The 57,671-nt window shown below is 41.2% G+C and carries 47 protein-coding genes and 2 pseudogenes (1 of these 49 running past the window's edge); 28 read left to right on the forward strand and 21 right to left on the reverse strand.

The window, feature by feature from the left end:
* The 5 genes from V7K36_RS28030 to V7K36_RS28050 form a co-directional block, all read left to right on the forward strand.
* Positions 1–249: hypothetical protein (locus V7K36_RS28030; RefSeq protein ID WP_335120940.1), on the forward strand; the 249-nt coding region annotated here is incomplete at its 5' end.
* A 258-nt stretch (positions 250–507) separates the two neighbouring features.
* Complete coding sequence (locus tag V7K36_RS28035; protein WP_335120941.1) at positions 508–1,341, forward strand: XDD4 family exosortase-dependent surface protein; 834 nt, start codon at positions 508–510, stop codon at positions 1,339–1,341.
* Positions 1,342–1,703: 362 nt separating this feature from the next.
* Positions 1,704–1,976, forward strand: coding sequence for a glutaredoxin 3 (grxC, locus tag V7K36_RS28040; protein WP_335120942.1), 273 nt, complete (start codon positions 1,704–1,706; stop codon positions 1,974–1,976).
* A 246-nt stretch (positions 1,977–2,222) separates the two neighbouring features.
* Positions 2,223–3,182 carry a glutathione synthase gene (gene gshB, locus V7K36_RS28045; RefSeq protein ID WP_335120943.1) on the forward strand — a complete coding sequence of 320 codons (960 nt, stop codon included), beginning with the start codon at positions 2,223–2,225 and terminating at the stop codon, positions 3,180–3,182.
* 182 nt (positions 3,183–3,364) lie between these two features.
* A complete protein-coding gene (locus V7K36_RS28050; protein ID WP_335120944.1) occupies positions 3,365–3,484 on the forward strand; it encodes a PEP-CTERM sorting domain-containing protein in 120 nt (39 codons plus the stop codon).
* Between the two features lie 274 nt (positions 3,485–3,758).
* On the opposite strand, the gene ftsZ is transcribed toward V7K36_RS28050, so the two are convergent.
* The 4 genes from ftsZ to V7K36_RS28070 form a co-directional block, all read right to left on the reverse strand.
* Entirely contained in the window at positions 3,759–5,063 is a 1,305-nt protein-coding gene (ftsZ, locus tag V7K36_RS28055) for a cell division protein FtsZ (RefSeq protein WP_334945303.1), read from the reverse strand.
* Between the two features lie 60 nt (positions 5,064–5,123).
* Positions 5,124–5,357 carry a hypothetical protein gene (locus V7K36_RS28060; RefSeq protein ID WP_334945305.1) on the reverse strand — a complete coding sequence of 78 codons (234 nt, stop codon included), beginning with the start codon at positions 5,355–5,357 and terminating at the stop codon, positions 5,124–5,126.
* Positions 5,358–5,674: 317 nt separating this feature from the next.
* Positions 5,675–5,944, reverse strand: a complete 270-nt coding sequence (locus V7K36_RS28065) for a hypothetical protein (RefSeq protein WP_335120945.1) — start codon at positions 5,942–5,944, stop codon at positions 5,675–5,677.
* A gap of 191 nt (positions 5,945–6,135) precedes the next feature.
* A complete protein-coding gene (locus V7K36_RS28070; RefSeq protein ID WP_335120946.1) occupies positions 6,136–6,969 on the reverse strand; it encodes a cell division protein FtsQ/DivIB in 834 nt (277 codons plus the stop codon).
* A gap of 676 nt (positions 6,970–7,645) precedes the next feature.
* On the opposite strand from V7K36_RS28070, the gene V7K36_RS28075 reads away from it, so the two are divergent.
* Positions 7,646–8,977: a P-loop NTPase fold protein gene (locus V7K36_RS28075; RefSeq protein WP_335120947.1), complete on the forward strand. Its 1,332-nt coding sequence runs from the start codon at positions 7,646–7,648 to the stop codon at positions 8,975–8,977.
* A 102-nt stretch (positions 8,978–9,079) separates the two neighbouring features.
* A complete protein-coding gene (locus tag V7K36_RS28080; RefSeq protein WP_335120948.1) occupies positions 9,080–14,131 on the forward strand; it encodes an nSTAND1 domain-containing NTPase in 5,052 nt (1,683 codons plus the stop codon).
* Positions 14,132–14,410: 279 nt separating this feature from the next.
* Here V7K36_RS28080 and V7K36_RS28085 read toward each other — a convergent pair whose 3' ends face one another.
* Positions 14,411–14,758 (reverse strand): hypothetical protein, encoded by a 348-nt coding sequence (locus V7K36_RS28085; protein WP_335120949.1) that lies wholly within the window; start codon positions 14,756–14,758, stop codon positions 14,411–14,413.
* 119 nt (positions 14,759–14,877) lie between these two features.
* Positions 14,878–15,267: a hypothetical protein gene (locus V7K36_RS28090; protein ID WP_334830975.1), complete on the reverse strand. Its 390-nt coding sequence runs from the start codon at positions 15,265–15,267 to the stop codon at positions 14,878–14,880.
* Between the two features lie 54 nt (positions 15,268–15,321).
* Here V7K36_RS28090 and V7K36_RS28095 point away from each other — a divergent pair, with 54 nt between their 5' ends.
* The 5 genes from V7K36_RS28095 (at position 15,322) to V7K36_RS28115 (ending at position 19,867) form a co-directional block, all read left to right on the forward strand.
* On the forward strand, positions 15,322–16,158 hold the full coding sequence (locus V7K36_RS28095; RefSeq protein WP_334945319.1) for a photosystem II manganese-stabilizing polypeptide: 837 nt from the start codon (positions 15,322–15,324) through the stop codon (positions 16,156–16,158).
* Between the two features lie 616 nt (positions 16,159–16,774).
* A complete protein-coding gene (locus V7K36_RS28100) occupies positions 16,775–17,551 on the forward strand; it encodes an RNA polymerase sigma factor SigF (RefSeq protein WP_335120950.1) in 777 nt (258 codons plus the stop codon).
* A 162-nt stretch (positions 17,552–17,713) separates the two neighbouring features.
* Positions 17,714–18,601 carry a hypothetical protein gene (locus V7K36_RS28105; protein WP_335120951.1) on the forward strand — a complete coding sequence of 296 codons (888 nt, stop codon included), beginning with the start codon at positions 17,714–17,716 and terminating at the stop codon, positions 18,599–18,601.
* 2 nt (positions 18,602–18,603) lie between these two features.
* Positions 18,604–18,855, forward strand: coding sequence for a hypothetical protein (locus V7K36_RS28110; RefSeq protein ID WP_335120952.1), 252 nt, complete (start codon positions 18,604–18,606; stop codon positions 18,853–18,855).
* 82 nt (positions 18,856–18,937) lie between these two features.
* Positions 18,938–19,867, forward strand: a complete 930-nt coding sequence (locus V7K36_RS28115) for an ABC transporter ATP-binding protein (protein WP_335120953.1) — start codon at positions 18,938–18,940, stop codon at positions 19,865–19,867.
* A 2-nt stretch (positions 19,868–19,869) separates the two neighbouring features.
* Here the strand turns inward: V7K36_RS28115 and V7K36_RS28120 are convergent, their stop codons facing one another.
* On the reverse strand, positions 19,870–20,550 hold the full coding sequence (locus V7K36_RS28120; protein WP_335120954.1) for a tetratricopeptide repeat protein: 681 nt from the start codon (positions 20,548–20,550) through the stop codon (positions 19,870–19,872).
* Positions 20,551–21,026: 476 nt separating this feature from the next.
* On the opposite strand from V7K36_RS28120, the gene V7K36_RS28125 reads away from it, so the two are divergent.
* The 3 genes from V7K36_RS28125 to V7K36_RS28135 all read left to right on the forward strand — a co-directional run bounded on the left by V7K36_RS28125 (position 21,027) and on the right by V7K36_RS28135 (position 23,257).
* Positions 21,027–21,353: a YbjQ family protein gene (locus tag V7K36_RS28125; RefSeq protein WP_335120955.1), complete on the forward strand. Its 327-nt coding sequence runs from the start codon at positions 21,027–21,029 to the stop codon at positions 21,351–21,353.
* 351 nt (positions 21,354–21,704) lie between these two features.
* Positions 21,705–22,337, forward strand: a complete 633-nt coding sequence (locus V7K36_RS28130) for a hypothetical protein (protein ID WP_335120956.1) — start codon at positions 21,705–21,707, stop codon at positions 22,335–22,337.
* Positions 22,338–22,792: 455 nt separating this feature from the next.
* Positions 22,793–23,257: a hypothetical protein gene (locus V7K36_RS28135; protein ID WP_335120957.1), complete on the forward strand. Its 465-nt coding sequence runs from the start codon at positions 22,793–22,795 to the stop codon at positions 23,255–23,257.
* 167 nt (positions 23,258–23,424) lie between these two features.
* Here the strand turns inward: V7K36_RS28135 and V7K36_RS28140 are convergent, their stop codons facing one another.
* Positions 23,425–23,685: a hypothetical protein gene (locus V7K36_RS28140; RefSeq protein WP_334830992.1), complete on the reverse strand. Its 261-nt coding sequence runs from the start codon at positions 23,683–23,685 to the stop codon at positions 23,425–23,427.
* A gap of 72 nt (positions 23,686–23,757) precedes the next feature.
* Complete coding sequence (gene sufR / locus V7K36_RS28145) at positions 23,758–24,441, reverse strand: iron-sulfur cluster biosynthesis transcriptional regulator SufR (protein WP_335120958.1); 684 nt, start codon at positions 24,439–24,441, stop codon at positions 23,758–23,760.
* A gap of 240 nt (positions 24,442–24,681) precedes the next feature.
* Here sufR and sufB point away from each other — a divergent pair, with 240 nt between their 5' ends.
* The 4 genes from sufB to V7K36_RS28165 all read left to right on the forward strand — a co-directional run bounded on the left by sufB (position 24,682) and on the right by V7K36_RS28165 (position 29,702).
* On the forward strand, positions 24,682–26,121 hold the full coding sequence (gene sufB / locus V7K36_RS28150) for a Fe-S cluster assembly protein SufB (RefSeq protein ID WP_334830996.1): 1,440 nt from the start codon (positions 24,682–24,684) through the stop codon (positions 26,119–26,121).
* 120 nt (positions 26,122–26,241) lie between these two features.
* Positions 26,242–27,033 carry a Fe-S cluster assembly ATPase SufC gene (gene sufC / locus V7K36_RS28155; protein WP_335120959.1) on the forward strand — a complete coding sequence of 264 codons (792 nt, stop codon included), beginning with the start codon at positions 26,242–26,244 and terminating at the stop codon, positions 27,031–27,033.
* Positions 27,033–28,403 (forward strand): Fe-S cluster assembly protein SufD, encoded by a 1,371-nt coding sequence (sufD, locus tag V7K36_RS28160; RefSeq protein ID WP_335120960.1) that lies wholly within the window; start codon positions 27,033–27,035, stop codon positions 28,401–28,403. The genes sufC and sufD overlap by 1 nt, the downstream gene beginning before the upstream one ends.
* Before the next feature lie 36 nt (positions 28,404–28,439).
* Entirely contained in the window at positions 28,440–29,702 is a 1,263-nt protein-coding gene (locus V7K36_RS28165; protein ID WP_335120961.1) for a cysteine desulfurase, read from the forward strand.
* 245 nt (positions 29,703–29,947) lie between these two features.
* Here the strand turns inward: V7K36_RS28165 and V7K36_RS28170 are convergent, their stop codons facing one another.
* Positions 29,948–30,598 carry an NIL domain-containing protein gene (locus tag V7K36_RS28170; RefSeq protein WP_334831004.1) on the reverse strand — a complete coding sequence of 217 codons (651 nt, stop codon included), beginning with the start codon at positions 30,596–30,598 and terminating at the stop codon, positions 29,948–29,950.
* Positions 30,599–31,006: 408 nt separating this feature from the next.
* Between V7K36_RS28170 and V7K36_RS28175 the strand changes: the two genes are divergently transcribed.
* Together V7K36_RS28175 and V7K36_RS28180 are read left to right on the forward strand one after the other, a co-directional pair.
* Positions 31,007–33,022 (forward strand): hypothetical protein, encoded by a 2,016-nt coding sequence (locus tag V7K36_RS28175; RefSeq protein ID WP_335120962.1) that lies wholly within the window; start codon positions 31,007–31,009, stop codon positions 33,020–33,022.
* Positions 33,023–33,119: 97 nt separating this feature from the next.
* On the forward strand, positions 33,120–33,854 hold the full coding sequence (locus tag V7K36_RS28180) for a type I restriction enzyme HsdR N-terminal domain-containing protein (protein WP_335120963.1): 735 nt from the start codon (positions 33,120–33,122) through the stop codon (positions 33,852–33,854).
* Positions 33,855–33,944: 90 nt separating this feature from the next.
* Here V7K36_RS28180 and V7K36_RS28185 read toward each other — a convergent pair whose 3' ends face one another.
* From V7K36_RS28185 to V7K36_RS28205, 5 genes are all read right to left on the reverse strand, one after another.
* Positions 33,945–34,211: an NIL domain-containing protein gene (locus V7K36_RS28185; RefSeq protein ID WP_196523851.1), complete on the reverse strand. Its 267-nt coding sequence runs from the start codon at positions 34,209–34,211 to the stop codon at positions 33,945–33,947.
* Positions 34,212–34,360: 149 nt separating this feature from the next.
* Positions 34,361–35,239 (reverse strand): sulfate ABC transporter permease subunit CysW, encoded by an 879-nt coding sequence (gene cysW / locus V7K36_RS28190; RefSeq protein WP_335120964.1) that lies wholly within the window; start codon positions 35,237–35,239, stop codon positions 34,361–34,363.
* Complete coding sequence (gene cysT, locus V7K36_RS28195) at positions 35,226–36,086, reverse strand: sulfate ABC transporter permease subunit CysT (RefSeq protein WP_335120965.1); 861 nt, start codon at positions 36,084–36,086, stop codon at positions 35,226–35,228. Before cysT ends, cysW begins: the two co-directional genes overlap by 14 nt.
* 214 nt (positions 36,087–36,300) lie before the next feature.
* A complete protein-coding gene (locus tag V7K36_RS28200) occupies positions 36,301–37,446 on the reverse strand; it encodes a sulfate ABC transporter substrate-binding protein (protein WP_335120966.1) in 1,146 nt (381 codons plus the stop codon).
* A gap of 777 nt (positions 37,447–38,223) precedes the next feature.
* Positions 38,224–39,003 carry a class II glutamine amidotransferase gene (locus V7K36_RS28205; protein ID WP_335120967.1) on the reverse strand — a complete coding sequence of 260 codons (780 nt, stop codon included), beginning with the start codon at positions 39,001–39,003 and terminating at the stop codon, positions 38,224–38,226.
* Between the two features lie 805 nt (positions 39,004–39,808).
* On the opposite strand from V7K36_RS28205, the gene V7K36_RS28210 reads away from it, so the two are divergent.
* The 5 genes and pseudogenes from V7K36_RS28210 to V7K36_RS28230 all read left to right on the forward strand — a co-directional run bounded on the left by V7K36_RS28210 (position 39,809) and on the right by V7K36_RS28230 (position 46,029).
* The gene (locus V7K36_RS28210) at positions 39,809–41,218 is read left to right on the forward strand and encodes a DUF3131 domain-containing protein (protein WP_335120968.1); all 1,410 of its coding nucleotides are present in this window, start codon (positions 39,809–39,811) and stop codon (positions 41,216–41,218) included.
* Between the two features lie 125 nt (positions 41,219–41,343).
* Complete coding sequence (locus tag V7K36_RS28215; RefSeq protein WP_335120969.1) at positions 41,344–43,329, forward strand: glycosyltransferase family 2 protein; 1,986 nt, start codon at positions 41,344–41,346, stop codon at positions 43,327–43,329.
* An 87-nt stretch (positions 43,330–43,416) separates the two neighbouring features.
* A pseudogene (locus V7K36_RS28220) lies at positions 43,417–44,229 on the forward strand (IS5 family transposase).
* 265 nt (positions 44,230–44,494) lie between these two features.
* Positions 44,495–45,271, forward strand: a complete 777-nt coding sequence (locus V7K36_RS28225; RefSeq protein ID WP_335120970.1) for a PEP-CTERM sorting domain-containing protein — start codon at positions 44,495–44,497, stop codon at positions 45,269–45,271.
* 431 nt (positions 45,272–45,702) lie between these two features.
* Positions 45,703–46,029 carry an STAS domain-containing protein gene (locus V7K36_RS28230; protein ID WP_335120971.1) on the forward strand — a complete coding sequence of 109 codons (327 nt, stop codon included), beginning with the start codon at positions 45,703–45,705 and terminating at the stop codon, positions 46,027–46,029.
* A gap of 42 nt (positions 46,030–46,071) precedes the next feature.
* Here V7K36_RS28230 and V7K36_RS28235 read toward each other — a convergent pair whose 3' ends face one another.
* Entirely contained in the window at positions 46,072–47,262 is a 1,191-nt protein-coding gene (locus V7K36_RS28235; protein ID WP_335120972.1) for a PP2C family protein-serine/threonine phosphatase, read from the reverse strand.
* 150 nt (positions 47,263–47,412) lie between these two features.
* Between V7K36_RS28235 and V7K36_RS28240 the strand changes: the two genes are divergently transcribed.
* Positions 47,413–47,829: an ATP-binding protein gene (locus V7K36_RS28240; protein WP_335120973.1), complete on the forward strand. Its 417-nt coding sequence runs from the start codon at positions 47,413–47,415 to the stop codon at positions 47,827–47,829.
* Between the two features lie 355 nt (positions 47,830–48,184).
* Here V7K36_RS28240 and V7K36_RS28245 read toward each other — a convergent pair whose 3' ends face one another.
* Complete coding sequence (locus V7K36_RS28245; RefSeq protein WP_335120974.1) at positions 48,185–48,358, reverse strand: hypothetical protein; 174 nt, start codon at positions 48,356–48,358, stop codon at positions 48,185–48,187.
* Positions 48,359–48,770: 412 nt separating this feature from the next.
* Between V7K36_RS28245 and V7K36_RS28250 the strand changes: the two are divergent.
* A pseudogene (locus V7K36_RS28250) lies at positions 48,771–49,410 on the forward strand (IS630 family transposase); the annotation flags it as partial.
* 483 nt (positions 49,411–49,893) lie between these two features.
* Here the strand turns inward: V7K36_RS28250 and V7K36_RS28255 are convergent.
* The 4 genes from V7K36_RS28255 to purD all read right to left on the reverse strand — a co-directional run.
* Positions 49,894–50,085, reverse strand: a complete 192-nt coding sequence (locus V7K36_RS28255) for a hypothetical protein (RefSeq protein ID WP_335120975.1) — start codon at positions 50,083–50,085, stop codon at positions 49,894–49,896.
* Positions 50,086–50,467: 382 nt separating this feature from the next.
* A complete protein-coding gene (locus tag V7K36_RS28260) occupies positions 50,468–55,216 on the reverse strand; it encodes a response regulator (protein WP_335120976.1) in 4,749 nt (1,582 codons plus the stop codon).
* A 13-nt stretch (positions 55,217–55,229) separates the two neighbouring features.
* Entirely contained in the window at positions 55,230–56,471 is a 1,242-nt protein-coding gene (locus V7K36_RS28265; RefSeq protein ID WP_335120977.1) for a hypothetical protein, read from the reverse strand.
* A 430-nt stretch (positions 56,472–56,901) separates the two neighbouring features.
* Positions 56,902–57,671, reverse strand: partial view of a phosphoribosylamine--glycine ligase gene (purD, locus tag V7K36_RS28270; protein ID WP_335121010.1) — the 3' portion only. The gene runs 505 nt beyond the window's last position; 770 of the gene's 1,275 nt are visible here — the last part of the coding sequence; the start codon falls outside the window, past its right edge; it ends in the stop codon at positions 56,902–56,904.

A 57,671-nucleotide genomic window follows, 5' to 3' on the forward strand; every position in this document is an offset into this window, starting at 1 on the left:
ACGGAGGGAACCTCCGCAACGCACTGGCTCCCACGCCAGTTGCTACAACGGAGGGAACCTCCGCAACGCACTGGCTCCCACGCCAGTTGCTACAACGGAGGGAACCTCCGCAACGCACTGGCTCCCACGCCAGTTGCTACAATGGAGGGAACCTCCGCAACGCACTGGCTCCCCTACATATGCTTAGATTTTTTCACGCAATCAAATCGGATTGCTATATTGCATTTTGAAGTGCGGAATGTGGGTTAAAAATAGAAGCTTAATTAATCAAGTTGATTCTGCATCATTTCAACTCAAAAAATTTCCTAAGTGGAAATGCTGAAAATACTTAATGAATTGGTGAAAACTATGTTGTTTATCGCCAATTTAAAGTTTTGGTTAATCTTAATGCCTACCGTAGACAAGTAATAGTTTTTTATGGCAATTTATACATAAGCAATATTCATAAAAAAGTTATTTTGAGACATTTAAAATGTCTTAAATAGAAAGCAAAGGAGTTTCAAGCGATTGTCTCAACTATATTCCAAGAAGATAGTAGGTTATGCAGCCTGCTGTATATCAGCATTAACTGTACTGACAGTTTCGCAGATGCCGAAAGCAGATGCAGCCTCCATGACTTTCTCAGCCACAGGTACTAACCCAATATCAGGTGGAAACAGTACAGCCCTTGCGGCGAAAGCTCTCTTTGATGACTCAATTGCAGGTAAGTTGACACTGACCCTTACTAATACAGGCCCAGGTGCATCAGACCCTACTGATGTTCTCACAGGAATCTTTTGGGATTATGCTGGATCTGCCTTAACAAACTTAACGTTGTCTTCAGCCAAAGCTCCAACCGTAATCACGAATAATCTAACTACCGGAAGTAATGTCGATCTTACCAATGTGGGACTAGGTAAGGTTGAATGGGGTTTTGCAAAAACTACCGCTAGCAGTGGACTTGGCGGTACTAGTGGCGTAGCTAACCCAGTAACTCAGCACTACGGTCTTGGTACAGCTGGTTTTGGCATATCGCCTGGTTTTGGTCTTTCGGGCGGACAGCAATTCAATTACGGTATTATTACTGGTTACGATAGTCCAAATCTAGCAGTAAGCCTGGGAACTTTTGTGAAGAATTCTGCCACATTCGTTTTCTCTGGGCTACCCTCTGGCTTTGATGCAACAAAGATTCAGAATGTTCGTTTTCAGTATGGTACTGGTTTAGATGAGCCTAGTACTTATTATATTGCTCCGCCACCTCCACCTAAAAAAGTACCTGATCCTAGTGCAACAGTTGCCCTTGGTTTATTTGCTGTAGGTGCGCTGAGGGTTGCCAAGAAAAAGCCTCTAGTCTTAGCTTAAATGAGAACTTGAGTACTAATTGATAACAGAGTTAAGCCTTATAAGCAATTCTCACAATGACAGGACTTACGCAAAAAGGCAGTGAAAGCCTTGATTTAACGTCGGGGCAATTTATGAATTGCCCCGACATTTCGTAGTTGATGTGTAAGTCCTAAATCAGATATAAACCCACCCTGTTTTTTAAGAAAATTGGTACAGATATAATATCTTAGTCAAGAGTCCAGACTTTATCTCTTGGCTAATTTTTTTTTGATATAAACCTAGTTAGCGGCTTCTGAGGATGGAGATAAACCAGGATAAGGCAGCTACAGCCAGTGGCAAAGTTCTAAAATTAAGAAGTATTAAATAAAGTTGAGGACATTATGGCTGCAAAAGTAGAAATTTACACCTGGAGGACTTGCCCGTTTTGCATTCGTGCCAAAAGTTTGCTGAAAGACAAGGGAGTTGAATTTATCGAATACAGCATTGATGGAGATGAGGCAGCCAGAAATAAAATGGCTCAAAGGGCAAATGGACGGCGCTCTTTACCGCAAATTTTCATCAATGACGATCACATTGGTGGTTGTGATGACATCCACGCTTTAGACAGTCAAGGCAGGCTGGATGAGCTACTAACTTCTAGCAATAGCGTCTAAGTTTAGAAGATTTTGCGATCGCTAGCGACAAGCCGCTGCAAATTACACGGCGGTCGCTACAACTCTAGAAGGGAGAGCAACGCGTTGCCTTATTTAGGAACTTTTTTATCACAAAAGCGATATCTGTCCACAAGACTTTCCCCTCCAGGTTCTACTCCGCAATACATATATTACGTCAAGTGTTGAGCTCATCAAGAGATAATAATTGAATAACTATTTAATTTCTTGGTGATTGAGGTATAAAGGGTGAAACTGGCTTTTATCATTGATTCCATCCATCTGCTTGACCCGTGTCATGATACCAGCATTGCCCTGATCGAAGCAGCGCAAATCCTGGGACACGAAGTTTGGATAACTCAGGCAAATCTGCTGAGTGTGGTGGAGGGCAAAGCTTGGGCTGTCCTACAGCGAGTCGAAGTTGTACCAGTGCAGTTGGTGGAGGGACGCTGGATAGCGGTGAATCCTTGGTATAAGTTGATCGATTCCTCCTTAACTTCCTTAGAGACAATGGATGCCGTATTTATGCGGACAGATCCACCAGTCAACGATTCCTACCTCTATGCCACCTACATTCTCGATTGCATTGACCAAAATAAAACCCTGGTGATTAACAGTCCTAGTGGCATTCGAGGGGCAAATGAAAAAATGTATGCCCTCCAGTTTACCAAAGCGATTCCAGAAACGATTGTCAGTGCTGATAAGCAGTTTATTCGGCAATTTGTCGAAGCAAAGGGGGCAGCAGTTCTCAAACCACTGGGTAACAAAGCTGGGGAAGGAATTTTGTTTTTGCAATCAGGCGATCGCAATTTTAACTCCATTGTCGAACTCAGTACCCTCCAAGGTCGAGTGCCAGTAATGGTACAAACCTATTTACCAGAGGCAAAAGAGGGAGATAAGCGAATTATCCTGCTCAATGGCGAACCGATTGGTGCGCTCAATCGCCTCTCTAGCGGAACTGATTTTCGCAATAATATGGCCACTGGTGGCACAGTCGCTCAAACTGAAATTACCCCAAGAGAGTATGAAATCTGTACCCAATTAGCCGAACGCTTACGCCAAGACGGGTTAATTTTTGTGGGTATTGACGTTATTGGTGGCTACCTGACTGAAGTTAACGTCACCAGTCCTACCGGAATTCGTGAGATTGATCGCCTAGATGGTACTCGCCTCGGTTATCAAGTTATTCAATGGATTGAACAAACCTAGTACTTACGCATTGACAAAAAATATCATCCATGAGATATACAAGTTACTTTTTGTAAGAATCAATATGTTCTACTTTAATTGGGGGTGAGGGGATATTCAGGGGTGCTACTGGCACATTAGCCTTTTCCCAGATCCAGCCACTCAGGTTACAGGTAGGTGTTGCCTTAAAAGGTCAGTTTACGGTGAATGGCTCATTTCAGACAGTTCCAGAACCAAAAACCATTACAGCACTAATTGGTGTAGGTGTGATGGGAGTTTATCTGCTGATGCGCCGACACTGCCAAAGAGCCACTTCTGTTTGATCTTTGAGCCTACCAGTATTTCATCTGTAGTTGGGCAGGTCTTCCGGTTTTTTTGTGACATAAGCACAGTTGGACATCTGAGCCAGGAGACTCCTGCCCAAGTTCATTCTATAAAGTAGCGTAGACGAGTTTTTTTACCAATTGACAAAATCGGGGATGGCAACGTATTGCTTACCCCTGCCTTTGGTAAAACCCTGGAACTAGCAAATTTTATACAGCACTCAGCCTGACCTGAGACTGCTAATTTCATCTAAAATTTCAAATTCAAAATTTCTTAACTCCTTGGTGTACGTCGGTTTTTCAGAAAATCAGGTATATCCAATCCAGGTTTTTCTTTTGGTTCTGGAGTTGGAGTTGGAGTTGGGGTTGAGGTTGGGGGATTAATTGCGGGTTGCTGTGTCGTTGGTCGCTTCGAGGTATTAGGTGCTACCCGAATGTTAGCCACGCTTTGTTGTACCACCGCTTGCACTTCACCTGTAAACCCGGTAGCAATTACAGTAATTCTTACCTCACCTTGGAGTCTGTCATCAATTACAGCCCCAAAAATAATATTGGCGTTGGGATCAACTACTTCATAGATTGCTTCTGCGGCAGCATTCACTTCATGCAGGGTGAGGTCAGTACCACCAGTAATATTAAAGACAACTCCTCTCGCACCTTCAATAGAACACTCTAGCAACGGTGAAGAAATAGCTGCGATCGCAGCTTCTCTGGCTCTAGATTTTCCAGAACTCACTCCAATTCCCATCAGTGCCGATCCCGCATCTGCCATCACAGCTCGGACATCAGCAAAGTCAACGTTTACCAAACCGGGGATCGTAATAATATCAGAAATACCTTGCACCCCTTGACGCAGCACATCATCTGCATAGCGAAAAGCTTCTTGCACAGGCGTTTGTTCGGGGATCACTTCCAGCAGTTTGTTGTTAGGGATAATGATCAGCGTATCTACTCTACTTTTTAGTCCATCAATACCTTGTTCCGCTTGGCTGGTGCGGCGGCGTCCCTCAAACACAAATGGACGTGTGACTACACCAACAGTAAGAGCGCCCATTTCTTTGGCTATTTCTGCCACAATCGGGGCTGCACCTGTCCCAGTACCACCCCCCATACCAGCAGTGATAAATACTAAGTCTGCACCCTCTAAAGCTGTAGCAATTTCGTCCCGTGATTCCTCAGCTGCTTTTTGACCAATGGCAGGATTACCACCTGCTCCTAAACCCCGCGTTAGCTTCTGTCCAATTTGCAATCGACTGGGAGCGCCAGCTAAGGTAAGAGCTTGAGCATCAGTGTTAATTGACCAAAACTCTACCCCAGAGACATCAGACTCGATCATCCGGTTAACAGCATTGCCACCCCCACCACCGACACCAATTACTTTGATGTTGGCGACTCGACCAGGAACAATCTCGCCAATTCGGCTATTTTCGGGAGAAATCTTCTTATTATCGTGATTTTGTCCGAAATTTAGCCCAGAGTTATTAAAGGGATTAGTCGAGTTAACTGCCAGAGAGAACCCCGGCTGTCCCGCAGATTGGGAATTTTTATAGGTAAGTCCTTGGTTATTATCAAGTGTCATTGGATTTGTGAAAGGGTAGATAAACGACTTTTTCAGGTGTTATTCACCTCAGAGTCAACTTTAGTTTGACAGTGCCACAATACTATGGCACTGTTCTTTATTGTTTTCACTACTGCCAAGCCTAACAGAATTGGCAGGGCGAAAATTTGCTATGGGATAAGCTTTTAACGCAGCCGATCGCACAGCCAATTCTAGAGAAGTATACCGACATTTATCTAAAATTGACTTGTATAACTTCAACCAGACATTAATCTCTTCATTCTTCTGAGCGGAGGGCATAACTTGTAAAGACATACTATAGCGCCTCTTCTCTGCCTCAACAATAATATTGTTAATAGGTTTCACCATTGGGGATGATTGCAACTTTAGACACAAAACTTACGTTATACTTACTTATCCTTAAGATTCAAGTCAGCAAGAATTTACTTGTCAGACTATACCTGATTAACTTGTTCTTTGGGGGGTCTTAATGGACACTTTGTTGCAGCAATAGTCTATCCTACGAGAACCCGCACTAGTACGGTCAAAAAATCAAGATTTCCTAAGCGGTTTCGTCACTCAATTGGAATTAGGGCACAGAGTAGTCCAAACTTATTGCCCAGAAGCAATGCTTATGCAACTTTGGGCGGTAGCGTTACAGATTCAAACTTCGATAAACTGTCTTTGGAAATTTCCTCAACAGACCAAAGCCAGACCGTTTTTGGCTCTGCACTTGGATGGTGGCGTAAATCGTTCTTATCAGTGCCTCTGTTCGCAAGCCTGATCTTAATGAAAAACTCAAGCATTTTTCTCTTTTCCGCACTGGGTTTAGTTAAAGAATGTATGGGCAGAAGGCGTTTGGCACGCCATAGACCATCATGAGATTGTCCGACATCTTGCACCCTACTATTAGATGTTAGGGTAACAATTGAGAATGTTTTACTTGCAATGGAGATTTTATGATTGATCTTCTCATTTTAATTAGAAGTTAATGCCGATTTTAGTGCGGTTTGCCAGAAAACTGAAAATAATAAATATATTTATCAGCATAAAGCTTCTTATTTTACTGCGAGCAATCAATACATTAAACACGCTAGATGTTTTTAGGGATTTTGGGAGTTAATTTTGGGGCTTTTTGGTTCATTTGTACTAAGGGAAAATCGGGATTTTTCAGATCAATATACTCTATTTGACTGGAATTGAGTTTTGCTCCTAAATGGCGCATTTGGGCGAGTACCTTAATTTGTTCAGACAACTGGGGACCTGGAGCGCCGAGATGCACATTTCCTAGTTCTGTTTTCAAAATTAAATTCGTGGGATTTCGACAATCAATTTCCATTACGTTCACCGGACTTTGGCTGATAGCTTGATGAAGTTGAGTCCAGTAGAGGCAGTATTGTTTTGGCGAGCCAATTACTTTGAGATTGGGTAATTTGCTAGTGGGATTCAGTGATGTATATTTTTCTAAAGGCATCCAGACTCCACTTGCATCTAGTAAGCCGATTGTTAGTTTTTTGTTGCCAGATGTTTGAGTCACTGCTACAGGTACTCGTTCTTGGATTTCAATGATTAACCCAGGAGGAAACAGGCGGCGTTTGACGATCGCTTCGGCAATAGTTGGTTGTTTCTTCAAAGAGTTAGCGATCGCTGACGGTTCAATCCGCCACAAAGACTGGGGGTAAGATAGCACCAACAATGACTGAGCTGTTTCATCCGACAGTAATTTATCGCCTGATTTCATCAGTATTTGTTTAGGAGCTTTTAGCATCCACACTGGTTGGACCACCAACCAGAACAATCCACCCGTCAAACCAGTAATGGCAAAGGTTCGCCAAATAGCCTGAATAATTTTCATCCGCCTCTGCCGACGTAATTTCTGACGACGCTGGGCTAGATTCGTACGGGAAACTGATATTATGCCAGCCATTCAAACCCCTTTTTGGTTGCAATCTAAAATCCTTGAGGCGCTCGGATCATTCTTAATTTCAGTAAACAGTGTTGGCATCTGTTAGCCGATCTCCTCAATACTTTTTTATTTTTAGTAACACTTTACAGTAACTACAGAGATTATGGCGCTAGCGATCGTTCCGATTAAAGTTTCCGGTGTCCATTTTTAACTGACTGTAGTGTTTTTGACAAGTTATTTTTGAAGATTTTCCCTAAAAATTACAAAATATTAATTTAGATGTTTAGGATTTTCTTTCCTTGACAAATTTAACGTGAAATGATATACAGGTATTCCTGAATCTCTGTGTACTTTGCTATAATTCATACTAGTTCTACTCATCAGGCATACAAACTGAGAATCATGTTTACTTGTAGCTTTTTTTACTTATCCCCTAAGCCCTAAAGGTTTGTGGCAGGTCAAACAAAAGCTACAGATTGTCAAAACCTCAATACCAGGTGTAAAAATTAAGGACAGATATGCTTAAGGTTATTAGGGTCAATTAAATCTCTACCATACTACTGACAGTGACTCTGCCTTAATTACTGTCTTTTTTAAGACACTACCAACTTCGAGTTAATCCTATGCCTATATCTCCGATAGAGATTACTTGTATAAAAACGAGAATTAAACTGTATCTACATACACATCTACATACATGAAAACGACATTAAATTTATCACGTTTTTATAAAGCATGTAACCCCAGCTACACGCTAAATATAAGTAACGTCCTAGATCGGCAGTATTACATAGATTTTGCTGATGTACGTGGTTGCAAGATTGTCGAAGAATTGCAACGGACTATTGTTCGGATTTCTCCTGATGAGCCTACCTGTCAGTTATTTACCGGTCATATTGGCTGCGGTAAGTCAACGGAATTGCAGCGCCTCAAGACAGAACTGGAATTGGCGGGATTTCATGTGGTTTATTTTGAGTCCAGCCAAGACTTAGACATGGCGGATATTGATGTCAGTGATATTCTGCTGAGTGTAGCCCGTCAAGTCAGTGCCAGTTTAGAAGGCATTGGCATGAAACTCAAAGCTGGTTACTTTACTAATTTGCTTAAAGAAGTAGGCGATTTTTTGCAAAGCCCCATAGAACTTTCTGGACAAGCAGAGTTGTCCTTGGGTATTGCCAAAATTACTGCCAAAACCAAAGATAGCACCCAGATGCGGAATCAACTGAGGCAATATCTGGAACCACGTACCAATAGTATTTTGCAGGCGATTAACGAAGAAATTTTAGAAAAGGCTGTTGAACAGCTAAAGCTGCGAGGTCAAAAAGGACTGGTAGTGATTGTAGATAATTTGGATCGAGTGGATATGCGTCCCTTAGCATCCGGGCGATCGCAACCAGAGTATCTCTTCATCGACCGAGGCGAACAGTTACGCCGACTCAAATGCCACCTAGTTTACACAATTCCCCTAACGTTAATTTTCTCCAATGAGTATGAGACACTGAAAAATCGTCTGGGGGGAGGGATTGCGCCAAAAGTACTACCGATGGTATTAGTGCGGCAAAGAGATGGCAGTGATTACGAACCAGGGATGTCACTAGTGCGCCAGTTAGTTCTAGCAAGAGCTTTTCCAGAAGTTCCTTTGAATGGCAGGCTTTTATTAATTACAGAATTATTCGATCACTCTCAAACTTTGGATCGTATATGTCGCGTTAGTGGTGGTCACATTCGTAACTTATTGGGTTTACTTTATAGCTGCCTGCAACGACAAGATCCGCCTTTTTCCAAGGACTGCTTAGAAGCCGTGATTAAGGACTACCGCGACGATCTTCTATTAGCTATTGATGAATCCCAGTGGGAATTATTGTTTGAAGTAGTGCAGCAGCAGAGAGTTAAAGGTGAGTCTGACTACCAGAGCTTACTAAGAAGCATGTATCTGTTTGAATATCGTGATCCTGTGGGGCGCTGGTTTGGCATCAGTCCAGCCTTGGCAGAAACAGAAAAAGTTTTGGCTTGGCAACAAAAAAAGTAACAGTGCTAGGTAAGTCATTTGTCATTAGTCCTTTGTCCTTTGCGATTGGATTAATAACTAATGCCTCATGGCCCATGCTCCATACCCAATGACTAATGACTAATGACTAATGATAACCAGCTACACATCTACAGCAAAGAAAATCAGCAAACTTTGCAAAGACTGATTAGAGCGATCGCGCTTTCCGAAGGTCAATTTGCCCTGATTTTAGTTCGATGTAACTATGGGCAATTACGTGAGCAAATGTTAGAGAATATTCGCTCGATCACCAAAGACATCTATATTAGAGAAATCGTTTTAAATCCATCAACTACTTCCTTACACAGCACAATAGTCTCAGAACTATCTTTAGATAATCCTGCTGTCCTTACAGACTCTTTGCCATCTGCTGTGATGGTTTTCGGTATTGAGTCAACTACCGACCTGGAAAATTTACTTACAGGCATCAACCAAGCACGAGATATCTATGCCGCGACTTTTCCATTCCCAGTGGTGTTATGGCTACAAGATGAAGTAGCATCATTGCTTTCAAGATTAGCGCCTGATTTCAAAAGCTGGGCTGTAACCACTATTAAATTTGAAATGGCCAAAGCAGATTTAATTGCTTTGATCCATCAAGAGGCAGAATCTCTATTTGACAAAGTTTTAGAAGCAGGTGCCGAAACATTTTTATCTAATGCCCTTCTCGATTTAGATCCCAAGTCCCAACACCGCCACGAAATAGAATCAGCCCGTAATGATTTACGGCGACTGTATGGTGTTCAATTAACGCCAGGATTAGAAGCTAGTTTAGAATTTGTGTTAGGGCGAGATAAATATGCCAACGATCAAATTAATGGTGCTTTAGGCAATTATCAAAGAAGCCTAGCATTATGGCAGCAGGAAGCAAGCAGAGTGGGAGAGTGGGAGAGTAATTCTTCTTTCCTGTTCTCATGTCCTCACCCTATCCCTATTTCGTCTTTACTCAAGCAAGCAATAGTACTATTCCACCTGGGGCTGTGTTATCACCGAATGGCAGACTTATACCACAATACTAATAGTAGCTATTGCGAACATGCTCTATTGTGGTTTAAACAATGTTTGGAGCTATTGGAGCAGGTAGAAAGAGAAGACTTAGTTGCTAAATTTATTTTGCCTGCTTGTGAAATGCTGCAACGCTTACAAGCCTGGAATGACTTAAAAGAATTAACTCAAAAGTCATTACGTCTGCATCAAATTTATGGAACTCCCGCACAAGTTGCTCAAAATTATGGCTTTTTAGCAAATGTGGCGGCTTCTGAGTCGAATTGGTTACTGGCTTATGAATTAGCGAATACAGCACTTTCTATCTCCGAAGAAGTAACACAAGTTTCTCTGCGAGACGCTTTGCGAAGACGACGACAAGAAAGTTGGTATCTTCTCTTGCTAGCACGTACACAACGGCATCTGGGTGAGTCGGAGGAGGCAATCAATAACCTGGAATGGGCGAGGGTAGTTTGTGAACTGCAACATCAGCCATCACTTTACTTAGAGATTTTAGAGGAACTGCGATCGCTTTACTTTTTTGAGCGTCATGACTATACTGAAGCCTTTAAGCTGAAGCAAGAAAAAATTAAAATAGAACATCAGTATGGCTTTCGTGCTTTCATCGGGGCAAGTCAATTGCAGCCGCAACGCCCCAGAATTAACCCAGTATTGGAACCTCACAAAATCCCGTTTATTCCTGAAGAAATTGCCCAAGAAATATCTGCTTCTGGACGGCAGCAAGATGTCAATCGCTTAATTGAAAGAATTACCCGCGCTGACTACAAACTCACAGTAATTTATGGGCCATCAGGTGTAGGTAAAAGTTCAATTCTCAAAGCTGGTTTAGTCCCAGCACTAAAGGGAAAAGCTATGGGTGAACGTATTCCTATACCTATTGTTTTATCTGTTTACACTGATTGGATTACAATCTTGATAACCAGTATCAACCAAGCGCTGGCATATACAGGAATATCGGTTAGTCTTGACTCTACACCGACTATACTGCTTGAAAAAATTCGGTTAGCATCTGAGCGCAATTATACAATAATTCTCATACTAGACCAGTTTGAAGAATTTTTCTTTGTTAGTAATCCTCCTACACACAGAATAGAATTTTATAATTTTTTTACTGAATGCTTAAATATTTCATTTGTAAAAATTATTCTTTCCTTAAGAGAAGATTCTTTACATCATTTATTAGAATTTGAACGTTTGAGCCAGAAAAATAGTACTGGATTATATGATTTAGGAGTAATTAATAAAAATATTCTCGATAAGGACATTCGCTACTATTTAGGAAAATTCTCTAGCCAGGATGCTAAAGCCATAATTCATAGTCTTACTCAACGTTCACATTATGAACTGAGTGATGAATTAATTAACCGATTAGTCCAGGATTTGACAGGAGAACTAGACGAAGTACATCCAATTGAATTACAAATAGTTGGCGCTCAACTACAAATAGAAAACATTACCACACTTGCACAATATAAACTTTCCGGTGGCTCGACAAAATTGGTGGAACGGTGGCTTGGGGAAGTTATCAAAGACTGCGGTCAGGAAAACGAAGAGTTAAGTTGGAAATTATTATTTGAGTTAACTGATGAAAAGGGGACGCGACCGTTAAAAACTAAAGCTGATTTAGCGGCAGCATTAGTTAATAATCATGATATAGATACAATCTCAAGCTTTGACACAGTTGGAGAACTGATTTTAGAAATATTGGTGGGTTCAGGGTTGGTGTTGCGAATCAGAGAAGAGTTAGGCGATCGCTACCAGCTAGTTCACGATTATTTAGTTGAACCAATTCGCCAGAAAAACAATTATGGCATACTTGCCGAATTAGAAAAAATCAAACTTGAAAAAACTAAAGCTGAAGTAGCCCAAAAATTTAGCCAAAAGCAACTCAATTTGGTATTGCAACGGCGACTGCGGGAAGCACGGATCGCAGGCGCAATTCTGGCAATCATGGGGGGAACAATAGCAGCATTATGGTGGCAAGCCGACTTGCAAAAAAGAGCAGCAATTAGCCAAACTCTACGAGCTGAACGCAGTGAAACCAACTTGAAAATTAGTGCGATCGCTGCTGCTAGCGAAGCTTTGTTTGCGTCTAATAAAGAGTTTGATGCCCTATTAGAAGGTTTGCGGGCTTGGAGAGGACTTAAACAGGCAGATGACGTGCAGCCAGATACCCGAATGCGGGTAGTGACAGCCCTGCAACAAGCAGTTTATGGCGTAACGGAGGTTAACCGCCTGGAAGGGCACACTGATGTTGTCTGGGGAGTAACTTTCAGCCCAGATGGTCAGTTGCTAGCATCAGGTAGCCGAGATCGGACGGTGAAACTTTGGCGTCCTGATGGAACCTTACTCCAAACCCTCAAAGGTCACACTGATGCTGTCACCTGTGTAAGTTTCAGCCCTGATGGTCAAACCCTAGCCTCCGCCAGCCTCGACAAAACAGTGCAAATCTGGCGCAAAAACCCGATTACAGGTGAATTTGACCCCAAGCCATATAAAACACTCAAAGGACACGGAGATTGGGTTTATAGCGTTAATTTCAGTCCTGATGGTGAATTGTTAGCTACTGGCAGTAACGATACAACCGTAAAACTCTGGCGCAAAGACGGTAGCTTAGTAAAAATACTGAGAGGACACCGAGGGTGGGTTAACTGGGTAAACTTCAGTCCCGATGGTCAATTTATCGCTTCCGCCAGCGACGACAAGACAGTGAAAATCTGGCGACGGGACGGTAGTCTCGTTACAACTTTGCAGGGACATCAGCAGGGTGTAACTGTAGCTGTTTTCAGCCCAGACGGTAAATTCTTGGCATCAACAGGTCGAGATAAAACAGTAAGACTTTGGCTCAGGGAAAGTAACAGCACTAAAGACGGTTTTGACTTTCGTCCTTACAAAACGTTACGACACCATAGCGATATAGTGTGGAGTTTGAACTTTAGTTCCGATAGTAAAAAGTTAGCTTCTGCAAGTCAAGACAAAACCATAGACCTCTGGAGTATCACTGGTACTTTACTCAAAACCTTCAAAGGACACAGCGATGGTGTTGTCAGCATCGCTTTCAGTCCAAATAACAAATTGCTGGTCTCAGGAAGTTATGACAAAAGTGTGAAATTATGGAGTTTAGATGCTCTAACACCATCTATTCTTCAAGGGCATCGGGATCGAGTTTTGAGCGTTGCTTGGAGTCCCGACGGTCAGATCCTAGCTTCTGGTAGTAGAGATCGCACTCTCAAACTTTGGCAACGATACACCAGTAAGGGCGAGGTCAAAACCCGACTTTACAAAACTTTAGTCGGGCACACAAATAAAGTTTCTAGTGTCAGTTTTGACCCCAAAGGTGAAATGCTGGCCTCAGGAAGTTTTGACAAAACAGTGAAACTTTGGCGGCTTGACGGTACTTTAATCATGACTCTCTACGGTCATAGCGATAGTGTGATGAGCGTGAATTTCAGTCCTGATGGTCAGTTGTTGGCATCAGCTAGCAAAGATAAAACAGTGAAACTTTGGAACCGTCAGGGCAAGTTGCTCAAAACCTTAGTGGGGCATCAGGGTTTGGTAAATAGCGTCAGCTTCAGCCATGATAGTCAGGTTTTAGCCTCTGCCAGTGATGACCAAACTGTTAAACTTTGGCAACGGGATGGTACTTTACTCAAAACTTTCTCGCCCAATGACAGCTGGGTGATGGGTGTCAGCTTTAGTCCCAATGACGAGTTACTGGCTTCTGCCAGCTGGGATAATACGGTGAAACTGTGGCGACGGAATGGGACGTTACTAAAAACCTTATTAAAAGGGTACAGCGATAGCGTCAATGCAGTGACTTTCAGCCCGAATGGTGAATTACTCGCCGCCGCCAGTTGGGACGGTACAGTGAAACTTTGGAGCAGTGACGGCAAATTAATTAAAAGTCTCAATGGGCATCGCTCTTCGGTATTAAGTGTCAGTTTTAGCCCAGATGGTCAAACACTAGCATCAGCTAGTGATGACAAGACGATAATTCTGTGGAATTTAAATCTTGATGATCTGCTTGTTCGTGGTTGCAACTGGGTTGGCGATTACCTCAAGCACAACCGCAATCTTGAGAAGCGCGATCGCCTTCTTTGTGATGGCATAACCACTAAAAACCCTTTTTAATTCAATACGCTTGAGTTAAAGCCAAAAACCAAAACCAGCGTAGGTTGGGGAGCCACTGCGCCCTTGCGGTTTCCTGACTTGAAACAAGTGGCGTTTGAGAGACCAAACCCAACATTTTCGGGACTTTGTTGGGTTTCACTACGTTCAACCCAAGCGTATTGCTTTTTAATTACGAATTACGAATTAATTTGAAGCCTCAACCAGCAACCGCTCTTGGTTTAGCGGTTGATGAGGCGATCAGAGTTGTTAATTTAGAGCTAGAAACTTATTTCGAGATGATCAGCCGCATGAGCGATCGCTCTCCAAAACTTCATGGTTATTTTCTTCGGGAGCCTCTTGTGGCAAATTCGCTAAAAATGCTTGTAGTCTCATTCGCTCAATGTAAGGCCAGCCTCCCTCAGACTCAATATCTTTCAGTAGTGAGTAGAGTTGCCGACGGTTAACAGGCAAACTCTTTTGAAAAACCCCATCCCGGATCTCTCGGTGTAACTGCTCCAATTGCCGCAGCAAAGCCAAAAGAGCTTCAGTATCGCCTTGACAATCCTGAACAGCATCATACACCACAGTTGTGATCGCTTGCTGTTTCCAAGACAACTCTCCTGATTCAAAATTTTTATTATTGTTCATGCCACCCTTTCCGTATAAATAATGAGGCCAACTCAAATTTACCGGAGATTTTTAATTTTCCCTAGCTTGTCAGTGTAGATTCCTCTCATCACCCCTGTCCCCGTATCCCCTCACTTGCCCTATTCAGGGGTGAATATAACTAGATTTGTATCTTTATCAAAAGCAATTGCGATCGCTCCGAAAAGAGCGTAGTAACCTTTAGCATAGCCTCCACAGCAGCTAGATGTGATCAGGACGAGACTTTTTTGATTAAGAGTACTTTGATTTTGAGTTAAAAAAAATCGTATGATCTGGCTGATTTCCCCATAAAAAAATGGGCTGTATGTAGTAGCGTCACATACATGATACAAAAAGACTTGGGCGACACCGCTTTTGCCATAGGCAAGAGCAAAGTGCAAAGCAGACAATCTAGATGCCCAAACACTTGGTTCAACTCTGGAAATCAGAGCAAAGCCGTGTCCGACCAAAAATAGCTTTTCGCAGAGTAGCGGCTTCTCATCAGAGATCAAAGCTTCGATGCAGTTTTACAACAAATCTATTAATTTTTGAGATTGAGGTTGACCATGAGGTATCGCGCTTTAATTGTTGCATTCTTGGCTTTGTGCCTGGGGCTAATAACTGCTTGTAGTGATGCTCCTGCTAGTAGTAGTAGTAGAGATGTACTCACTTACGATCAAATTCGCGGGACTGGCTTGGCTAACAAATGCCCCCAACTAACAGAAACAAGCCGTGGCTCCATTCCCATTGATTCTAGCCAGTCCTATGCCATCAAAGAACTTTGCTTGGAACCAACCAGCTTCTTCATCAAAGAAGAACCTGCTAATAAACGGCAAGAAGCAGAATTTGTTGCTGGCAAATTATTGACCAGATACACTTCCACCATTGACCAGGTGCAAGGTAACTTAAAAATCAACGCAGATAATAGCCTAACCTTTGCGGAAACTGATGGTCTTGACTTCCAAGCCATCACTGTGCAACTTCCTGGTGGTGAGCGAGTACCTTTCCTGTTCACCATCAAAGACTTGGTTGCTCAAACACAACCCAGTTTGACCAGTATTAACACCTCCACGGACTTTGAAGGCACTTTCAAAGTTCCTTCCTATCGTGGTGCTGCCTTCCTAGATCCTAAAGGTCGTGGTGTCGTCAGTGGCTATGATAATGCCGTGGCTCTCCCCGCCCAAGCAGATGATGAAGAACTTACTCGCACTAACGTCAAGCGTGCTGAAAATCTAAATGGCAAGATTTCTCTGCAAATCGCTAAAGTAGATAACTCTAGTGGTGAAATTGCTGGTACTTTCGAGAGCGAACAGCCATCTGATACAGATTTAGGTGCTGGCGAACCTAAAGAAGTCAAGATTCGCGGTCTATTTTATGCACGGGTTGAGCCGAATCGTGCCTAAATCCTCTAAAGTAACGCATGTACTTACAGCAGTTTTCAGGGATCTAGACCACGACTGAGATGGGCAATGGTGAGTCAGGAGTAGTGTAGTTCAATCACTTGAAAAGCGCTGTAAGTATAACAAAGGGCATCTCGCCCTTTGTTATTGCCCTGCGTAAATATATGTGGTATCTTTTAATTTTTATTAGTAATTTTTAAAGATTGGATAAATCCCAGTTGAATAGACACGTAATTTTACTGTCAATTAAACTTTTGCTGATCCAACAAAATACTGAACACTATTGTTTTGTTTCTCTAAATTAACTTCATTATTAATTAATTCAAATTAAGTACAATCTCGGTTTGATATTTAGTAATTAATTTTATATTTTATTTGTATGTAGTTCTAAAAAAACTACAGGTCATACCAAAGATAAATAACAAACTAAAGACCGATTTCGCCAATTTAAATTTGGCTCGATTTTCAAGCAACCTCTGGAATCTTTAGAGAAAAAACTTTGTTAGCTACATAGTATTTGCTAGGAAATATAGCACGATATTGTCTTAGATGTCGTGCGATCGCAGCTGAATTTAAAAGCGAATAATCAATTCTTTCTTTGCTCAATAAACACGGTGCTATGCCTACCACAGTCACCAACGAACTAAAACAAGAAATTTGGCAGTTGTTGCGAGAATATCAGCAATCTCCGTCAGAAAATGTCCGCAATCAACTAGTAGAACTCAATTTTGGGCTTGTGAGAAAAGAAGCTCACTACTGGACGAATCAATGTCATGAAACCTACGATGATTTGCTCCAGGTTGGATGTTTGGGTTTAATCAGAGCTATTGAAAAATTTGAACTTTCCAAGGGACATGCCTTCAGTTCCTATGCTCTTCCCTATATTCGTGGTGAAATTCAACACTATCTCCGAGATAAAGGTGTCACCGTGCGAATTCCTCGGAAGTGGTTAGCTCTGCAACAGCAAGCAATAGGAGTTTCACGTTCTTGGCGTGAAAAACATAATCGCCAACCAAACGACTCGGAATTAGCCGCAGCACTGGAAATTTCTCCAAACGAATGGCAAGAAATTAAATTAGCATGGATCAATCGCGCTCCCTTGAGTCTTGATGTGCCAGTCCAAGACGGAGAAGAAGGCTCTACCTGTTTAGGAGAATTGGTTCCAGATCCTCACTTTCGTAGCTTTCAACTAGCACAAGAAGACCAATTTCGCTTACAACAAGCATTAGTTCAGCTAGAAAAACGCACCCGCGATGTATTGGAATGTGTGTTTTTGCAGGATTTGACACAAAAACAAGTTGCAGAACATCTAGGGATCAGTGTAGTAACGGTTTCCCGTAGAGTCAAGAAAGGACTGGATTTGATGAAACAGCTTATGGGTGTGGCAGAAGATTGACTGCAAACACCAAGCCGCAGTTATGCTGGGTAGGCAGTGTTAAAAATAACCCTTGAAATCTCAGAAATTAGGTTATAAAGGGAACATACTTTGCCTTTGATACAAATTTCAGGCTTGTTAGTTTCCACTTTTCAATTTTCCAATGGCTTTTGAGAACAGCTCATGGGCATAAATTCAAAAATTACAATTGCAGCTATTTTAACCTTGGCGATCGCTGGATGTGGTTCTGAAGATACACAACAAGCCATCAATCCTGCGCCAATTCCCAAAATAGCAGCAAAGTTGCCACCATCGGCTCAATCCTTTAAGAATCCAGTCATACCAGACAAACAGGTTTCACAAGTTACTCCTGCATCTGTTAACTTGATTCAATCCACTAATGCTACAGAGCGGGCACGGCTAGTTGTGCTATCAAAAAATCGAAGTGACCCATTTGCACAACTTTTCGGGCAGATAGTTCCCGGAATGCTTCAAACATCTGGAAGACCTGTTCCCGTGGTGCCTAAGCTCCCTACTGCATCACTACCAGCACGAAAACTTCCAACACGCAGCATAGCTTTAAATCCAAAGAAAAATAACGTTTATTCTGTCCCAAAATCTTCTGTCCCAAAATCTTCTGTATCAAAACCAAAAAAAGTCAATCCTATCTTGACTTCAGTCTTGCCTAAAGTTTTGCCTCAAGTTGTCTCCAACCCTACTTTAGTATCTGTATTGCCACTGCCAGCACAACCTGATTTAGCAAGGGCAGTGCTTGTGACTGGTGTAGTTTTAATTAGTAAGGAACCACAGGCAATTATTAAAGTACCTGATGAGCCGACGAGTCGCTATGTGCAGGCGGGACAGCGATTAGCAGATGGCGTACTGGTTAAACGTATTGAAATGAATCAGGGCTACAACCCCATCGTGATTCTGGAACAATATGGTATTGAAGTTGCCAAAATGGTAGGGGAAGGGGCTGTCAATTCAACGCCCTCAGCTGCACCTGCTAGCGGTAATCCTGTTTCAGTGACAACGCCCCCCTCAAATCCTTCTAATGTTGGAGCTTCATAAAGATGGAGACTAAGGAAAAAATTGAATTCGCTGGTTTGCCTTTAGCAGTCTATAGAGAGATAGCAGCTCATTTATGTCAAGTCGAAGGGGTAGAAGTAGATTTAATTCCCCAGTCATCCCCACAGTTTGATTACAATCAAAGTCAAATTGGTGGCTTGTCCATCTTATGGATAGCAAACTCTGGTTCAGAAAGTCGGCAACGAGTTAACCAAATTTTGGCTTACTATCAAAATCGCTATATGAATCTTATTTGATTTGCTAAAATCGAAGCCTCAAATTCCCGATTTTCCAAAGAAGTCGGGAATATTGTTGTTCACGAATGTTAATATCAATTTATTGAATTTAGTTGAAAACTTGTCTACTCAAAAAGCTGCTGTCTTTCTAGAAAACGTCTACAAGTTGTACAAGAATGTACCTGTAGTCAATGATGTGTCATTCAAAATTAAAGCGGGGGAAATATTTGCTCTACTTGGCCCGAACGGTGCGGGTAAATCAACCATAATTCGGATGCTGACTACACTCACGAAACCCTCCCAAGGACGAATAGAAGTAGGTGGATATGACGTGATGAGCCAAGGAATGTTGGCAAAACAGAGTATTGGCGTAGTCTTGCAGCAAATCAGTGTGGATAACGATTTAACCGTTTGGGAAAATATGGAACTGCATGGGAGACTACATCACATTAGCAACCCGCAGCGACAAAAACTAATTAATCAATGGCTAGAGTATGTTGAGCTAGCAGAAAAACATGATGATTTGGTAAAAACTCTGTCTGGGGGTATGAAACGACGGTTGCAGATTGCGAGAGCTTTATTGCATCAACCGCAAATTCTGTTTTTGGATGAACCAACGGTAGGACTAGACCCCCAAACCAGGCGACGCCTGTGGGAAATTATTCGGGATTTGAATAAGCAGGGGATGACGATGCTACTGACGACCCATTATATGGATGAGGTCGAATTTTTGTGCGATGCCTTTGGCTCTACCAAGCCAGGACGTATTGGTATTATGGATAGCGGTAAGCTGATTTCTTTAGGAACTTTACAACAGATGCGTTCTGCTCACGGTGAAGGTTTGGTGATGAAGCAATTAGGTTTATCTGAAGTGGGAAGTGATGGCGCTCGTGGCTGGGAATATTTGTTTTTCCCATCCCTGGAAGCAGCAAATGTCTACTTGAATGAACAGCCCGATAAAACCGGAATGATGGTGCGTCCCTCTAACCTGGAAGATATTTTTGTGGAATTAACGGGACGCCAGTTAGATTAAGCTCATCCTCCTAACTGTCGCAGCATGGCTTCTACTCTGTCCACTCCTTGTGAGTCATTGCGCCGCTTGTACAAGTCGCGGGCTTTTTGAAGCGAACTGTTGGCTTGTTTGGTTTGTCGTCGCTGTTTATACATCGAACCCATCAATTCATAAGTTTGAGCATTGTTCTTATCCAAGTCGATTGCTTGTTGGTATGCCCAGGTAGCTGCACTATAGTCTCCCATACGAGATTGCGTCACAGCCAATCCTAAATAGGCGTTAACGTTGTTACGGTTCAGCTGTATGGCACGACGGTAGCCTTCCTTTGCCCCACGTGTGTCGCCCAAATTTGCTTTGATGTAACCCACAGCGTAGTAAAAATCACTATTGTTAGGGTTGATAGCGATCGCCCGACGATAAGCTGTTAATGCCGCCTGGTAATTTCCCTGTTGAGCGTATAAGTAGCCAATACCTGAATGAATTTTAGCATTCTTGGGATCTAGGCTAGCTGCTTGCTGATAAACTGCGATCGCACCACTATAATCGGCGGCATTCACTAACCTCCGTCCTTCCTCTAGTAGTTGCTTTAACTGCGGGTTTTTGGCTTGTGCCACTAATACCTGAGCCTGAGCCACTGAAGGTATGCTGAAGGCAAAACATCCTAATAACACTACACTAAACACAAATGATGTTGACTTGTACACAGTAAATTTCCTGAAATTTTAGACGGCTTTTTTCTTGTACATTAAAACAAAAATATGGACTTTTGAAAACTGTATTTCCTCGTATTCATTAAGATGTTAATTGTTCATCCAGTCTTTCCTTTACAATCAGTGCCAGATCACAGAGTTTTTACTGAAAGCTGAAGTGCTAGGTATAAATGACGAAATGAGCTTGCTCTACATATAAATTCGGAGAATATCAAAATTACACTCTTTTTCGACAGTAGTTATACTGATAATTCCAAAAAAAACAACAGATCTTTCACTTAATTCTAAATAGGCGATCCGTCATTGGTATTTCATATCCGATGTCAGCGATCGCAATCTAAAATTGTGTGAGAATATGTTTATCAAACCTATCTCAACATCGGCTAATTATATATGTCTAAATAATTTTACATTTGTTAGAGTATTTTAATAATAAATATCAACCTATCTACTATTTTGGATGCTAATTTATGATTATGACTACCACTGATGTGATTCAAGGAGCCGTTATTGAGTCATATTTAGGCATTGTTACCGCAGAAGTAGTCTACGGCAGCAATTTCTTGCGGGACTTTTTGGCTGGTATTCGAGATATTATCGGTGGACGCACTGTTAGTTATGAGCGTCTATTTGAGCAGGGTCAACGTAAGGCACTAGAAGAATTAGAACAACGAGCACAACGTTTAGGAGCAAATGCTGTAATCGGGATTGAAATTGATACTGGCACAATCAATGTTGACCAGTTAGGAGTTCTTTTGCTGATTACTGCCACAGGCACTGCTGTCAGAATGCGTTAATCTTTTCGTGGCTGTCTAATTACTTTGTAAGCATTTTCTAATCAGGGTTACAAATTTTTGTATTAAGTCTAATTTTTTCCAAATTCCAGATGGATTACTATAGCAGTTAATAAGTGTATTTTAACTTCATAATTTATATAAAAAAGCTCTAAATAATCATTAAAGAATAAATAAATACTAAATTTGATTAAAAATTCTTAAAGGCGTTTGTTTTTTATCACTAAAGATATATTCATTAAATATTTCTCTTGATAGATATGAACAAAGATGATTTAGTTGTTTAATTTTAAACATAAACATGAATATACATTGAGATAAATTTTGCTGAAACAGCACTGGAGTAGATAAGCTATGTCATACGTAAATCGGGCAGGTGATGACGTTATTTCTAATGAGCCTGTGATAGCAGGCCGAGTAGCTGAATATCATGATCTTGTTCGTTGGGGTCCGATTATTTCTGGTTTGTTGGTTTCTTTAGCCACTCAATTAATTTTAAGCGCTATAATTGGTGCTTTTGCAGCAGGTGCGGTTGAAGGTTCAGGTGCGCCGAGATCAATTGCTCCTAACGCTGCTGGTAATGCGGGGCTTTGGTCAACTATCGCTCTACTAATTTCGCTATTTACTGGTGGTTGGATTACAGCCCGTGCTTGTGGGCCGATGAAGCGTAATACAGCTCTTCTTAACGGCGCAATTCTTTGGGCAACTACTTTAGCAGTAAGCTCATGGCTGTTAGCAAGTGGAGTATCTGGTGCTTTTGGTGTTGCTGCTTCCAACGCTGGGGCAGTCATAAACCAGGTTCAACAGCAAGGTGGTGTTAATGTACCACAAGCAAACATAAGTGCCCAACAAGCTCGTGATGCGGCAGCTAATTTACGTTCGGGATTATGGTGGTTTGTGTTTGGTTCCTTATTGGGTTTAATAGCCTCAATGATTGGAGCCGTAACTGGAGCTCGTAGTCCCCGGACTAACAATTACAATTCTTAAAGAATTGTTTGACAAACAAAATTTTATCAACTTTAAAAGCACCTTGAAAAAGGTGCTTTTTGTTTATTATTTAAAGCTGGCATTTGTAGCGTCCAATTAATTTTGCTGTTACCAAAACATGACCTTCCATTGCTGCTATAATTTCGTTTTTGATAGCACTTGCTGCCAAACGCAAACTTTTATCTAAAGCATAAAGTTTAAAAACTAAACTGAACTAAACAGTTCAGTAATAAAATAATGCAAATTTTTTATTTTAAAATATATGAATTTATGGTTTATATACGTATATTCACTCACGTATGGATATTCATAAGAAGCATATAACATTATTAATATTACAATCTAGATTTAATTATTTATTACGGTATTTCGGAATGAGGATTAGAACGATGAAAAAACAAATTATATCAACACTTACAGCTACAAGCCTTATAACAATTACATCTTCAATTGCTATGAGTAACCCTGTTCCTGAAGCTAATGTATGTAATTACTATGCAGGTAAAGCTGTAAATGGAGAGAGTATTTATATAGATATGTGTTCTATTTCTAGGGCAAGCGATCGCACTGTCAATTTTAGCTACTATCTCGCTAAACAACGCATAGAATCCCAGGCAAACTGTGAATCTCGAACCTGGACTAGTTTAAACGCTCGCACAGTTCACAGTCCACGTTCTAGAGCCACACAAGATATGTTCCAAATTGTTTGCACTTCACCCAGTTTTAATCCAGGAATTGCGCTCGGGGTTGTATTTGACCCTCCATCATATATAAGAAAGTCTCCGAATGGCAAAATTCTCTGCACTATTAAAGAACTCAGAGCTATTGAACTACATGGGGGAATCACAACAGATGGTTGGCTTTTTACATCTGCTTGTGGTGGTGGTGTTATTCATAAGAGTCAAATTAGGTCTAATTAACAGGTTAAAACTATATAGCGTTTTCCGGTCTGGTAAGCATTTATTAATTATCAACAGTGTTATCTGTTAATATCCCGCTTATAATAAACATTTCTGTTTTTTAAAAGCGGGATATTGTGTGTGTTTATTTTTTATAAGTAAATGAACCTAAACTTTATTACCACAGATCACCATTTCAAATATGAAACTTCAATGCCCTGTTCACGCCGAATTTTGCCATCTTTTTCAAACCAAGCAATTACTTGCGGCGCTGTCAAATCTTCAATCGCAATGCCGTAATCTTGGGCAATATGCTTCAAAAGCTTAAGTGATGAAATCGTCAATCTTGTTAAAAACTTTTCTGGGGAAGACAACAAAGCCCCATCTACTTTTGCTGACTCTTCCAACGTTAAAAATTGTGTTGATGATTGCTGTGGTGCTACATCCATAAATGCTATCTCAAATTTAGTTCATTATTAGGGAGTAGGGAGTGTTTTTCACAAATGACAAATGACTAATGACTAATGACGAGCTTGTACCAAATAGCCACAACGATGTTCGCCATCAATAATCCAGTGGGTGCGTTCTACGGTACAATCAGGTAAGACGGCAGCAAACATTTCTAATTCGTGACCACAAATGCTGGGGAAAGACTCGGCAACGTTAGAAATAGCGCAGTTATGCTCCATTAAGATAAAGCGATCGCTCTCAAAAGAGTCATTGATATCAACAGGGTGATACTCCGCCATGAAGCCTTCGGCTTTTCTGAACTCTACTAAGTTAGCTACACGTTCCCGCAGTGAACCGCTACCTACGCGATCGCGGTATTCTAGGGCTTTGCGCTCCCACTGTTTCTGTAAAATCCATTTAAATTGTTCATGTCCCACCGTTTCGGCTAAGGTGTCTAGCAGCGAAACCGCAAAATTGCCGTGGCCATCACCAAAGCGATCGCTGATTGTTCGATGCAAGCGATCACGTCCCTGACGACTCAGTTGATAAACGTGCTGTGGACGCCCCATTCCCGCCGCCTGCACTGTTGACGAATACAAAACTAGCTCCTCCGTCTCCAAATCCTTGAGATGGCGACGAATCGCTTGGGGGGTAACGTCTAAAACTTCAGCTAGCTCCAAAGCCGTTGCTTTTTCCTGTTTGTGCAGATACTCTAGGATATCTTGCTTGGTTGAGGACTGGTGAGTAGTCGCCATCTTCTGGTGCGAGACGTTCAGCGAACGTCCCAAAAATTTCTTTGAAAATTTGACTTTGACAACATTGTTGTTGTTAATTTAGCGTAAAATGAAGATACATTAAACAACATAGCTGTTGTTTTACTCTCCACTACTATTCTAGCAGCCGTGTAACCATTCCGTAACGCGAGATGAAATATCGGCTAGCTAAGAGCTTGTCTCCCATTCTTAAAGAGTTCTGAACACGAGAGATTATTACTGATGAGTGCCACTGTCAAAACCTTAGTCAACCAACCCTACAAGTACGGCTTTATTACCGATATTGAGTCCGACACTATACCGCGTGGACTAGATGAGGACGTTGTTCGCTTGATCTCCTCTAAGAAGAACGAGCCACAGTTCATGCTGGACTTTCGCCTCAAGGCTTATCGCCAGTGGCAAAAAATGACAGAACCAACTTGGCCTAATGTCAAGTATCCGCCAATTAATTATCAGGATATCATTTACTACTCAGCGCCGAAACGCAAGAAAGAAAAACTAAACAGCTTGGACGAAGTCGATCCAACCCTTTTAGAAACCTTCGAGAAGTTAGGCATTTCTCTATCTGAACAGAAGCGACTGGCAAATGTCGCCGTCGATGCGATTTTCGATAGCGTCTCTGTCGCCACTACATTTAAAGAAAAGCTAGCGGAAGATGGCGTTATTTTCTGTTCGTTTTCGGAAGCGTTGCAAGAACACCCAGAACTGATCAAAAAATACCTGGGTAGCGTTGTTCCTATAGCTGACAACTATTTTGCCGCCTTGAACGCCGCTGTATTTAGCGATGGTTCCTTTGTATACATTCCTAAAGGTGTAAAATGCCCAATGGAACTGTCTACCTACTTCCGCATCAACTCTGGTGACACGGGACAATTTGAGCGGACTTTGATTGTCGCCGAAGAAGGTAGTTATGTTTCTTACCTCGAAGGTTGCACCGCACCGATGTATGACAGCAACCAGTTGCACGCCGCCGTTGTGGAACTCGTCGCCCTCGACAACGCCGAAATTAAATACTCCACGGTGCAAAATTGGTACGCTGGAGATGCCAACGGTAAAGGCGGTATTTACAACTTTGTCACCAAGCGCGGTTTGTGTCAGGGTGTAAATTCCAAGATTTCCTGGACTCAAGTAGAAACAGGTTCGGCAATTACTTGGAAATATCCCAGTTGTGTGTTGGTGGGTGATAACTCTGTGGGTGAGTTCTACTCGGTGGCGCTGACAAATCATATGCAGCAAGCCGATACTGGCAGTAAGATGGTTCACGTAGGTAAGAATACCCGCAGTACAATTATTTCTAAAGGAATCTCCGCAGGTAAATCCAGCAATAGTTACCGGGGTTTGGTGAAAGTTAATCCGACAGCGATTGGGGCGAGAAATTATTCTCAGTGCGACTCAATGCTGATTGGGGATAATGCCCATGCGAACACTTTCCCATACATCCAGGTGCAAAATAATGCTGCGAAGGTGGAGCATGAAGCTTCTACTTCTAAGATTGGGGAAGATCAGCTATTTTACTTCGCTCAACGGGGTATTTCTTCCGAAGATGCCATTTCGATGATGATTAGCGGCTTCTGTAAGGATGTTTTCAATCAGCTACCAATGGAGTTTGCTGTGGAAGCTGATAAGTTGTTGAGTTTGAAGTTGGAAGGCAGTGTTGGATAAATGGAATTAGAGATGAATACCAATCTATCTGTGTTCATCTCTGGAAGAATAACGAACCGCGAAGGCGCGTTCACGAAGTGTCTCGAAGAGAAGGGCGCAAAGTAAGAGAATAGAGAGAACATGATTATTGAAAATAGTGAAGTTGTGCTGTCAGTAAGGAATCTGACGGCTAATGTTGATGGAACACCGATTCTCAAGGGTGTAAATCTTGAGGTGCGATCGGGTGAAATTCATGCGATTATGGGGCCGAATGGTTCTGGTAAGAGTACCTTTTCTAAGGTGTTGGCTGGGCATCCAGCATATCAGGTGACTGGCGGTGAGGTGATTTTTCAAGGGCAAAATCTGCTGGAGTTGGAACCGGAGGAACGGGCTAGAAGTGGCGTGTTTTTGGCGTTTCAGTATCCGTTAGAAATTCCGGGTGTGAGCAATTTGGATTTCTTGCGGGTAGCGTACAATTCCCGACGCAAGGCGCAAGGTTTAGAGGAAATAGACGCTTTTGATTTTGACGATTTGATTGAGGAAAAACTGGATGTGGTGAAGATGAATCCCAGTTTTCTCAGTCGGAGTTTGAATGAAGGGTTTTCTGGTGGTGAGAAAAAGCGGAATGAAATTCTGCAAATGGCGCTGCTGGAACCAAAATTGGGAATTTTGGATGAGACTGATTCGGGTTTGGATATTGACGCGCTCAGAATTGTGGCGAATGGGGTAAATCAACTGGCAAGTCCTGAAAATGCCACAATTTTGATTACTCACTACCAACGGTTACTCGATTATATTGTGCCTGATTTTGTGCATGTGATGGCACAAGGGCAGATTATTACCAGTGGTGGCAAGGAACTGGCACTAGAATTAGAGTCTCGCGGTTATGACTGGGTTCTGGCAGAATTTGCAGCTGCTGAGGTGGGTGTGTAATGAGTATTCAAGTTTCTCCCAGCACAATTCCTAACTCAAATGTAGTCAGTTTGACATCTACTCTGTTGGATAAAGATGCCTACCTAACTGAATTATTAAATCTGGTAATCCCATCAAAAATAGAGGGGTGGTTACAGAATTTAGGTGAAGGTGCTGCTAATTGGGTACGCCACTCGACTATCCCGACTACCCGCGAGGAAGAATGGCGGTTTACTGATTTGTCGTCTCTGCGAAAGGTGCAGTTTAATGTAGAGACGGGAAATTTTGCATCTTTACAATTTGATATTTTGCCAGAAGCAGCTAATAGTCGTTTGGTTTTTGTCAACGGCGTTTTTGCACCCGAGTTATCCGCAGTTACAGATTTACCACCTGGTATTGTGGTGAGTAATTTGGCTGGCTTATCTGTGGTTGAGCAGGAAGGTGTAAAGCAGTATTTAGCTCAAGCTGAGGGAGCGCAGGAAGTTTTTACGGCTCTCAACACGGCTGGGATAACTGATGCAGCTGTGGTGTGGGTGAAGAAGAATGTGGTAGTTGAGACGCCAATTCATTTGGTGTTTATTTCGGTTGCTGGGGAGACACCGACGATTTCACAGCCGCGTTGTTTGCTGGTGGCGGAAAGTGGTTCGCAGGTGAGGTTGGTTGAAGAGTATACGAACCGCCAAGACGCCAAGAGCGCCAAGGAGATTTATTTCACCAATGCGGTTACGGAAGTTTGGGTGGGTGATAATGCTGAGGTGAGTCACACTAGGGTTGAGCAAGAAGGTGCAGAGGCTTTTCATATTGGGAAGACTGCGATCGCACAATCTCGTGATAGCCGATATACTTGTCATGCCATAACTTTAGGTGGTAAGCTGTCACGGCATAATTTAGAAATTTTGCAAACTGGTGAGCAGACTGAAACTACTCTCAATGGTTTGACGATGGTTTCTGGTAAGCAGTTGGCTGATACTCACAGTGCGATCGCACTCAATTATCCTCACGGTATAAGTGACCAATTGCATAAATGTATTGTAGGCGATCGCGCTCATGCAGTGTTCAATGGTAAAGTTTTGGTACCCAAACGGGCGCAGTTGACAAATGCAGTCCAGATGAATCGGAATTTGCTGTTATCATCTAAAGCCAGGGTTGATACTAAACCCCAATTAGAAATTACTGCCGATAATGTCAAGTGCGCTCACGGTGCTACCGTTAGCCAATTGGAAGATGATGAAATATTCTATCTGCAAAGTCGGGGAATTGATGAAAATGATGCTAGGAAGTTGTTAATTAACGCCTTCGCTGCTGAAGTCATCAACAAAATCCCGGTTCCCTCTCTGCGAGAAATCCTTTTAAACACAGTCAATAATCTTAAGTCCCTGACTAATGACTAATGGCTAATGACTTAATGACTAATAACTAATCTACCAATGACTTTCATAACTACCAAAACCCTTGCTGATAAAGTTCGCGCTGATTTCCCGATATTGCATCAGGAAGTCAACGATAAACCCTTGGTTTATCTCGATAATGCGGCGACATCACAAAAGCCTTTGTTCGTATTAAATACCCTCCGCGATTATTACGAGCAATATAATGCTAATGTGCATCGCGGTGCCCATGTTCTGAGTGCTAAAGCTACTGATGCTTATGAAGGTGCTAGAGACAAAGTTGCTAAATTTATTAATGCTGCATCGCGTCAGGAAATCGTCTATACCCGCAACGCAACTGAAGCGATTAACTTAGTAGCCTACAGCTGGGGCATGAACAATTTGCAGCCGGGAGATGAAATTATTTTCTCGGTGATGGAACACCACAGTAATATTGTACCTTGGCAATTGGTGGCGCAAAAAACGGGTGCAGTACTGAAATTTGTCGAACTAACACCAGAAGAAACTTTTGATTTGTCACAGTTTAAAAAGCTGATTTCCGACAAAACAAAATTGGTGTCAGTAGTGCATATTTCTAATACTTTGGGTTGTATTAATCCAGTGGAAGAAATTGGTGCGATCGCTCACAAATACGGTGCTAAATTCTTAGTTGATGCTTGCCAAAGTGTCCCCCATATACCTATCGATGTGCAGCAAATAGATTGTGATTGGTTGGTAGCATCGGGTCATAAAATGTGCGCCCCAACTGGGATAGGATTTCTGTATGGCAAGTTGGAATTACTAGAATCAATGCCACCATTCTTTGGTGGTGGTGAGATGATTGCAGAGGTGTATTTAGACCATTCCACCTATGCAGAATTACCGCATAAATTTGAAGCTGGTACACCTGCAATTGGAGAAGCGATCGCTCTTGGTGCTGCGATCGATTATCTTAGCAGTATCGGCATGGATAAAATCCACGCCTACGAAGCAGAATTAACAGCTTATTTATTCCAACAATTAGAGCAAATTCCCCAAATTAGAATTTACGGTCCCAAACCAAATGCTAAAGGGGAAGGTAGAGCCGCTCTTGCGTCATTCACCGCCGGGGAAGTCCACGCCAACGACTTATCTACATTATTAGATCAAGAAGGCGTTGCTATCCGTTCTGGACACCACTGCACTCAACCATTACACCGTTACTTAGGTCTTCCTGCAACCGCACGAGCAAGTCTATCTTTCTACAATACCCGTGAGGAAATTGATATTTTCATCAAAGCACTGAAGGAAACTCTGGACTTTTTTGCGGGTTTCCTTGATTAAAGTTACAAAATATTCAGATACTAATTGTGCAAAATATCAGCAACATATCTTGCTAATATTTTGCACAATTTAATTATTAGTAATAAATTAGACTTTTAAAATAACCTCTTAAGTTTGGATTATAAAATTTAATAATTAGTATTACTAAATTCAACAGATTTGACTTTCTAGTTTTGATTTTAATTGTCATGATTGGTCTTATATATTTACCTATAATGCTCAAAACTATGGCGCGTCCAGGAAATTTATGACGAGCGATCGCTATAAACGCTAGACAAATCCAGCCAAATTGGTAGCCCCAGTTTTTCTAAATAACTCAGGCTAAAGTAGAGTTGCTTTGTTCTCCCCCACAAATCCAAGTCAAACCAGCCGTCATCTTGCGTATCGGGTTGAAGTCTAGCACTGGTGATATTGACTGTTAATCCATAACGAGAAACTAACTCCGAAATCACCGGTTCTTCGTAATAGGTTTTTAAGACGCACATTTGCAAGCGCAATCGATTGGTTTGACCCAGAGAAATCCATTGCTGGAATTGTTCTTGCCATTGATTTGTCAGCGATGCAGAGTCTTTGGGACTCACTTGGGTAGCTGGATTTGGGAAAGGTAAAGGGTGCTGGTTGGTTTGAATCTGGTTAGCGATCGCTAGTTCGAGCAAATTCACTCCCAATCCTTGCAAGTAAGATAGACTATTTATCAGTTTTTGGGGATTTCCCGAAAGTTCCAAATCAAACCAGCCATCGCTGTCACTATCTGATGTCAGGGATGCAGCTTTGATATTGACGGTTAAACCATAACGAGATACCAGTCGGGAAATTACAGGTTGCCTGTGATACCTCTGAGGTACGAGAATTCGGCTGTGGACTGAAGCGGGTTCTACTGATTTTGTGGGAGACATCAGATTAATTCCCAATAGCGATGCCTACGGTGGTCACTGAGCTTTGGCGCTACGCAATTTTTGGGTTCGGCAGAGAATCTTGCTGATCCCGTGCCCCTACAACTTAACTTTGCCTGCTTGGATGTCAGCCTCATAGAGATTTTCATATTTTGGCTTTTATTAAACTACTGTAACTCTATCGATTTAATACATCTAATTGTTATGTAAAGGACAATCTCACAAAGTTCGCAAAAAAACAATGGGTAAATTCACGTAAAATTATGCTCAGGCGATCGCCCTACTCATTACCAAGCGATTAAAGGTTCCCGAAGTCAGGTTAGAGGATGTTTTAAGAATTTTGTTAGATTTTAGATCATAGTGGGCATACTGCAAGTATCAAGTAAGTAGCATCGAAATAGGGAAAACAGTATGTTCACTACACTGCCGCAAGAAGAAATTACATCATTGAAGCAAAATTTAAGACGTGAAATCAGTAAACTATCAGGTGCAGCAGATAATAATATACCTAAGTATATTTGCATCAATAACCTGAATTCAAAGCTAGAAAGATTAGAAGAAATCGAGAAAATCCTTAGTATAGATAAATATAAAATTGTTTTTATAGGTACTATTGGTAAAGGAAAAACTACAGCCATCTGTCATCTTTTTAACTTAATTAGCGACATTAAGGGTTCCAAGACAATTAATGGCAAAACTAAAGATGTAATCGAAACTAAAGAGTTATTGTCAACGGGAGCAGGCAGAACTACTATATGTGAGGTAATTATTAAGGCATCTGAAAAAACTTATATAGAGATAGAGCCTTATACAGTTGATGAGATGGAAAATCTTATTTTTGACTTCTGCGATTCTATTGCCAATAAAGATAATCCTCAGTTAGAACAGAAAATAATTATTTCTCAAGAAATTGAGAGAGCTATTAGGAATATTACTGAACTCAAAATTAGTTATAAATCATCACCTCCCACTGACAAAGCTAAAGAAGTATTCGATGAATCAAAAGACGAATTAAAGGAAGACTTAAGATTAGAGTTCCTTAAAAAAACTGCACTGAATAAGGCAAACCTTGAATCTAGAACTACGACTACAATTGAATTTGACAACCACAGTAATGAGCAAGTATGGATCAGAAATATCTTTGCTAAAATCAATAACGTAGAGTTCAAAGAATTTGCTATTCCGAGAAAAATATATCTTTATGTGAGTTATGATGTTTTATCTGGTTCAAAATTGTCTGAGTTCGATTCAGTCGTTGATACCAAAGGACTTGATGAAAATCCAATTCGTAAAGACTTACAGAAATATATTGACAGTCAGGATACCATCTGTCTCTTTGTAACTCCCTTTAATGATGCTCCTGAAAATAATATTATGAAATTAATAGCTTATCATCTTACATCTAAATCAAAAGACTTTCATCATAGATTTGTAACTTTGGTGTTACCTCATAAAAATGAACCTGAAAAAATGAATGGATGTGATGGCGATTATGATACAGGAATTCAAATCAGAAATGAACAAGTTCAAGCTACATTCAAAATTTCTAATTTAGATTTTTTTCCAAAAAATATCTTGTTCTATGATTCCTTGAGATACTATCGTGATGACATAGTTAAGCTCAATGAAGACTGCGATCAAGAAGATGTACAGGCAGATAAAAATGAATTTATCGAAGCTATAGCGGGTGTAGTAGAACGTAGGCGAAATATTTTATTAGATGAAATCAAGGCTATCAAAGAAAGCTCGGCGAAAATCAAAAATGGTAATGCTTTAACGGAATCAGAAATCAAGGCAATTGAAAAAGCCATTAAGAAGATAAAGGATTTACAGGATTTAAGTAAAAGAGTAGCTGGTTTTGTTTATGAAAATTTTATTGATGAATATGTTAATAAATACTATCGCACGGTTTATCGAGCATGGAACACGAAACACGCTATCCATAGAAACTTCGGTTACTATGAGCCAAGAGATATAGATATATATTACGATGCAAAGGTTATTGCTGAGGGGATAGATGAGGATAAAATGTTGAAGAAATTTACCAAAGAAGTAAAACAGGAATTAGAAAATATCCTCAATGAGCTTACATCTGCGAATGAATCTTTGAAAACATTTATCCCTGAATTAATCCAACAATTTTACGGTTTATATGACGATTTTATAGACGAAGTAGGCACAAAAATTGAAGAAGAAGTCACGAAAAAACTATTACCTCGAAGCAAGGATTCTGAGTTTTGGAATGCTCTAATTGCTGAGAAAGGTAAGGAACACAAGAAAGGCGAAAATTATACACGTAATGTATGTCTGATATTTCAGCGAGAACTAGAAAAAGAGACAAACTTAAATACATTCTTAAAAAGCCAAGCTGAAGAACATTGGAATGAATTAGTTACCGAAATACTAGACTTTTTTGGGCAGAAATAGACAATTTCTCAATTGCACATTTAATACATGGTTTAGGGCGCAATATAATTGTGTCCCTAAAACTATTTTATCCACCATTAGTTGCTACCACAAATATATGACTGATTTACAACAAGAAATATCTACAAAATTCAGTAAATATACAAAAGATTATCAAGAATATATAAAATGTTTGATTAGGGGAATACAAATTCCAATTAATGGAAGACCAGAGGAATTAGTTAGACAAATATTTATTCATTTTCTTATTAAAGAAAGTGGGTTATTTCCAGATATCATCAGTATCCAAGTTGAGGCTAATAATCATGATGTAGAAATATACAAAAAGCAAAATAATAATAATTTCAAGCCACATCAATCTCCTTTGATAATTATGGAAGTAAAACGAGAAGATGTGAATTTAAAAAATCATTATAATCAGATTCAAAGGTATCTAAAAAAATCTGGTTGCGATATTGGAATTTTGTATAATTATCATGAAATTATCGCCTTTACTAAAAAAGATGATCAGTTTGAAATTAATCATCTCAAAAGTCTTAGAGACATACAGGCATTAATTTTACAAAGCAATAATAATAATGATGATTTATTATATTTTGAAAAAGCTCAAAACGGAAATTTTGATAGTTTTGCTTATTTAATTAGGAAATATGGTAAATATACAACTAATCAAGTAGTTTTTAAAGTTAAACAACAGCAATCCCAAATAGAAGGATATTTCTTCAATATACAAGGAAATAAAGTTTACTATGATGTATGTGGTAAATATTCTCAAAAACAACAAAATTTTGATTACCAAGATTTTGAAAAACTAATTTATATTGCTTATTAAAGAAAAACCTAACCCCCTTCCCGACGCGGGAAGGGGAAAAATTCAAAGTATCTCCCCTTTTAGAAGAGAGATTTAGAGAGAGGTTAACTCTTACCAATCACTTGCTTTAGTGTCATCCCAGACTTCCAACTCCAAATCGTGGAGATAGGTTAACCCACTCTGAATTTGTGCATCTGTTCCTTGTAATTCAAGGTCAAACCAACCATCACCGACAGCATTGGCTCCCAAAATCGCTGCCGTGATATTCACAGTCAGTCCATAGTCAGACACCAGGCGAGAAATGACCGGTTCCTGGTGATAATCCTTGGGAATTCTGAGGCGAATCCGTTTATTGGTAAGTGTATTATCAGTAGCCATATCTGAATTATTTCAATCCCTGATAAGGATTGGTACAGAACTACCCTTAACCCTAATGGTAATTTCCTGATAGCTAATAGGTAAATCGTACCATGTCCGATGATTTGCTTGTATCCTATTCAAAGGATAACTATAATCGCTTGATTTTTCTATTCAACATCTTTAATGCGGGTTTTCCGTTCTAAAAGCTCCTTCAGCACTAAGGTTACTACTGCTAGCAACCCTAACAGTACAGCCGCAGAGAAAGCAGATTCGGTTTCGTATTGTTTGTAAGCGTCTTCTACAAATAGTGGTAAACTCTGGGTTTGGTCAGCAATGTTGCCAGAGACCACCGAAACCGCCCCGAATTCACCCATTGCTCTGGCATTGGTCAAAATTAAACCGTAGAGTAAGCCCCAACGGATACTGGGCAGGGTGACGCGCCAAAATATCTGCCAATCTTTCGCACCTAGAGTTCTAGCAGCTTCTTCTTGATCCTTACCAAATTCCTCTAAAACAGGAATCACTTCTCGGGCCACAAAGGGCATACTCACAAACGCTGTAGCCAGTACCATACCTGGAAAAGCAAAGACAATCTTGATATCATGTGCCTGGAGCCAAGAGCCAAACCACCCATTCCGACCGTAGAGCAGTACAATCATCAATCCTGCTACTACAGGTGAAATCGAAAAAGGCAGGTCAATAATGCTCAAAACTACGGCGCGTCCAGGAAACTTATGACGAGCGATCGCCCAAGCTGCACATAGCCCAAATACTGTATTTATAGGCAGAGAAATCAAAGCCAGCAACAGTGTCAGCCAAGCTGCATGGAGAAAAGCTGGTCGCGTCAGGTTGGATAGAAATGGCCCAACTCCTTTGCTGAAAGCTTGGATAAAAACGTTGATTGCCGGAATGTATTGAACCAGAGCTAAATAAGCGATCGCTATACCAATTAAAACTATTGGTACCCAATTCTTCTGCTCTTTAGGCTTGGCTATATCTGTATCAGACCCAGAAGATGAGTGAAAACTTGGCTTATCTACTGTCATATCGCCTTGCCCATGCTTGTAATAAATTAATTGCCAATAACAGTACTAATGAAATTGATAGTAAAACTATGCCAATTACTGTTGCACCAGAATAGTCATACTGCTCTAATCGTTGGAAAATCAGCACAGGTGCGATCAAATCTTTATAGGGCGTATTGGAAGAGATAATCACAGTCGAACCATATTCCCCAACTGCACGGGAGAAACCCAAAGCAACACCAGTTAAAATTGTCGGAAATAAAGGTGGCAAAATCACTTTCCAGAAGGTCTGCCATTCAGAAGCACCCAGACACCAAGCGGCTTCTTCAATTTCACGTTCCATTTCCTGAAGCACGGGTTGCACAGTTCTGACGATAAAAGGTAGTGAGATAAATATCATTGCCACCGCTACTCCCGTGCGGGTAAAAGACACCTTAATTCCCAGTGGTGCTAGTAGCGAACCTATCCAGCCATTATCGCTGTAAACTGTTGCCAGGGTTAGCCCTGCTACTGATGTTGGTAGTGCAAATGGTAAATCCACTGTCGCATCAATCAACCGTTTTAAAGGAAAGTTGTAGCGAACCAGAACCCAAGCAATCAGAGTCCCAAATACGCCATTGAGTAAGGCAGCAAATATTGCTGTAAAAAAAGTTACGTTGTAAGTGGCTAATGCAATATCACTGGTTGCGATCGCCCAAAATTTCGCCGGAGTTTCCGTACTTGCTTTCAGGAACATGGCAGCGATCGGGATAAACAACATCACTGTCAGGTATCCTATGGTGATTCGCCAAGTCCAAGGAACCCGCCCCAATTTCTTCCAGAATGGTGTTTTGCGTTCAACTTCCAAAGAAGGAGATACAGTCGTCATAGTCAAAAATTCAAAATTCAAAATTCACAAGAAGTTTTGGCGTTGCTGATTGTGGTATGAAAAATAATTTTGCATAATTTCAAAATCTTTGTAGAGACGTTGCATTGCAACGTCTCTACATCCAGATTCATCCCTCGATTCATCAACACCGAAGTTTTTTGCCAGTTATCGGTTGTTTTTTCTACTGGCTACCGACCATTGACTAATGACTAGATTACCGTTTAATTTGCGCTTGAATCTTATCAAACACGCCCCCATCTGCAAAGAACTTCTTATCGATTGCTCCCCAACCACCCAAGTCTACAACTGTACCGAGAGTTTTCACCTTGGGAAATTTGTCTGTGACTTCCTTAGTTTGAGCTAAAGTCTCATCTACCGGTCTGAATCCCAATTTTACAAACTCTTGCTGTGCTTCTGGGCTATAGAGGTATTTCACAAAACCTTCAGCAACTTCGCGGGTTCCGTGCTTATCGACGTTCTTATCTACTACAGCGATCGGGTTGTCGATGGATATATTCACATCGGGAACGACATACTCAACCTTCTCGCCCTTTTGCTGTGCCAAAATAACTTCGTTTTCGTAGTTTATTAAGACATCTCCCTGCCCTTGCTTGGCAAATGTATCAGTCGCTTCCCGCGCATCTTTAGGCAAGATTGGCACATTTTTGTAAACTTTAGTCACAAATTCAGTAGCTTTGGCCTCATCGCCACCTGTTTTAATCACATAATTCCATAGTCCTAAGAAATTCCACTTAGCACCGCCGGAAGTTTTGGGGTTAGCAGTAATCAACTTTACACCGTCTTTGGCTAAATCTTCCCAGTTCTTGATGCCTTTAGGATTGCCGGAACGAGTGACTAATGCTGCCACAGATTTGGAGACAATACCATTGTTGGGAACTTCTTTTTCCCATCCTGGCTGAATCAATCCAGCTTTCTCAATCTTTGAGGTATCTCCAGCCAGCGCCAAGTGGACAACATCTGCTTCCAAACCATCGATAACGGCGCGAGTTTGGGAACCAGAACCGCCATAGCTTTGCTTGAAGACGACAGTTTGGTTATGATCTTTCTTCCACTGTTGTACAAACTTAGGAATAATCGCTTCGTGAGCCGCTTTGGTAACGGCAAAGGAAACGAGAGTTAGTTCAACATTATCCTTGCTTGCAGCAACAGGACTAGCAGTAGGGGTTTCAGAGGAAGAATTACTCCCAGTTCCACCAGAGCAGGCGGCAAGCGCCATACTCAATACGGTACCTACTAAAAAGAGTGATACAAAGCTTTTGAGCGAATTCAGTCTGAACCGATATGTTCTATGTTCAGCGATCGCTTGTAACCTTTTCAGTGGGCGTTGCCACAAACTCATTCTATTTCCTCCACTAAATGTACAGATAATTGATGGGAATACAGTTATATAGTGTTTATAATACTGGATAATTCCATGTATCTAGTTGCAAACACCAAAAAACCTCACATTCTTTATCAAGAATATGGTGATTTTACCAGTTTTGTAAATAATTACAAATGCTTTTATTTTCAACTCTCAAGTTTTCATCGCAATCAGCTACCTAGTGTATCAAGCAAAGTGCTAGGGAATAGCTAATTTTTGGGGACAGTCTATTCTAGCGATCGCTGAAGTGAAACCCTTTTAAAACCTCGTTTCCAGGTCTAATATCATGTCCGCATAATTAGTTACGATTCCCACAGTCATTGCACCCCACACGCCAGATGCTCCACTTAGGGAGACCCCTCTGAGCGCTGGCTCCCCTTAATCCCCTCCCCGCTCTTCAGGAGGGGAGACAAAGCATAGCTTTGACGGGGTGGGGTTCTTCGGGTTTAATAAGCAATCAAGCGGACATGATATAAGAAGGAAATGCTTGTCTTTACGGCTCTGCGGCGAGGAAGTAAGGCTCTGCCTTACAGAGGGCATTCCTAGTCAGAGACTAGGAACGAGGCAATATCTCAAAGCTTTTTTTGCTTACTAGTTTTTACCTTAAGTTGACACGTAATAACTATTACTGTGTCCCTAAATAGCGAGTCTATTTACGTGAAAATAGCTGTAAATTACTCAATATGAAAAGTATGAAAAACAAAACCCATCTAGAAATTATCTAAATGGGAAAAATCGAGCAACTAGTTATTCTTAACTGAATGCATATTTCAGAGGTAATCCGTCCTGAAAAACTAGTAATTCTCCTGGTTGGATTTGTGTCCAAACTTCGTTGTCAGTCAGGGGTGTGGTAGCAATAACAGCAACGCGATCGCGTTCAGTAGTCACCTCTCGAAAATCTACGGTCATGTCTTGATCAATTAAATGGGCAGCTGCAAAGGGCGCTTGGCGAATAATGTAGCTGAGTTTAGTTGAGCAATAAGCAAAAAAGTGTTCTCCATCTGATAACAAGTAATTAAATATACCTGTATTTGCAATTACATCACTAATTTCTTGCAGCACAGCGTACAGTTTTTTGATGTCAGGCTTACCCTCAGAAAAGCGCGATCGCAATGTTTCTAGCATCATACAAAATGCTTTTTCACTATCGGTGTCACCTACGGCTTGATAAAAGCCCAAATTTTCTGGATCAAAATCTGGCAAATTACCATTGTGGGCAAACACCCAATACTGACCCCACAATTCTCTGCGGAAAGGATGGCAGTTGTGTAGGGCAACTTCACCCTGAGTGGCTTTGCGGATATGGGCTATGACATGGGTCGAGTGGATGGGATAACTCCGCACCAACTCGGCTATAGGAGAAGCAACAGAAGGTTGGGCATCTAAAAACATTCGACATCCCTTTCCTTCAAAGAAAGCAATGCCCCAACCATCGCTATGATCATCCGTTTTTCCTCCCCGTGCAGAAAACCCTTCAAAAGAAAAGCAAATATCCGTTGGAACATTGCAATTCATTCCGAGTAATTGGCACATAATAACGCCATAGCAATAGTTTCAGCAATTAAGAAAATTATTCATACCATTGACGTACTATCTTAGAGCTTTTTGTAAATTTAAAACGTATTTAACCTGACATTTTTCGTTAGCTCAAAAATACTATTGATGTACCAAGGGCATACATCCCATCTTTACACCAAAAGTTCTCTAACCGATAGTCCAACAACTCTAATTATAACTAAAGCGTTTGTAATGAGTTATCGGATAACCAATGTATAGGCACTTTAAAGACAAAAAGACCAGCATCCCACAGCTGGTCTAGAAAATCTTTTTTTGCGTTGTCTTCTCAAGAGAGTTAAAACCCAATTGCGCGTTCCCAAAATGCAAGGGGCAACTTTTCTTAACAATATTGTAACATCCAACACAGATTTTTCCTGAATATTCATTAAAAAAAGATGGGAAGAAAGCTTTTAAGCCTCTATAGGAATCCGGTTTGATTTCTGAAAAGATACGTAGGTGTGTTAGCAAGGAGAGTACGGCACCAAACCCTTGATAATGGTGCGTTACGAACTTCGTTCTAACACACCCTACAATACCTAATTTTGTTCAAAAATCAAATATGAGTCCTATATCTATCAGGATAATTCAGCAGATTACAGGGTATAGATGGGGGGCAGGGGGTAGGGGGCAAAGCTTTCATGACTCCTGAATTCTGTTTTGTTATTAATCAGTTCTATTTGGGAATACTTGTACAAGATGCGGTAGCTTTCACCAGCAACAGATATTTGGAAGTCCCTTATCCCCTGCTGAGTTGGCAAAGAAGATATAAATCGCAACAAGCGTGATCAAAAGTATGATTTTGCAATCAGTTTTGTACACAACGACAAATCAACAATCCTTACTTTGTGCGAATACTGCGACATGGCAATGCTCTCCTACCCCATCTATTATTATTGCTGCCCCTGATAACTTTAACCCTGATGTGCAAACACCACCGCCACAACTTATTCCACAACTTATTCCAAAACCTACTGCTCCCACAGTCACGCCAGTACCGCTAAAACCAAAACCGACTACTCCTTCGCTGAAAACCTCACCACCGCGATTGACTCAAGAAGCGGATCAAATTGCCGCCGGGCGAGCTTGGAAATATTTTGAACGTAATTGGAATCCCCAAACAGGTTTAGTAAATTCGGCAGACAACTTGCCCTGGACAACTTGGTGGGATCAGGGTAGCGCCTTATTAGGAATTCATGCGGCTTACCAGTTAGGGTTATTGCCGCAAGATATCTTTCAACAGAGGATGAACAATTTACTACAGACGTTAGAAAAACTGCCGCTACCGCCAACTGGTTTGCCCAACAAAGCTTATAGCACCCGTACTGCCGAAATGCGCCAACTCAATGACACCCCCGATCCCAAGGGTACAAGTGGTTGGTCAGTGCTAGATATGGCGCGATTTTTATTAGGATTGCATATTATGCGATCGCATTATCCAGAATATAGCGATCGCATTAATCACATCGTCACTCGCTGGAATCTATCGAAACTTGTCAAGGATGGTTGGTTAAATGGTGCTATCCCCAGAGCCGGCAAACTTCTCGAAGTGCAGGAAGGGCGATTAGGCTACGAGCAATATGCTGCTCACAGTCTAAAGCTGTGGAACATTCAAGCTACTAATGCTCTCTCCAATCCACCAGTCAAGACGGTTAAGGTTGATGGTATTACTTTGCAAATCGATCAACGCAATTTCAAAAACTCTGGAGCTACTAACTATCTAACAAATGATCCTTATCTGCTTTGGGGTTTAGAAATGGGTTGGAATGATGCTGTCAAGCCTCAAGTGCAAAATCTTTTGAAAGTGCAACACCAACGGTTTAAGCGCACTGGAATTTTAACTGCTATAAATGAAGATTCCTTAGATCGTCCCCCTTACTTTCTGTATTACAGCGTCTACGCCAATGGTAAAACTTGGCAAGCCGTTAACACTAGGGGAAAAGCCTATCCCCAATTGCGGTTTGTCAGTACGAAAGCAGCATTTTCTTGGTTTGCTCTCATTCCAGATGAGCCTTACACGAAAATGCTGCGAGACTTTGTTCAAAATTTATCAGATAAAAATCGCGGCTATCTTTCAGGCCGATATGAAAATTTCCAACTCGGTGTTAATGCTTCAATTGACGTTAATACGAATGCGATCGTTTTAGAAAGTCTGCTTTACCAAGCTAGAGGCAGGCATCCACTAGCCGATTAATTTTATTTTTGGTAATACCAATTTGAACAATCATTCCGATAGATGAAGCACTTAAAAGCCTATCCAGTAATTCTTGCTCTACGAGATGCTACCCGAATACAATCTAAAATCCAAAATTGTCTAATATGACTTCAGTTTCTCTTAGTAACAATTCCTCAAAGTTTTCAGGTAACAGCCGCTCATCACTCAAAAAAAGAACGCTGTTATTTCGCTACCTGGCAGAAATAAATTTAATTTTTGGGATCTGGTATTTGCAATGGCGCATTACCCATTCCATCAATTTTGATGCGCTCTGGATCTCGATTCCTTTACTAATGGCAGAAATTTATAGCTATTTCGGCGGTGTAATGTTTGTAATTGGGTTATGGCGTCCTTTAGTCCGACAGATTAAATCTATCGACCAAATGACCCCACCTCTACCCAAATCCGACTGGCCAACAGTAGATGTGTTTGTAACCTGCTACAACGAGCCGCCGGAAATTGTTGAAGAAACTGCCAAAGCCGCCCTAGCAATGAATTATCCGCCAACAAAGTTACGGGTTTATGTGCTGGATGATGGCAACTCGGCTGATATGCGAGCGATGACAGAAAGATTGTGTATTCAGGATTTGCAGTCACCACTACTACAACAAGAAGCAGAGCGGATTGATGCAGAACACTCTTATTTGTTGGAGCGCCTAAAGCAACTAGAAAACCTGACAACTAATACTCAAGCCGCAGAAAAATGGCTGCAAGCATCATCATCAGAACCAGTGGTTAACCAGGTTGCTACAGAATTTGTGCAAAGTCTGCGATCGCTTATACTTTGGTTATCTCCAGCTGATCACAGTATAAGCGATCGCTTAATTATCGAACGGAAAGCCTTAGAAGAAGCTATTCGCAAGAAAGAACTGAAACTAGTTAAACTCGCTCGTTTTCGCTACATTGCTCGTCCCAAAATATCTGGTGTACCCCACCACGCTAAAGCGGGTAATCTCAATTACGCGATTTTTTCTGGAGAAACTTCTGGACAGTTTATTCTTACCCTAGATGCTGACCATATTCCCAAACCACAATTTCTCAAGCGAGTTCTGCCTTATTTCTACACCTATAATCTTTTAATAGGTAAATATGAGCCGAATAAAATTGCTTTTGTACAGACACCCCAGGATTTTTACAACATTCCTCCAGGCGATCCATTTGGGCATCAGGCACATTTATTTTATGGACCACTCCAACAGGGGAAAGATGGCATGAATGCCGCCTTCTATACAGGAACTAATGCAGTATTAAGGCGTGAAGCACTGATTAGTGTAGGACTGCAAAATTTTGCTGATGAGTATGCCAAAGATGAAAAAAGTTTAAATGAATTTGATTTAGTTGGTGGGATATCGAGTAATAGCATTACGGAAGATATGAATACAGCCATGCGTCTGCATAGTGCTGGCTGGAAATCTATTTATCACCATGAACTTTTGGCAGAAGGTTTAGCACCAGATGACCTGAATTCTACTCTGAAACAACGGCTACGCTGGGCACAAGGAAGTATCCAAGTGCTAGTGAGGGAAAATCCACTGACAAAATCAGGGCTAACGTTTTGGCAAAGGTTGCAATATTTTAAGACGATGTATAGTTATTTTTCTGGTTTTGCAACTCTAGTTTTTATTTCTTGTCCAATCATCTATTTCTTTACAGACATCGTTCCAGTTAAAACCTACGGATCTGACTTTGCCCTACACTTTTTACCAGCTTTTATTATCAACCGTTTGACTTTCATCACCGCTACTTGGGGGATTCCAGCTAGAGAAGTTTGGCGAGCTGAACAATATGCGATCAGCCTATTTCCCTTATTTATCCAAGCTGTATTCAGTGTATTTTTTTGGGGCAAAATTAAATTCCAAGTAACGCCTAAGCAGCGACAATCGGGAGTTTATCTCCAACTAGTATGGCCTCAACTACTTATCTTTTTCCTCACTATTCTAGGAATATTATGGAGCCTTTACCACTTTGCAATTGATGATCTAAATAATCCTTTGATTCACCTACTCAATGGTGCATGGTCTATCTATAACTTGTTACTTTTGTCGGCTATTATCCGTGCATCTGTTTGGCAGCCTCCAAAAGAGACTTAAGAGGGTGTTTGAAAAGTCTGACAGGTTGTAAAAAAGCTCTCTCAGTATACGCTGTGAATAGAAAGTAGACAGCACCGAGAGAGCAACATGAGTAAAGCATACCCCAGCAATCTGACCCGCGCCCAATATGAATTTCTCAGTGATATGATTCCAGAACCAAAACCCGGTGGTCGCAAGCGTGAAGTCGATATGTGGGAAGTCATCAATGGGATCTTATATATTCTGGTAGAAGGAGTTAGATGGCGATGCCTACGGCGGGCTACGCCTACGCTAGCAGGTGATTTTCCCGCATGGCAAACAGTCTACACATATTTTCGCAACTGGCGCAAAAACGGGACATGGTTGAAAATTCACGATAGTTTGCGAGAGTGAACGAGAATTGATATTGAACGCCATCCGAGTCCGTCAGAAGCGATCATCGACAGTCAAAGCGTTAAGAGTGCGGCGATGCTAAGTCAATCGGTGGGCTTTGATGCAGGCAAGAAAATTAAAGGACGCAAGCGATTTATGACGGTTGATACCTTGGGGTTAGTCTTGCGGGTCTTGGTTACAGGCGCCAATGTAGGTGAGCGTGAAGGGGGAAAACAAGTCCTCAAAAGAGTCAAACAGTCTCACAAGCACGTATCTCGTTTGACAACCCTTTGGGTGGATGGCGGTTTTGATGGTGAGCCGTTCATGCACTGGGTGATGGACTTTTGCCGCTGGATTGTCCAGGTAGTGCTACGACCTGACCAAACGAAGGAGTTCGTGTTGCTCAAAAAACGATGGGTAGTGGAACGCACTTTTGGCTGGCTCATGGGGTGTCGCCGATTGGTCAGAGACTATGAGTTATTGCCGGAAACATCGGAGACATTCATCTACTTGGCTATGATCCGGATCATGGTGAGGCGATTGGCATAAAATTTGACCTCTCAAAACTTTTCAAACAACCTCTAAGAGGATATTTTAAAAGTCTTTCTAGTTCGCCTGTTAAGAGTACACGTCATCAAGAATTGGACTTTGGATAAAAGGTAAAAAATAGTTTAATCATTATAAGTAAAAATACTTTAATTCTCCGAAATTTTCCGATACAATCTATCTAAAGCTCACCGAATTAATGTGTAGATTTATACAAAATTTATAAGTTATTGCTTAAGATAGATTTACACACAATCAATGCAAGAATATGAAAAAATTTCTGGGTGCTTTAGTGGTTTCTAGTCTAGTAGGATTAGGAACCTTCTCTACCATTAACAAAGCTCAAGCCGCATCCCTAACAATCGATGCTACAGACACCTTTTTGAGAACCTACGCTGACGCAACTTATTACCAAGGTGTGAATACTTTTGCTGGTAACACTAAAGCCATATCCCTAGCAGATTTGGGTTTGAAAGGTGGCGACTCCATCAGCCTGAATACTTCTGGTATATTTAACACGAGTGTTTGGAGTCCAGGTCAAAGGAGCGACATGATCGGGGTATTCAGTACCTCAGACCAGCTCCTTGATACATCTTCTGAAAAACGTGTGGTTGATGATGTAGCCCTCAATCAGGAAGATGCCAACCAATATAACTACACTCAAAACACCTGGACTTCTAACACTTTGTTTGATTCTACTGCCTTCCCAGACTCTACCTTTGACTCTGGCAAAAATGCTTATATGTGCAGTGATGCGATCCTGAGTGACCCTAACAGAACCTGCGGTCAACAAACATTCTTTGATGGTGTTTTTGGCATCTTCGGTGAGACAACACTTACGATTCCCACCACGGCGAAGTTTTTGTTTTTAGCTGTGAACGATATGTTCTATAGTGACAATACTGGAAAAATATTGGTAGACATTAACAAAACAGCAATTGTGGATAATCAGGTTTCAGTCCCAGAACCTAATGCTGTTCTTGGTGTGCTAGCAACGATCGCACTAGCATTGAAAATGAAACGCAAGCAACAAGCTGCAAAATAGCTACTGTTGACTGTTGACCGAAAACGCAAAGGATACAGAGCAAGTGAATTTATTTATGGAGAAGCAAAAAAATGTATTTCGAGACGCACAGCGCAAGAAATACGAAGCGGAGCCGGAGACGCTCCGCCTCCGGTCCTTATTACAGAGCAACTAAATTTATTATGGGGATCAAAAATGTTTGAATTTTGAATTTTTAATTCGGAGCGAAGCGACGTGACGGTTAGTAGAAAACTTTGGACATAAAGTAAACACTGCGCTAAAATTTGATTTGTGAAAATTGAGAGGCTCAGATCCCCGACTTCTTTGAGAAGTCGGGGTATCTTGTTGTTCACAAATGATTTAGGATTGCTACATCTATTGCGGTTTACATTAGAAGAATGCCAAAATATAAATATATAGTTATCAAGCCAAATAATCGGAAAATAAAAACCATGAAGTTGAGTGTAACAGTACTAGAGCTCTCTGGAATATTAGATGGTATTAGAGGTAATGAACTACGTCGTGAAGTTAGCACTATTGTGGCAAATGGGTCTAATATTTTGTTGCTTGACATGAAAGAAGTAAACTTTATTGATAGCTCTGGTTTAGGTGCTTTAGTATCAGCAATGCAAATGGTAAGAACTGCTAATGGCAAATTTTTTGTCTGTTCGATCAGCGATCAAGTCAGGATGTTGTTTGAACTGACTAAAATGGATAGAATTTTTCAAACCTTTGCTGACCAAGATGAATTCAAGCGCAAAATATGGACAACACAATAAACTGCTAGACAACAGAAAATTTAATATGCACATTTGACTATACTAACCAAAGTTAACTTTTACCAAAGATAAATCATCATCAAGATTATCTTGAGCATTTAAGGCGAGAATCTTCGCTAATAGTTGATTTAGCTTATAGGTATCTTTCTGGCTATATTCGGTCAGTAAGTCAATAAAAGCATCAATACCCCAAATTTTTCCATCTGACTGCTTAATTTCATAAGCACCATCACTAAAGATGTATAAAGTGCTGTTTTCTTCGACATCAAAAACAGCATCCTCAAATTGGACATTAGGTAAAAAGCCAATTGGTAAATCTAAAGAACTTAGCTGTTTAACTTGGATGCTTGTTGTAGAGGTATTAGATAACAGTAAAGCTGGTGGATGTCCGGCGTTGGCATAAATGAGTTGATGTTTAAGGCGGTGATAAACCCCATACCAGATTGTAAAGTATTTATCACCGTGCTTCCTCATTTGGAAGGCATGATTTAGGGCTTTTAAGACTTCACTTGGTTGACAAAAGTTAGTGTTCGGTAGGGATTGCGATCGCAAAACATTCAGCACAGATACAGATAGGAGGGCTGAACCCACCCCATGTCCTGATACATCCAACAAATAAATTACCAAATGATCCTCGTCAATCCAATGATGATCGAAGCAATCACCCCCTAACTGCGCTGAAGGAATAAACAGACTTTCTGTAGTTACTGCTCCTACAAGCGGTGAAGGTAAAAGCGATCGCACATAATCAGATGCCTCAGCCAATTCTGCTTCCAAAATTTGCTTTTGAGTTTGCAAATCCCGATTGAGTGTCTCCAAAGCTTGCTTTTGACTTTGTAAATCCTGATTCAGCTGGTGTAACCTTAATCCTGCTCTTACCCGTGCTTTCAATTCATTCATCTCTATTGGTTTAGAGATAAACTCATCTGCTCCAGCGTCAAGTCCCTTAACTCTATCTTCCTCCTCTCCTGGGGCTGCTCCCCTAGCAGTCAATAGAATAAAAAAAGTAGTTGCCAATTTTGGATCTGCCCTAATTCGACGACAAACTTCTAGCCCATCTAGCTGGGACATCATCCAGTCACAGATAATCAAAGCAGGATGTAGTAATTGTGCTTGTGAAATTCCTTCCTCGCCATTGCTAGCGACACTGGTATCATAGCCCTGATTTTGGAGTGTTCTTTTCAGTACTGTTCGCACTATCGGGTCATCATCAATAACCAGAATTTTAAACATAGATTACAGTTTATTAAGTAAAATGATACGTAAATAGTTGCTTTAATTTAACCTATATGCAATTTATTTGGGAATGTATAGTGAAAATACTCAAATTAAATAAATTAATTACCGAATATGATCATGTCAAAATATTTTATTGGTTAAAAAGTGAAAAATAAAATTTATCTAAAAGTCAACACAGACCTTACAGCGTCGCCTCAAGTATTATCTTGGTTCGAGCAGATGAATCAACCACCTATTCCTGATAAACAAATTTGGTGGCAATGTCAAACACTTTTGATGGAAGGCTTTACTAACATTGTTGAACATGCCCACAAAAATTTACCTATTGAAACTCCTATTGAGATAGAAGTTGTGCGATTAGATAAATATATAGAAATTCGCATCTGGTCTCAAGGCGAACCCTTTGACTTAGAGCAGAAATTGCGGCAAACACCTGAATTTGAGGAGAATGAGCAAGAGCGTGGTCGTGGTTTAAAAATCATGTCCATGATTGCTGACAAGTTGAGTTATGAGCCAACAGTTGATAATCGGTACTGTTTATTTATTAGTAAATATTATTAAAGAGGAATGGGGAGTGGGGAAATAACAATTTAAAATTCAAAATTCACGCATTCAAACATTTTAGACAATTTCAGACGTTCGCGTAGCGTCTCGCAGAGAAGAGGAGTGCGGTCTTGGGGTCTCCCCAAGAGGAGCAACTCCGGGGGATTTAAATCCCGACTGAAACTGAGCGGAGTCGGAGACACTCCGCCTCCGAGCTACGTGTAATGGTACAGGTCTTAAACCCTTCGATTTCCGATAAGGGAGGTAGGGGAGAAATAACACTGACTACTAACTCCTGATTAAAAATTCTTGGATGCGTTTAACAAACTCTTCTAATTCTGAGATGAAGTTAGTAGCACCTTGATGCTCTTGGTTATAAGCTAGTTGTTCTAGTTTTTCGGCTACCAGATACATATTGCTCAAGAACTATCCGTTCTGTGGAGTCTTCCACAAGAATTATCAACGGATTGTTAGAATAATTTTCTTGGATATTATTAGTAATCCGAATATCAATATACAAAGGAGAAGCCGTATCTTGTGAGCGCATAATTCCCTTTAATTCAAAATTATCTTGCTCTCCTTGTCGAATTGCATCAAAAATATCTTCAAGTCCTCTAATTTTGGAAACACAATCCGAGCATCCTGGCCGGGCTTCACCTCATTAGGAATATCGGCAAAATGATTCAGTCCCAAAGAGTTCTCCAGAATCTTGAAGTTTTCATCAATTATTAAATATTCAATCCGACATACAGATAATAATTTTGCCAACAATGAGTTACAGGAGCGATCGCATCTGAAACTTCTTCTGGAGCAATAATAATACCAAGTTGCAATAGATAGTATTATTTAAGGGAAGTAAAATCGGTGTACAGCGATGCCTCGTACTCGGATTAAGATCATTCCTCACTTGGATTACGCAGAATTAACCCAACGCTACCGACGTTGTAGAGAAGTATTTGACCTTACAATTACCAAGACCACTACATGAAAAAAGTGCAACCCTAGAAGAAAGGGTATTTTTTAAAGCGCAACTGAAGTTTTTTGTCCGATTAATGCGTTGGTTATGCCCTCATAAACAAGTAGAAGTCTGGGCACAGGATGAGGCTCGTTTAGGACTCAAGCCAGTAGTTCGTCGAACCTGGGCTTTGAAAGGTCAACGTCCAACTGCTCATCATTATCCGCGCTACAAATGGCTCTATACTTATGGTTTTGTTCATCCCCAGACAGGCAACAGTTGTTTGTTTATTTTGCAAGCGGGTAAATACAACTGTGATGCAAATAGCCTTAGAGGCATTTGCTAATCAAATTAATTCCTGTAAAAACAAGTTAATTATTTTGCTTGTAGACCAAGCAGGTTGGCATACTACTCGTCACTTAAGTGTCCCACAAGACATCATCATGTACCCCATTCCCCCATACACTCCTCAACTTAATCCTACCGAGTGTATTTGGCCATTACTTAGAGAGCGATTGGCAAACAAGGTGTTTAATAACCTTGATGCTCTAGAGACTGCCTTAATTGATCGTTGTCAGTGGCTGATGAATAACCCCCTCACTGTTAAGGGAGAAGTAGGATTTTCTTGGCTCTGTTCAATATAACGGAATGTAACAATACTATCTTTTGCAACTTGGTATAATCTGCTGGGAAATAGCTAGAGTAATAACAGGAGCGATCGCTGTACTCATGCTATTTTTATCCTGTTCAGTGCGACTCTTCATCGGCTGCTTCTCGCAATTTAGGAATGAACTCAGTTTCTTTTAGACGCATTCCCAAGGCAAAGAAAGTTTCAGCCATATCGTCTTTAGAAACTTTAGTGTCTGTTAACTGCGAGAAGCGTCGCTTTATTTCTTCTAAAATCAGATCCCGTAACGCCGTGACATCATCTTGTAATTGGACTTTAGTCTGAAAGATTTCGTCTCGAATTGAGGTAGTTTGGCTATCTAACGTCTCATCAAGCGACTGAACGCTGTTAGAGAACTTTTTATTGAGTCTATCAACCTGTTGCCGTAAGTCAAGAGTTTCTTCTTGAGTTGTCGTGTTGAGTGATTTCAGCTTTTTCTCCAGCGCCTCAAACCCTGCCTTTAGTTCAGCCGAAAAGTTGGACTTGAGTTGATCAACTGCGATCGCATCTGTTGTTGCAACTGAGAGATATCTGACTCCAGCTTATTAAATCGATTTTCGTACTCTCTTACCTGTGTTCCAAGAATAATATCACGGATCTGATCGATATTGCCAAGGCGTTCTCGTACATCGTCTTTGCTCATCTGACTCATTAGGAAAATCTCCCTTTTTGGTAATCAATTGGGTACAGGAGGTGATGGATTTAACTGACACTTAAGCTAAAAATTCTCAGCAGAGGACGCAGCTAACTCACCGAACCTGCTTTTAGTACATCAAATTTATTGTTCCCAGTTGTTCACAAGTTCTATAGACCTCTTGCAAAAGTCCCTAACACCCCACCCCCAACCCCTCCCCGCAAGCGGGGAGGGGAGACAAAACGTAGCTTTGGCGGGGTGGGGTTCTTATTTTTGATTTATGCAAGAGGTCTTATCTTCAAAATAGGAAATGAGTAATGAAAAATGGAAAATAGATATTTTTCATGCTTACTCACAAAAAATCGTCACTGTTCATTTATTAATAAATATTATTAATTTTTCAGATTTTGGCGTTACTCTCTTTAGAGATCAAAAACTCTTGGATGCGTTTAACAAACTCTTCTAACTCTGAGATGAAGTTAGTAGTACCTCGACGTTCTTGGTTACGAGCGAATTTTTCTAATTTTTCTGCCGCCAAGTGCATGGTTGTAGCTCCCATATTGGCACTAGCACCTTTAATTTGATGGGCTTGGAGTGCTAGTTCCTGAAAGTCATGAGTTGCGATCGCTATTTTAACTACCTCTAGACGAGGTTGAATATCTTCAACAAATATTTGCAGTAGTTCTAATTCAAATTCTGGGTTGTTTTCCGAGATTTGATGCAAACGTTTCCAATCAATTGGGAGGTCAACTGAACCTACATCTGTCGGAGAAATTGTTTGCTCTGTGGCAGCTGTTTCTTTTACCCTGAATATCACACTTCCCCAACGCTCTAGCGCCTGTGCCAATTTTTCTTTAATTACTGGCTTGCTCAGATAGTCGTCCATTCCGGCATCTAGACACATTTGTTGATCTTCTTTCATGGCATTAGCTGTCATCGCAATTACTACAGGACGACAACCACTAGCAAAGTTGCTTTCTTGCCAACGATGAATTTCTTTTGTGGTTTCTAAACCGTCGAGAACTGGCATTTGGCAATCCATCAGAATTAAATCGTAAGGAATTTTTTCCAATAACTGCAAAACTTCTTTCCCATTACCAGCGACATCAGCGCTATAACCCAGGCTTTGGAGTTGCTTCAAAGCAACTTTCTGATTCACCAAATTATCTTCAGCTAAGAGAATTCTAAAACTTCGGCTTCGCTCAGTTTTAGCAGTTTGACTACGCTCACTACTAAGTTTAGGGGAGTCAGGAGAATGATAATTGCTGTTGTTATCGGAATTTTTCAGTTTTAACTCCTGACTTCTAATTTCTGTCTCCTCTTGTTCGAGCTGCGTTCCTAAGATAGTCATGATCGTATCGAGGAGTCGGGACGGCTTAACAGGTTTCACCAAATAAGCCGCAAATCCGATTTTTAGCGCCCGTTGAATTTCATCCCGTTGATTAGTAGAGGTAAGCATAATCAAAGGTAGCCCAGCGATCGCTGAATTTGCCTTAATTTGCTCTCCTAAAGTCATGCCATCTATTTCTGGCATCTGCATATCAACCACAGCTATGTCATAGAGAATTTTTTGCTTGGCAGACTCCTGAATAGCTTTGAGGGCAATAGTAGCTGAAGCAGCCTGATCTACCAGCATCCCCCAACGGGTAGCTTGATGGTGGATGATTTTGCGATTAGTGGCATTATCATCTACTACTAACAAGCGCCGATTCAGCAAAAGTTCGCGTTTGCTCTTGGCGTTGGCCAAGCGATCGCCTTGTGAGGAAATAGGGTAAAGTTGCTTGGGGAGAGTTACTTCAAACCAAAACTTAGATCCTTTCCCTAACCGACTTTCTACGCCAATTTCTCCTCCCATCATGCTCACTAGTTGCTTGCAGATGGCTAATCCCAAACCTGTGCCGCCATATTTGCGGGTGGTGGAAGCATCTACTTGGGTAAATGGCGTAAAGAGTTTGCTTTTGTCTTCAGGGGTAATCCCAAGACCGGTATCTGTAATGGCAAAATAAATGGTGGCTGTAGTAGAGTTTTCTGTACGCAATTCTGCTCTTAATATTACCTCTCCATTGCTGGTGAACTTGATCGCATTGCTAATTAAGTTCATGAGAATTTGCCGCAGGCGGCCAGCATCGCCTTGAAGGTGAGTGGGGACGTTGCTATAGATCAACGCTGCAATTTCTAATCCCTTATTATGGGCTGAGGGAGCCAATAATTCCAACACCTCTTCCACACAGGTAGATAAGTCAAAATCTAGAGTTTCTAGTACCATTTCCCCAGCCTCAAGTTTGGACAGATCCAAAATTTCGTTGATTAGGCTTAAGAGAGCATCTCCACTAATGCGAATTGTTTCGATAAAATCCTGTTGCTCAGGGTTTAAGGGAGTTTCTAACATTAAACCTGTCATCCCTAACACAGCATTCATCGGAGTCCGAATTTCATGGCTCATGTTCGCCAAAAAGGCACTTTTGGTTTGAGAAGCTAATTCAGCTTGGTGACGAGCAATTTCGAGTTCTCGTCGCTGTTGAGTTTCGGCGTTTAACATTTGCGCTTGGGCTAAGGCAATACCTACTTGGTCAGCTATTTGCCGTAAAAGATGAGTTTCAAAGCTAGACCAGTGGCGGGAACTGCCACACTGATGGACAATCAGCAAACCGCAGAGTTCTTCTTTGACAAGAAGAGGTATGACCAAATGGGACTTGACTCCAAATTCTTGCAGTAATTCCATATGGCTTTTTTCGGCTTCAGCTATATCCAATTCAGCAAGCCCCAGATTCCGTTTTTGACGATACTGCTGTAGATAGTACTGCTGTACGTATTCTGCTTGAAAGTAAGCATCGGTGAGTTTGTTCTCTTTGATTGCCAGCCAGCCAGAAACTACTGCCTCAACCACTGTGGCTCCAGATTTATCTGCCAAAGGTTGATAAATCAAAACTCGATCGCTATGGAGAATTTTTTGTACCTCCGTAACAGTGATTTGGAGAATTTCTTTGATTTGCAAAGACTGACGAATCTTGAGGGTAATTTCAGTAAATAGTTGCGATCGCAAGTTTTGGCGCTGGAGTTCATCTTCTGCTTGCTTGCGTTCAATAAACTGCCCTATTTGCTCACCAATAGAATTCATGACTGTTGCCAAATCTGGTTCAGGTTGCTGAATCTGATGGCTAAAGCAGGTTATGACACCGAGGATTTTTTTACCACCACGGATCGGAAAACCGAAAGCTCCGTGCAGTTCTGCTTGGGCAGCGATTTGAAAGCGGACGAAATTGTGATCTTTAACGACATCAGAAATCCAAACAGGTTCACCACTAGCCCAGACACGGCCCGGCAACCCAATTCCTGGTGCAAAGGTGATCTGTCGACTTAAGAGGTCAAATTCTTGCATCTCAAAGGAGACTTTATACCATGAATTTAGCAATCTGAGTAGATTTGCTTGCTGATCTATCAGCCAAAATTCACTTAAATCCCATCCCAAACTTACGCAGATTCCTTGCATGATTTGGGGCATCGCTTCCTTGATTGTAGTTGACTCTGCTAAGACGCGGGTTGTAGCATACTCTGCTTTGAGATGCTGTTGGGTTCGTTTCCGTAAGCGAAGCTCCTCGTGGACATCGCTGATGTCAATACCTGTGCCAATAATATATTCAACGTCGCCCTTATCGTCTTGCAAAGTAGTGTTAGTCCAGGCAATCAGCCGCCGATTGCCATCCTTTGTTACCCAATAGTTTTCGTATTTATAGGGCGCTTCACCAGATCGCAACTGCTCAAAAACTGCTTTAACTGGCTCGCTCTCTTCCGGAAGTAAAAACAAGTTCCAGAAATGCCTTCCTCTCACCTCATCAAATGAGTAACCAGTTGTTTGTTCACAAGCTTGATTGAAGCGAACGATTTGCCCTTGTGTGTCAATAACTATTACTAAAGTGCTGGCTGTATCAAGGACTGCTGAGATAAAGTTGCGTTCTTTGTTCAGTGTCTCCTCTGTTAATTGACGCTGTTTTACCTCACGATAAATCAAGAAGTAGACTATAGCCAGAATCAGAAAACTGAGGAGAATTGCGATCGCCTGCATCAAAAGAGTATTGCGAGCAATACTTTTTGTGATTTTTAACTGCTGCTGAAGTTCTTCGGTATCTTTGTTTTCCATCTCACGAATGATATTGCGGATATCACTCATTAAGTTATCTTCCTGATTTCTATTTATTACCTCCAATGCAGCATCTAATCCTAAATTCTGGCGCGAGTCGATAGTCTTTTTCAGTTCGTTCAGTTTTACTGTGATCAGGGGTTCAAGGGTGTCAAGTTGACTCAGTTGCTTAGGATCATCTGCTGTTAATTTTCTTAGCTGCTTAATTTCGGGAGCAAGTTTAGTAATTGCAGTCTGATATGGTTTTAGATACGCATCCTGTCTAGTGAGTATATAACCACGTTGTCCTGTTTCAGCATCCTTGATATTAGACAGTAGTTCTTGTAAGCTGTTGATTGTCAGTTGGGTGTTATTCAACTGTTTACTAGTATTAATCAATACTTTCGTACTTTGGTAAAAGAGCGTGCCAATCAGGACTAAAATTGCCAACGTCAACCCAAACCCTGCGGTAACCTTTTTTAAAAATTCTTTGCTTGTCTTCTGTACTTGTTTGCGTGTATCACTTGCCAATTCCAAACTTGCTAAGTTGCGCCGCATTTCTAGTTGCTTGATTACCTGGCGACCTAGCATTCGTAATCCTTCAACTTGTTCTGGAGACAGGTTTCTTCCCACATGGTCAATTACACAAAGTGTTCCTAGTGCATATCCTTCAGAGTTAATTAGTGGTACTCCAGCATAAAACCGAACATTTGGGTCAGAAATGACTAGTGGGTTTGTAGCGAACCTTTGGTCTTTTGTGGCATCAGGCACCATAAAAACTTCAGGTTGCATAATAGCATGAGCGCAGAATGCTATATTTCGGGGTGTTTGTTGGGCATCCAAACCAACCTTTGACTTGAACCACTGGCGATCGCTATCAACTAAACTGATTAAAGCAATGGGAGTTCCACAAATATATGAAGCTAAACGGGTGAGGTCGTCAAAAGCAGCTTCCGAACGAGTATCGAGAATCTTATACTGCAAAAGAGATTCGATTCGCTGTCTTTCGTTATCAGGTAATGGTGTTTTCATTCTTTAGTGATTCCTAAAATTTGACCCGCAACTGTCCTGTCAAAGAATTACCACTGTAGGCACTTCCCCCAGTATCTTGATTGCGGACATTACTAAAGCTATAGCCCAAGTCTGCTTCGATATTGGGCGACAGCTTGATCGTACAGCGCGTTTGATAGATATTGGCGTTGTCAAATTCTCCTTTAAGTCGCTGTCGTCCTAAATTGGCAGCGAGGCGACAGTGTAAGAAATTAGCAATATCTCCCTCCCAAGCCACCTCAGCGTTGTAAACTAGAAAATCTGGTGGGGAAAAATAGCCACTTGTGCGTTCTAAATCGCGATCGTAACTCCAACTGAATAAGTTAGCTGCCAGAGAAAATTGTCCAAACTTGCGCTCTAATCTACTAAAAGATTGCACATCGGAATTACCATCGTTGTAACTACTCAAACGCAATGACGAAAACAAGCTGGTGTTACGGTCAATCTGCCAATATAAATCAGGCCCAAATCGCCAAGCAGTAATTTGATTGCCTAAAGTTCGGGCATTGGATTTATAAGGCCCTTGTTCTAAATTACCTGATAATACTACTACCGATAGCAATTGACCTGATGGTGAAACTTGCGGCGGCGAAATGGGAGCCTCCACCTTAGCATTAAGATTGATAGCTGTGGGTAAACGATTAAACACATCGACTCCGACTGCTGTTTGCAGAGTCACTTGCCCAATTTTTGCTTGCCATCCAACTTGTAAGGGAAAATTGGTAATTGATTCAACACCGCGTTGCTCAAAGAAGTTAAAACCTGTCTTGAAAAATATTTTATTGCCATTACTTAATCGAAACTGAGCCGTTGGTTCAAAGAAAAAATTGGTTTGACCAAAGTTGTCTGTCTCATAGTGATAATCTGTATAAATACTTTCTAAAACTACATCCGGCGTTCCTGGTTCGGTGGAAGTTGTTGGTGAGCCAGAATTCTGCGGTGGTTTGGGTAACGCTGGTGGTTTGGGTCGCACTGGCGGTAATTGCAGATCAGGATTGAAGTTTTCGGGTGCCGCCATCAAAATAGGTGTAGGATTTACTTTGATGACTTGCTCGGTCAATTCCGAAGGTAATTTCCAGGTCTGATGTGCTTGGGCAGCTTGTAACTTAGCTTCTGATAATGTCCAAATACCGACGCTACAGATTACTCCTAATTGAATCTGTAGACATTTCAAGGTTAACTCAGTGTACAAACTAGATCGAGAAGCAAAAAGATCAAGTCTAAAACTATCTGTCATTGGTCGAGACTATAGTTGTAAATAAAAAACTTGCTGCCAAAAATTTTCTGGCTGCTAGCTGATCTATTCGGCTTGGGATTATGATGCCCACAATAGACGCTGATTAAGACATCGCAAAAAAAAAAGACGTTACTGTCGGTAACGCCTTTTCTCCCCCTCAACTATGCTTACGGTGTATACACAAGTCATTAAATTACCTAAAACCTCACCCTGTCCTGACTTTAATCTCTCTCCTTACTAAGAAGAGGGACAGGTTTTGCGTAGCATAACCAGGGTGAGGTTTCTTTGGGCTTTTCTTAGGGATAAGAATTAAATAACATACAATTTATGTCCCTGGCTTACCTCACCCTCAATCCCTCTCCTTATAAAGGAGAGGGAAGCTTGAGACAGGATGAAGTTTTGCATTTTATTTAATCCACGTTTCTTAGTACTATTCCACTCTATGCCCGATATCTCTCCGGTAATATATTCCCTCAAACTGAATATATTTGATCCCTGCGTAGGCTTGAGCGATCGCTTGCTCAAAATTTTCTCCGATTCCAGTCACATTTAATACTCGACCCCCATCTGTCACTAGTTCTTGTTGCTGGTTCAACTTCGTACCTGCATGAAATACAGTTGCTCCTGTTGCCTCTGCCTCGCCAATGCCAGTAATCACCTGGCCTTTCTCATATTCTCGTGGATAACCCCCAGAAGCTGCAACGACAGTGGCAGATGCTCCCCCTTTCCAAGCAATGGGCGGCAATTCACTTAATCGCTGCTGTACACAGGCGAGAAGCAACTCTTCTAGGGGTGTTTCTAACAGTGGCAAAATCACCTGGGTTTCTGGATCACCAAAGCGACAGTTAAATTCCAAAACTTTCAAGTCACCATCAGGTGCAATCATTAATCCAGCATACAATACACCTCGGTAATCAATCCCTTTAGCTCGTAAGGTTGCGATCGCCTTTTCTAAGACTTCTGTTTGAATACGTGCCATCAAAGAAGGCCCAGCAATGGGTGCTGGGCTGTATGCTCCCATCCCGCCAGTATTTTCCCCTGTATCGCCGTCACCAATCCGCTTATGATCTTGAGCTGGCAGCAAGGGTCGAATTGTTAACCCATCCGTCAACGCTAAAACTGACACTTCTTGCCCAATTAAACATTCTTCAATGACGACAAATTTACCAGCACTGCCAAACTGTCCTTGAAAAATTGCAT

It is taken from the genome of Nostoc sp., from assembly GCF_036919555.1.
GTDB lineage: Bacteria > Cyanobacteriota > Cyanobacteriia > Cyanobacteriales > Nostocaceae > Nostoc.

Coding starts and splice junctions, on each gene's coding strand:
- grxC (WP_335120942.1), top strand. CDS start 1,704: ATGGCTGCAAAAGTAGAAATTTACACCTGGAGGACTTGCCCGTTTTGC.
- ftsZ (WP_334945303.1), bottom strand. CDS start 5,063: ATGACACTTGATAATAACCAAGGACTTACCTATAAAAATTCCCAATCT.
- V7K36_RS28060 (WP_334945305.1), bottom strand. CDS start 5,357: ATGTCTTTACAAGTTATGCCCTCCGCTCAGAAGAATGAAGAGATTAAT.
- V7K36_RS28070 (WP_335120946.1), bottom strand. CDS start 6,969: ATGGCTGGCATAATATCAGTTTCCCGTACGAATCTAGCCCAGCGTCGT.
- V7K36_RS28075 (WP_335120947.1), top strand. CDS start 7,646: ATGAAAACGACATTAAATTTATCACGTTTTTATAAAGCATGTAACCCC.
- V7K36_RS28080 (WP_335120948.1), top strand. CDS start 9,080: ATGACTAATGATAACCAGCTACACATCTACAGCAAAGAAAATCAGCAA.
- V7K36_RS28085 (WP_335120949.1), bottom strand. CDS start 14,758: ATGAACAATAATAAAAATTTTGAATCAGGAGAGTTGTCTTGGAAACAG.
- V7K36_RS28095 (WP_334945319.1), top strand. CDS start 15,322: ATGAGGTATCGCGCTTTAATTGTTGCATTCTTGGCTTTGTGCCTGGGG.
- V7K36_RS28100 (WP_335120950.1), top strand. CDS start 16,775: ATGCCTACCACAGTCACCAACGAACTAAAACAAGAAATTTGGCAGTTG.
- V7K36_RS28105 (WP_335120951.1), top strand. CDS start 17,714: ATGGGCATAAATTCAAAAATTACAATTGCAGCTATTTTAACCTTGGCG.
- V7K36_RS28110 (WP_335120952.1), top strand. CDS start 18,604: ATGGAGACTAAGGAAAAAATTGAATTCGCTGGTTTGCCTTTAGCAGTC.
- V7K36_RS28125 (WP_335120955.1), top strand. CDS start 21,027: ATGATTATGACTACCACTGATGTGATTCAAGGAGCCGTTATTGAGTCA.
- V7K36_RS28130 (WP_335120956.1), top strand. CDS start 21,705: ATGTCATACGTAAATCGGGCAGGTGATGACGTTATTTCTAATGAGCCT.
- V7K36_RS28135 (WP_335120957.1), top strand. CDS start 22,793: ATGAGTAACCCTGTTCCTGAAGCTAATGTATGTAATTACTATGCAGGT.
- V7K36_RS28140 (WP_334830992.1), bottom strand. CDS start 23,685: ATGGATGTAGCACCACAGCAATCATCAACACAATTTTTAACGTTGGAA.
- sufR (WP_335120958.1), bottom strand. CDS start 24,441: ATGGCGACTACTCACCAGTCCTCAACCAAGCAAGATATCCTAGAGTAT.
- sufB (WP_334830996.1), top strand. CDS start 24,682: ATGAGTGCCACTGTCAAAACCTTAGTCAACCAACCCTACAAGTACGGC.
- sufC (WP_335120959.1), top strand. CDS start 26,242: ATGATTATTGAAAATAGTGAAGTTGTGCTGTCAGTAAGGAATCTGACG.
- sufD (WP_335120960.1), top strand. CDS start 27,033: ATGAGTATTCAAGTTTCTCCCAGCACAATTCCTAACTCAAATGTAGTC.
- V7K36_RS28165 (WP_335120961.1), top strand. CDS start 28,440: ATGACTTTCATAACTACCAAAACCCTTGCTGATAAAGTTCGCGCTGAT.
- V7K36_RS28170 (WP_334831004.1), bottom strand. CDS start 30,598: ATGTCTCCCACAAAATCAGTAGAACCCGCTTCAGTCCACAGCCGAATT.
- V7K36_RS28175 (WP_335120962.1), top strand. CDS start 31,007: ATGTTCACTACACTGCCGCAAGAAGAAATTACATCATTGAAGCAAAAT.
- V7K36_RS28180 (WP_335120963.1), top strand. CDS start 33,120: ATGACTGATTTACAACAAGAAATATCTACAAAATTCAGTAAATATACA.
- V7K36_RS28185 (WP_196523851.1), bottom strand. CDS start 34,211: ATGGCTACTGATAATACACTTACCAATAAACGGATTCGCCTCAGAATT.
- cysW (WP_335120964.1), bottom strand. CDS start 35,239: ATGACAGTAGATAAGCCAAGTTTTCACTCATCTTCTGGGTCTGATACA.
- cysT (WP_335120965.1), bottom strand. CDS start 36,086: ATGACGACTGTATCTCCTTCTTTGGAAGTTGAACGCAAAACACCATTC.
- V7K36_RS28200 (WP_335120966.1), bottom strand. CDS start 37,446: ATGAGTTTGTGGCAACGCCCACTGAAAAGGTTACAAGCGATCGCTGAA.
- V7K36_RS28205 (WP_335120967.1), bottom strand. CDS start 39,003: ATGTGCCAATTACTCGGAATGAATTGCAATGTTCCAACGGATATTTGC.
- V7K36_RS28215 (WP_335120969.1), top strand. CDS start 41,344: ATGACTTCAGTTTCTCTTAGTAACAATTCCTCAAAGTTTTCAGGTAAC.
- V7K36_RS28225 (WP_335120970.1), top strand. CDS start 44,495: ATGAAAAAATTTCTGGGTGCTTTAGTGGTTTCTAGTCTAGTAGGATTA.
- V7K36_RS28230 (WP_335120971.1), top strand. CDS start 45,703: ATGAAGTTGAGTGTAACAGTACTAGAGCTCTCTGGAATATTAGATGGT.
- V7K36_RS28235 (WP_335120972.1), bottom strand. CDS start 47,262: ATGTTTAAAATTCTGGTTATTGATGATGACCCGATAGTGCGAACAGTA.
- V7K36_RS28245 (WP_335120974.1), bottom strand. CDS start 48,358: ATGCGCTCACAAGATACGGCTTCTCCTTTGTATATTGATATTCGGATT.
- V7K36_RS28255 (WP_335120975.1), bottom strand. CDS start 50,085: ATGAGTCAGATGAGCAAAGACGATGTACGAGAACGCCTTGGCAATATC.
- V7K36_RS28260 (WP_335120976.1), bottom strand. CDS start 55,216: ATGAAAACACCATTACCTGATAACGAAAGACAGCGAATCGAATCTCTT.
- V7K36_RS28265 (WP_335120977.1), bottom strand. CDS start 56,471: ATGACAGATAGTTTTAGACTTGATCTTTTTGCTTCTCGATCTAGTTTG.